This is a genomic window from Paenibacillus sp. B01, assembly GCF_009649995.1.
Lineage (GTDB): Bacteria > Bacillota > Bacilli > Paenibacillales > Paenibacillaceae > Paenibacillus_O > Paenibacillus_O pasadenensis.
The window spans coordinates 4,827,501-4,885,171 of sequence record NZ_CP045802.1 but is presented as its reverse complement, the minus strand read 5'-3'; the positions used below and the strand labels follow the sequence as shown (position 1 = coordinate 4,885,171).

At 66.0% G+C, this 57,671-nt stretch carries 47 protein-coding genes (2 of these 47 cut by a window edge); 38 read left to right on the top strand and 9 right to left on the bottom strand.

The genetic code is table 11. From position 1 onward, the window contains the following. From GE073_RS20985 to GE073_RS20960, 6 genes are all read left to right on the top strand, one after another. Nucleotides 1–341: the 3' end of an ion channel gene (locus tag GE073_RS20985; RefSeq protein ID WP_101808165.1), read on the top strand. It extends 727 nt beyond the left edge of the window; only the last 341 of its 1,068 coding nucleotides appear in the window; its start codon lies off the left edge, out of view; it ends in the stop codon at nt 339–341. 123 nt (nt 342–464) lie between these two features. Further along, the gene (locus GE073_RS20980) at nt 465–1,145 is read left to right on the top strand and encodes a bactofilin family protein (RefSeq protein WP_153784243.1); all 681 of its coding nucleotides are present in this window, start codon (nt 465–467) and stop codon (nt 1,143–1,145) included. A gap of 19 nt (nt 1,146–1,164) precedes the next feature. After that, nucleotides 1,165–1,896 (top strand): hypothetical protein, encoded by a 732-nt coding sequence (locus tag GE073_RS20975; protein ID WP_101808163.1) that lies wholly within the window; start codon nt 1,165–1,167, stop codon nt 1,894–1,896. Between the two features lie 311 nt (nt 1,897–2,207). Further along, a complete protein-coding gene (locus GE073_RS20970; RefSeq protein ID WP_194843432.1) occupies nt 2,208–3,293 on the top strand; it encodes a glycosyltransferase family 4 protein in 1,086 nt (361 codons plus the stop codon). A 173-nt stretch (nt 3,294–3,466) separates the two neighbouring features. Then, nucleotides 3,467–4,855, top strand: coding sequence for an RsmF rRNA methyltransferase first C-terminal domain-containing protein (locus GE073_RS20965; RefSeq protein ID WP_153784241.1), 1,389 nt, complete (start codon nt 3,467–3,469; stop codon nt 4,853–4,855). A gap of 107 nt (nt 4,856–4,962) precedes the next feature. Beyond that, nucleotides 4,963–5,499 (top strand): hypothetical protein, encoded by a 537-nt coding sequence (locus GE073_RS20960; protein ID WP_153784240.1) that lies wholly within the window; start codon nt 4,963–4,965, stop codon nt 5,497–5,499. Here GE073_RS20960 and GE073_RS25610 read toward each other — a convergent pair. Beyond that, complete coding sequence (locus tag GE073_RS25610; RefSeq protein WP_153784239.1) at nt 5,480–5,767, bottom strand: hypothetical protein; 288 nt, start codon at nt 5,765–5,767, stop codon at nt 5,480–5,482. The two genes, GE073_RS20960 and GE073_RS25610, sit on opposite strands and share 20 nt — an antisense overlap. A gap of 132 nt (nt 5,768–5,899) precedes the next feature. Between GE073_RS25610 and GE073_RS20950 the strand changes: the two genes are divergently transcribed. Beyond that, a complete protein-coding gene (locus GE073_RS20950) occupies nt 5,900–8,473 on the top strand; it encodes a winged helix-turn-helix domain-containing protein (RefSeq protein ID WP_153784238.1) in 2,574 nt (857 codons plus the stop codon). Nucleotides 8,474–8,664: 191 nt separating this feature from the next. On the opposite strand, the gene GE073_RS20945 is transcribed toward GE073_RS20950, so the two are convergent. The 3 genes from GE073_RS20945 to GE073_RS20935 all read right to left on the bottom strand — a co-directional run bounded on the left by GE073_RS20945 (nt 8,665) and on the right by GE073_RS20935 (nt 10,644). Continuing rightward, nucleotides 8,665–9,330, bottom strand: coding sequence for an HAD family hydrolase (locus GE073_RS20945; protein WP_101808158.1), 666 nt, complete (start codon nt 9,328–9,330; stop codon nt 8,665–8,667). Between the two features lie 18 nt (nt 9,331–9,348). Further along, the gene (locus GE073_RS20940) at nt 9,349–9,498 is read right to left on the bottom strand and encodes a hypothetical protein (RefSeq protein ID WP_153784237.1); all 150 of its coding nucleotides are present in this window, start codon (nt 9,496–9,498) and stop codon (nt 9,349–9,351) included. A gap of 267 nt (nt 9,499–9,765) precedes the next feature. Then, nucleotides 9,766–10,644 (bottom strand): AraC family transcriptional regulator, encoded by an 879-nt coding sequence (locus GE073_RS20935; RefSeq protein WP_228551690.1) that lies wholly within the window; start codon nt 10,642–10,644, stop codon nt 9,766–9,768. Between the two features lie 194 nt (nt 10,645–10,838). Between GE073_RS20935 and GE073_RS20930 the strand changes: the two genes are divergently transcribed. The 25 genes from GE073_RS20930 (at nt 10,839) to GE073_RS20810 (ending at nt 39,760) form a co-directional block, all read left to right on the top strand. Continuing rightward, a complete protein-coding gene (locus tag GE073_RS20930) occupies nt 10,839–11,480 on the top strand; it encodes a DUF2087 domain-containing protein (protein ID WP_153784236.1) in 642 nt (213 codons plus the stop codon). Between the two features lie 205 nt (nt 11,481–11,685). Further along, nucleotides 11,686–12,525, top strand: a complete 840-nt coding sequence (locus tag GE073_RS20925) for an AAC(3) family N-acetyltransferase (RefSeq protein WP_101808155.1) — start codon at nt 11,686–11,688, stop codon at nt 12,523–12,525. Nucleotides 12,526–12,779: 254 nt separating this feature from the next. Beyond that, on the top strand, nt 12,780–13,244 hold the full coding sequence (locus tag GE073_RS20920; protein WP_101808154.1) for an acyl-CoA thioesterase: 465 nt from the start codon (nt 12,780–12,782) through the stop codon (nt 13,242–13,244). Nucleotides 13,245–13,486: 242 nt separating this feature from the next. After that, the gene (locus GE073_RS20915; protein ID WP_180968403.1) at nt 13,487–14,737 is read left to right on the top strand and encodes an MGDG synthase family glycosyltransferase; all 1,251 of its coding nucleotides are present in this window, start codon (nt 13,487–13,489) and stop codon (nt 14,735–14,737) included. 826 nt (nt 14,738–15,563) lie between these two features. After that, complete coding sequence (locus GE073_RS20910; protein ID WP_101808151.1) at nt 15,564–17,354, top strand: cache domain-containing sensor histidine kinase; 1,791 nt, start codon at nt 15,564–15,566, stop codon at nt 17,352–17,354. Next, nucleotides 17,351–19,012: a helix-turn-helix domain-containing protein gene (locus GE073_RS20905; protein WP_153784235.1), complete on the top strand. Its 1,662-nt coding sequence runs from the start codon at nt 17,351–17,353 to the stop codon at nt 19,010–19,012. The genes GE073_RS20910 and GE073_RS20905 overlap by 4 nt, the downstream gene beginning before the upstream one ends. 85 nt (nt 19,013–19,097) lie before the next feature. Continuing rightward, nucleotides 19,098–20,432, top strand: coding sequence for an extracellular solute-binding protein (locus GE073_RS20900; RefSeq protein ID WP_052333188.1), 1,335 nt, complete (start codon nt 19,098–19,100; stop codon nt 20,430–20,432). A gap of 96 nt (nt 20,433–20,528) precedes the next feature. Beyond that, nucleotides 20,529–21,404 carry a carbohydrate ABC transporter permease gene (locus GE073_RS20895; RefSeq protein WP_028598803.1) on the top strand — a complete coding sequence of 292 codons (876 nt, stop codon included), beginning with the start codon at nt 20,529–20,531 and terminating at the stop codon, nt 21,402–21,404. Nucleotides 21,405–21,423: 19 nt separating this feature from the next. Next, nucleotides 21,424–22,305, top strand: coding sequence for a carbohydrate ABC transporter permease (locus GE073_RS20890; protein ID WP_416362098.1), 882 nt, complete (start codon nt 21,424–21,426; stop codon nt 22,303–22,305). Between the two features lie 296 nt (nt 22,306–22,601). Further along, a complete protein-coding gene (locus GE073_RS20885; protein WP_028598805.1) occupies nt 22,602–23,189 on the top strand; it encodes a DUF5317 domain-containing protein in 588 nt (195 codons plus the stop codon). 904 nt (nt 23,190–24,093) lie between these two features. After that, on the top strand, nt 24,094–25,296 hold the full coding sequence (locus tag GE073_RS20880) for a bifunctional diguanylate cyclase/phosphohydrolase (RefSeq protein WP_228551688.1): 1,203 nt from the start codon (nt 24,094–24,096) through the stop codon (nt 25,294–25,296). Between the two features lie 209 nt (nt 25,297–25,505). Then, entirely contained in the window at nt 25,506–26,651 is a 1,146-nt protein-coding gene (locus GE073_RS20875) for a serine hydrolase domain-containing protein (protein WP_194843430.1), read from the top strand. A 125-nt stretch (nt 26,652–26,776) separates the two neighbouring features. Then, on the top strand, nt 26,777–27,133 hold the full coding sequence (locus GE073_RS20870; protein WP_043111230.1) for a DUF3870 domain-containing protein: 357 nt from the start codon (nt 26,777–26,779) through the stop codon (nt 27,131–27,133). A 138-nt stretch (nt 27,134–27,271) separates the two neighbouring features. Continuing rightward, nucleotides 27,272–28,096 (top strand): M55 family metallopeptidase, encoded by an 825-nt coding sequence (locus tag GE073_RS20865; protein ID WP_153784233.1) that lies wholly within the window; start codon nt 27,272–27,274, stop codon nt 28,094–28,096. Nucleotides 28,097–28,133: 37 nt separating this feature from the next. Beyond that, on the top strand, nt 28,134–29,072 hold the full coding sequence (locus GE073_RS20860) for an ABC transporter permease (RefSeq protein WP_028598808.1): 939 nt from the start codon (nt 28,134–28,136) through the stop codon (nt 29,070–29,072). Further along, entirely contained in the window at nt 29,069–29,989 is a 921-nt protein-coding gene (locus GE073_RS20855) for an ABC transporter permease (RefSeq protein WP_153784232.1), read from the top strand. Before GE073_RS20860 ends, GE073_RS20855 begins: the two co-directional genes overlap by 4 nt. A gap of 2 nt (nt 29,990–29,991) precedes the next feature. After that, nucleotides 29,992–31,206, top strand: a complete 1,215-nt coding sequence (locus GE073_RS20850; protein ID WP_153784231.1) for an ABC transporter ATP-binding protein — start codon at nt 29,992–29,994, stop codon at nt 31,204–31,206. Between the two features lie 39 nt (nt 31,207–31,245). Further along, nucleotides 31,246–32,862, top strand: coding sequence for a peptide ABC transporter substrate-binding protein (locus GE073_RS20845; RefSeq protein ID WP_028598810.1), 1,617 nt, complete (start codon nt 31,246–31,248; stop codon nt 32,860–32,862). Then, entirely contained in the window at nt 32,859–33,857 is a 999-nt protein-coding gene (locus GE073_RS20840; protein WP_153784230.1) for a S66 peptidase family protein, read from the top strand. The genes GE073_RS20845 and GE073_RS20840 overlap by 4 nt, the downstream gene beginning before the upstream one ends. A gap of 50 nt (nt 33,858–33,907) precedes the next feature. Continuing rightward, nucleotides 33,908–35,014 (top strand): dipeptide epimerase, encoded by a 1,107-nt coding sequence (locus GE073_RS20835; RefSeq protein ID WP_028598811.1) that lies wholly within the window; start codon nt 33,908–33,910, stop codon nt 35,012–35,014. A 250-nt stretch (nt 35,015–35,264) separates the two neighbouring features. Next, a complete protein-coding gene (locus GE073_RS20830) occupies nt 35,265–36,326 on the top strand; it encodes a C40 family peptidase (RefSeq protein ID WP_194843429.1) in 1,062 nt (353 codons plus the stop codon). A gap of 143 nt (nt 36,327–36,469) precedes the next feature. Then, nucleotides 36,470–37,510 carry a phosphotransferase family protein gene (locus GE073_RS20825; protein WP_194843428.1) on the top strand — a complete coding sequence of 347 codons (1,041 nt, stop codon included), beginning with the start codon at nt 36,470–36,472 and terminating at the stop codon, nt 37,508–37,510. Further along, on the top strand, nt 37,507–38,316 hold the full coding sequence (locus GE073_RS20820) for an inositol monophosphatase family protein (RefSeq protein WP_153784228.1): 810 nt from the start codon (nt 37,507–37,509) through the stop codon (nt 38,314–38,316). The genes GE073_RS20825 and GE073_RS20820 overlap by 4 nt, the downstream gene beginning before the upstream one ends. 141 nt (nt 38,317–38,457) lie before the next feature. Then, nucleotides 38,458–38,877, top strand: coding sequence for a hypothetical protein (locus GE073_RS20815; RefSeq protein WP_153784227.1), 420 nt, complete (start codon nt 38,458–38,460; stop codon nt 38,875–38,877). A gap of 13 nt (nt 38,878–38,890) precedes the next feature. After that, nucleotides 38,891–39,760, top strand: coding sequence for an aminoglycoside 6-adenylyltransferase (locus GE073_RS20810; protein WP_028598816.1), 870 nt, complete (start codon nt 38,891–38,893; stop codon nt 39,758–39,760). A 166-nt stretch (nt 39,761–39,926) separates the two neighbouring features. Here the strand turns inward: GE073_RS20810 and GE073_RS20805 are convergent, their stop codons facing one another. Together GE073_RS20805 and GE073_RS20800 are read right to left on the bottom strand one after the other, a co-directional pair. Next, entirely contained in the window at nt 39,927–41,480 is a 1,554-nt protein-coding gene (locus GE073_RS20805; protein WP_153784226.1) for a DUF4179 domain-containing protein, read from the bottom strand. Then, complete coding sequence (locus GE073_RS20800) at nt 41,470–42,048, bottom strand: sigma-70 family RNA polymerase sigma factor (RefSeq protein ID WP_228551686.1); 579 nt, start codon at nt 42,046–42,048, stop codon at nt 41,470–41,472. The genes GE073_RS20805 and GE073_RS20800 overlap by 11 nt, the downstream gene beginning before the upstream one ends. A 260-nt stretch (nt 42,049–42,308) precedes the next feature. On the opposite strand from GE073_RS20800, the gene GE073_RS20795 reads away from it, so the two are divergent. From GE073_RS20795 to GE073_RS20770, 6 genes are all read left to right on the top strand, one after another. After that, entirely contained in the window at nt 42,309–42,623 is a 315-nt protein-coding gene (locus tag GE073_RS20795) for a HesB/YadR/YfhF family protein (protein WP_153784224.1), read from the top strand. After that, nucleotides 42,620–43,744 carry an N-acetylmuramoyl-L-alanine amidase family protein gene (locus GE073_RS20790; RefSeq protein ID WP_153784223.1) on the top strand — a complete coding sequence of 375 codons (1,125 nt, stop codon included), beginning with the start codon at nt 42,620–42,622 and terminating at the stop codon, nt 43,742–43,744. The genes GE073_RS20795 and GE073_RS20790 overlap by 4 nt, the downstream gene beginning before the upstream one ends. Nucleotides 43,745–43,786: 42 nt before the next feature. Further along, on the top strand, nt 43,787–45,115 hold the full coding sequence (gene rmuC, locus GE073_RS20785) for a DNA recombination protein RmuC (protein ID WP_228551683.1): 1,329 nt from the start codon (nt 43,787–43,789) through the stop codon (nt 45,113–45,115). A gap of 147 nt (nt 45,116–45,262) precedes the next feature. Further along, complete coding sequence (locus GE073_RS20780) at nt 45,263–45,832, top strand: SLOG family protein (protein WP_416362097.1); 570 nt, start codon at nt 45,263–45,265, stop codon at nt 45,830–45,832. A 506-nt stretch (nt 45,833–46,338) separates the two neighbouring features. After that, complete coding sequence (locus GE073_RS20775) at nt 46,339–47,463, top strand: hypothetical protein (RefSeq protein WP_028598823.1); 1,125 nt, start codon at nt 46,339–46,341, stop codon at nt 47,461–47,463. Nucleotides 47,464–47,713: 250 nt separating this feature from the next. Then, entirely contained in the window at nt 47,714–54,751 is a 7,038-nt protein-coding gene (locus tag GE073_RS20770) for a glycoside hydrolase family 3 N-terminal domain-containing protein (RefSeq protein ID WP_153784222.1), read from the top strand. 158 nt (nt 54,752–54,909) lie between these two features. Here the strand turns inward: GE073_RS20770 and GE073_RS20765 are convergent, their stop codons facing one another. The 3 genes from GE073_RS20765 to GE073_RS20755 form a co-directional block, all read right to left on the bottom strand. Then, the gene (locus GE073_RS20765) at nt 54,910–56,046 is read right to left on the bottom strand and encodes a methyltransferase domain-containing protein (protein ID WP_153784221.1); all 1,137 of its coding nucleotides are present in this window, start codon (nt 56,044–56,046) and stop codon (nt 54,910–54,912) included. An 86-nt stretch (nt 56,047–56,132) separates the two neighbouring features. Beyond that, nucleotides 56,133–56,690, bottom strand: a complete 558-nt coding sequence (locus GE073_RS20760; RefSeq protein WP_228551682.1) for an ArsR/SmtB family transcription factor — start codon at nt 56,688–56,690, stop codon at nt 56,133–56,135. 37 nt (nt 56,691–56,727) lie between these two features. Continuing rightward, nucleotides 56,728–57,671: the 3' portion of an MFS transporter gene (locus tag GE073_RS20755; protein WP_153784220.1), read on the bottom strand. The gene runs 343 nt beyond the window's last position; only the last 944 of its 1,287 coding nucleotides appear in the window; its start codon lies beyond the right edge, outside the window; the stop codon is at nt 56,728–56,730.

Here is a 57,671-nt window from a genome sequence, read left to right as displayed (position 1 = left end):
TCCTGTCGCAGCAGTCGATCTCCCATCTGATCGCCAGCTCCACGGTGAACCAGGGCTCGTCGCGCCTGTTCATGAACCTGATGAGCAAGGACAGCGGGGACGAGCTGTACGCGATCGCCAAGCGGCCGGAATGGCGCGTCTACAACGATGCTTACGAATGGCTGAAGGCGCGCGGCGCGCTGCTCGTCGCCGACGGCGACGACACGGGCATCATCCGCCGGCTCGGCGACACGATTCCGGAGCAGGCGCGGCTGTTCATCATCGCCGATACGGCGACGTACGAGGCGCTGGCTCTAACGGGGGCGAGCGAGAAGGCGTCCGTAACGAGAGAGCGGAATTGACCGCAGCGCCCCCGCCACCCCGCCTTCTGCCCGACTTCCGGCTCCGCCTGCGGGCCGATGCCCGGCTGCGGACAGCGTGATAAGCTGAGTCCATATCAGTCTATTTGAAGGGAGAATGGTCTTATGAACAGCGATACGGGCAGGGAGATTCGGCTGGCGGGCATCGGCACGGTGGAGGGCGGCAGGGCGGAGCGCACGATCATCGACGGCATGGGCAAGGTGACGGGCGACCTCGACAGCGGAGCGGTCATCGTGAACGGTCAGGCGACGTTCAAGGGCTCGGTGCAGGCGGAGCACGCGGAGATCAACGGTCTGGCGGGCATTCACGGCGGATTGAGGACGAAGAAATGCCGCGTGGAGGGCAAGCTGACGGTAGAGGAATCGCTGGAAGCGGACGAGGCGGCGGTCAACGGCAGCCTCACGGTGCACGGACCGTGCCGAATCGGCCGCCTGCTGTCGCACGGCAAGCTTCAGCTTGACGCGCTGAACGGCGACGAGATCCGGCTGGAGCTTCAGGGCGGCAGCAGCATCCGCGAGCTGTCGGCCCGCTTCATCCAGACCAAGGCCTCGAGCAGCGACCTGCACGGCTGGCAGAAGCTGCTGCCGCTGCCCGCCATCCAGAACCGGCTGCTGGCGCAGACGATCGAGGGCGAGGAGATCGTCTTGGAGCATGTGACGGCGAGCCTCGTGCGCGGGGTCAGGGTGCGGATCGGTCCGGGCTGCGAGATCGGCCGGGTCGAGTACACGGAGCAATTCGAGCGGCATGCGGATGCGCGCGTCGACAGCGAAGCCCGACTGACCTGATCGAGAGGGGGAGTGCCGCATGGCGGCGAAAACTCATGACGAGCCGCGCCGCCTGTCTCTGACAGGGACAGGCGCGACTGGCGGCGGCAGCTATGAGAAGGCGCGCGTGCTCGGCGACGCCGTCGTGCACGGGAGCCTCGACTGCGTGCAGCTGGCCGTGACCGGCACGATGCGCGTGCACGGCGAGCTGAACGCGCTCAAGGCCAGCATCACCGGCACGATCTCCGCAGAGGGACTGTCGATCGGCCGCCTGCGGCTGACCGGCGAGCTGGCTTCCCGCGACGCCGCTTCGGTCCGCGAGCTGATCGGCACGGGCTCGATTACGGTGCAGGAGCGGCTGCATGTCGACCGCCTGCGCCTCAGCGGAGAGCTGCAGGCGATGAGCTGCGACGCTTCGGACATTCATTTGCGCGGCAAGGCCGCCGTGCCGGGCCGGCTGGACGCCGGCAGCATCGAGCTGCAGCTGTACGGCGACTCGTCCGTCGGCGAGCTGGTCGGAGACCGGATTGAGGTCAGCCGCCCGGCCTGGTGGACGCGGCTGTTCGGGATCTTTTTCCGGCCTTCGCGGCAGGCCCGCCTATCCGCCCATCACATCGAGGGGGCTGTCGTCCGGCTGGAGCATACCCGCGCGCACACCGTGCGCGGAGGCAGCGTGACGGTGGGCGACGGCTGCGAGATCGGAGCGGTCGAATATACGGAGGAGCTGATCGTGCATCCCGGCGCGGTCGTGAAGGAGCGGCGGCGGATCTAGCATCCGGCCGCCTTTTTTAGTTTCCGTACGGTCGCAGCCCCCGCCGGCCGACGGAGCCTTGTAGTAGAATCGCCGCAGCCGGGAGAATGAGCTCCTCAGGGGTGAAAATACACTGGGAATCGCCGCAGCTCGGAAAACGAGCTCCTCAAGCCGTTTCCGTCACGCCCTCCCTCCCTCTCGCCTCGCCTATCCCGCACGGGCGGCGCGGAGCCGAGCATATACTGGCAGCAACCTGTTTTTACGACTGGAGGTGCGGGCCTGATGGTCCACCAGCTCGCGAATACGCTCCGCCCCTGCGGAGACGAAGGGCGATGAAGCTGCTGCTCGTCTTCTCGACGCCGAGCGGGGGCATGGAGACGCTCAACCGCATCCGCTCCCGGGCGCTCGCCGCAAGCGGCGTCGACTGCCACGTCCTGTACACGAACGAAGGGAGCGGCCTGCAGAACGCCCCCGGCGCGACCGTGCTCGTCTACCGCGAAACGGCAGACATCCTGGAGCTGATCCGCCGGGAGGGCTACGACATGATCGTCGTCTGCTCGCATGTCGTCCTGCTGGAGCAGATCCGGCTCAGCGGCTACGCCGGACGCCTCGTGTTCGAGGTCCAAGGGCTCGGCACGCCGCAGCAGGCCGAGGAATTCCTGCGCGACTACGGCAGCGTGCTGCGCTTTTGCGCGGACGGCCTTTTGTACCCCGTGACGGGCCATCTGCAGGCGATGTTCGGCGGCGCTTATCCGGAGCTGCCGCAGTTCTGCTTCGACGATCCGCTCGACACGGACAGCTTCGGCTACTCGCGCTTCCCGGTCGTGCCGTACCCGATCCTCGGCTGGATCGGACGGATCGAGCCCAACAAAAACTGGCGCGAGCTCGCGTCGATCGCGGAAGCGCTCGTGCCCGCTTTCCCGCAGCTGGCGCTGTGGATGTTCGAGGATGCGAGCCTGTACGATCCAGCCGAGCGCCAGTCGTTCGAGCAGTGGCGCCGCATCTCCCCCGTCGCGGGGCGTCTGACGCTGCGCTCCAACGTGCCGCATTCGCAGATGGCTGATTATCTTAGCCTGATCGGCGATTCGGGCGGGCTGCTCGTCTCCTGCTCGATCCGCGAAGGCTTCGGCTACGCGGTCGCGGAGGCGCTGCTCTGCCGCTGCCCGGTGCTGGCGACCGACTCCGGCGGGGTGACGCGCTTCATCTCGCCGGGCCAGACGGGGGAGCTGTACCCGCTCGGCGACATCGGCGCGGCTGCGGCCGGCGCTTATCGCCTCATGCAGGACGTCGCCTATCGGGAGAGCATCCGCGTCCAAGGCGAGCGCCATATCCGCGAGCGCTTCTCGGCTGCGGCCTACGTCGCTCATTTCCACGCGATGCTCCAGGCGATGCAGGCGGTCCAGCCCAAGCGGCCTTGAGGCGCGGGACGGCGGCGCTCGCCCCGCTTCCCGCCTTCGGACCGCTCCGGCCTCGCGCGGCTGCGGCGGCCTCGCGGCGCTCCGGCCTTGCGCCGAAGGGGCTCGCCCGGTAGAATGGGTCGTAGTTTTTTCCGGCGGCTCGCCGCCAGGCATCGACCCCGAGGTGAACGAAGATGAAACTTCCGGCTTCCTTCGAATCGCGCATGAAGGACCTGCTGCAAGACGAATACGAGGCGTTCCGCCGCAGCTACGAGCAGCCGCGGGCGCAGGCGCTGCGCGTCAATACGCTCAAGCTTTCGGCCGAGGACTTCCTCGCCGTCCAGCCGTTCCGGCTGGAGCCGGTGCCGTGGGCTCCGGCAGGCTTCTATTATGATGGCGAAGAGGACCGTCCCGGCCGGCATCCGTGGCATGAGGCGGGCCTCTATTACATTCAGGAGCCGAGCGCGATGGCCGTCGCCGAGCTGGCCGCTCCGCAGCCGGGCGAGCGCGTGCTCGATCTATGCGCCGCGCCCGGCGGCAAGACGACGCATCTGGCCCAGCTGATGCGGGGCGAGGGGCTGCTCGTCGCCAACGAGCCGCATCCGGCGCGGGCGAAGATCCTGTCGCAGAACGTGGAGCGCATGGGCGTCCCGCATGCGGTCGTGACGAGCGAGCTGCCGGATCGGCTGTCGCCTCGTTTCCCGGCCTTTTTCGACCGGATCGTGGTGGACGCTCCGTGCTCCGGCGAGGGCATGTTCCGCAAGGACCCGGACGCCTGCGCGCAGTGGAGCCCGGACCATGTGCGGCTATGCGCGGCGCGGCAGGAAGACATCCTGCGCCATGCGGCGCTCATGCTGCGTCCCGGCGGCACGCTCGTCTACTCCACCTGCACGTTCGCTCCGGAGGAAAATGAAGGCGCCATAAGCCGCTTCCTGCGGGAGCATCCGGAGTTCTCCGTCGCGGCCGCGCAGCGGCAGGACGGCTTCGGGAGCGGCCGGCCCGACTGGACCGCCGACCCCGCGCCGGGACTGGAGCATACGGTGCGCATCTGGCCGCATCGGACGCGCGGCGAGGGCCACTACGCCGCGGTGCTGCGCAAGGCGGAGGAGGCGCCTGCGGGCGGCGCCAAGCTGAAGCTGGAGACGGGCCTGCGGCGGGACAAGCTGCCGGAGCCTTTTCTGCGCTTCGCCGAAGAGTCGCTCGCGGAGCAGCCGCAAGGGAGGATGCTCCTGTTCGGCGACCAGCTGTACGCGCTGCCGGAGGGCATGCCGGAGCTTGCGGGGCTGAAGGTGCTGCGGCCGGGCTTGCATCTCGGCACGCTCAAGAAGAACCGCTTCGAGCCGTCCCACGCGCTGGCGCTGGCGCTCCGGCCGAGCCAGGCGCGGCATGCCGCCGACCTGCCGCTCGGCTCGGCGGAGCTGGCGGCCTACCTGCGAGGCGAAGCGATCGCGGGCGGCGGAGCGAAGGGCTGGCAGCTCGTGCTCGCTTCCGGCTATCCGATCGGCTGGGGCAAGCTGGCGGACGGGCAGCTCAAGAATCATTTCCCGAAAGGGCTGCGCTGGACGGGAGCCCCGGCGAAATAGCTCGAATTGCCTCATTCAAAAAGGGAACAAATGTTCGAAATGCGACTAGGCATTTTCCCGTTCGCAGGGTATACTGGACTAAGTCAAGCATTCGGGAGGGCAGAGCGATGGAGCAGATGCTGGAGCGGATCATGTCGACGCTGGAGGGAATGAACGGCCGCTTCGATCGAATCGACGAACGGTTGGACAAGATGGATCAGCGCTTGGATAAGATGGACGAGCGTTTGGAGGCGGTCGAGCAGCGGCTTGGAGCGGTCGAGCAGCGTCTGGACGACGTGGACCAGCGGCTTGGAGCGGTCGAGCAGCGTCTGGACGATGTGGATCAGCGTCTGGGGGCGGTCGAGCAGCGTCTGGACGGCGTGGACCAGCGTCTGGGAGCGGTCGAGCAGCGTCTGGACGACGTGGACCAGCGGCTGGGTCGACTTGAAGAAGACGTCGATTCGCTTCAGACCCAGGTGGCGACGCTGAACGGACAGGTCTTTTCGCTCCACGAAAAGGTGGATGCCTACCATCTGGAGAATATTGCCGCAGACGAGAAGCTACTGAGCGAGATCATTCCCCTCCGTGGAAATGTGGAATTCCAGGATCATAAGATCATGCAGGTGGAGAAGGAGATGTTCTTCCTCAAGAAACAGCATGCTTGAGCCGGGTTCGTGACGAGACAGCTCGGCACTGCGCATTATCATCGCTCCAAGATGTGCCCCGATAGCGGGACGAAGCAGAGGCCGCCTCCGCTTCGTCCCGTTTCGCTTTCCGGCTCAATGAAGCTGAAGCCCCGCCGCCACGTTGATCGTGAACGAGCCGCTGGCCGCCGGCCGCCGGCCGCCAGCCGTCAGCTCCGGCCGCGACCATCAGGATGAGGCCGCCCAGCAGCGCCGCCGCGGCGAATCCCGTCCATGATTTCATCGTCATAGGTGCAGCTCCCTCCTCGATCTGACGCTCCATTCGAGCCGGCCGCCGGCAGGACGGCGATTGACGGGGGTTAACAGGAGCGGCGCGGAATGGCGATGTAAGAAGGAAAAGAAATCCGTTCAGGAGGTTCTCATGGATGTTCAAACAGGCTGGCGGCCTCCGCTCGCCAAAATAACGAAGCCGCAAGGCGGACTCGCCGGACTGACGGCCCGCCCCCGGCTGATCCGGATGCTGGAGCAAGGCGCCTCCTGCCGGCTCGTGACCGTCTGCGCCCCCGCCGGCTACGGCAAGACGACGCTGCTCCGCCAGTGGGCGGAGCAGGCCGGCCGCCCTGTCGCCTGGCTGTCGCTCGACGAGGCGGATGACGACGCTCCGCGCTTCTGGCGTCTGGTCGCGTTCGCTCTTTCGCAGGCGCTGCCGCCGAATTCGCTGCGACGCAGCCTTCCGCTCAGCTCGGCGTTGCCATCCTTGTCCGTTTCGGCTTTTCTGGACGCCCTCATCGGCGAGCTGGCGGAGGCCGGGGGCCGGATCGTCCTGGTGCTGGACGACATCCATCTCATCCGGGATGCGGGCATCCTGGAGCCGCTCGGCTACTGGCTCCGCTACTTGCCGCCAGGCGTCGCCGTCGTAGCGGCAGGGCGCTCGGCTCCGCGCGTCGGCGGCTCCAGATGGGCGGCCGAAGGCAAGCGGCTCGACCTGTCGGCGGCGGAAATCGCTTTCACCGAGGACGAGGCGGGCGCGTACCTGGACGCGGCGTTTCCCGGCACGTTCACTCCGGCCCAGCAGCTCCGCCTGCATCAGGCGACGGAAGGATGGGCGGCCGGCCTCCAGCTGTCGGGACTGTCCGGCGCGGCATCGCTCGGCCTCGAAGCGGGCGGGGAGGAGCTGGCGGCGTTCCTTATGGAGGAAGCCTACGGCCGCTTGCCGGATGAGCTGAAGCAGTTCCTGCTCCGTTCGGCGCTGCCGGAGCGGATCGACTCGGAGCTGGCTGCGGCCGCGGCAGGATGCGGCCGGGAGGAGGCGGAGGCGCTGCTCGGCCGCGTGCGGCGCGACAGCCTGTTCCTGCTGCCGTCCGGAGCGGATGGATGGCATCGCTACCATGCGCTGTTCCGCGGCTTCCTGCTGAGGCGGCCGGAGCTGTCCGACTTCAGCCGCCGGGACGCGCTGCAGCGCTGCGCCCTGGAGCTCGATCGGCGGGGGCTGGCTGCGGAGGCGATCGGCTGCGCGCTGAGCGCCGGCGACGGCAAGTGGAGCTCGGACAAGCTCGATGCCTTTGCCGCGCAGGCGCTGCGGCAGGGGGAGGGGCGCAGCCTGCTCGGCCTGCTGGAGCGGCTGGCGGAGCTGCGCGAGCTGACCGCCGAGCAGCAGCTGCTGCAGGCCTATCTGCTGGCTGTCGGCGGGAGCTTCGAGGCTGCCGGGGCGGCGATGGCGGGAGCGCGGCGCATCGCCGAGCGCCTTGAGCCGGGCCAAGAGCGGAGCCGGCTGAGCAGCGGGCTGCTGTTCGTCGAGTCCAACCGCATCTTCTTCGGCGGACGCTTCGAGCTGTGGCAGCAGCTGGCGGACCGCGCGGGCAGGGAGCTGCTGCCGGCGGAGGGGATGTATTTCAACGTCGACTTCAACCGCTCGGAGCCTCAGGTAAGGCGCGCGGACATCGGAATGAAGGGCGTGCTGAGTCCCGATACGGAGGCGATCGGCCGCCAGTTCGCCGGGATGCTGGATGAAGGCGGTTGGGGCGGCAGCCTGGTGAGCCTGTACGTGAGGCTTGCGCTGGCTGAAGGCTACTTCGAGTGGAATCGGCTGGAGGAGTGCCGGACGCTGCTCGCAGGCGTGCAGCAGGACCGGTCCGCGCGCCTGACAGCCGGCCTGGCGGTGCCCGCGGCCATCCTGCAGGCCCAGCTCGATGCCGCCGACGGCAAGCTCGACGCCGCCTTGAATGAGCTGCTTGCCGCCGAGCGGCTGGAGGCGGCGCTGGAGCCCCAGTGGCAGGCGGGCCTCATCGCGGCGAGAGCCCGGCTGCTGCTGCAGGCCGGGCAGCCTGCGGCGGCCGGGAAGGCGCTCGCCTCGCTCGGCCTTCCCGGCAAGGAGCCGCCGGCTTACCATCGCGAGTTCGAGCTTATGACGCTGGTCCGCCTGCTGCTGAGCCAGCGCAGGCTGGAGCGGGCGCTGCGCCTGCTGGACGCCTTGGAGCGGCTGCAGCGGCGCGAGGGGCTTGTATCGGGACTGGCGGAGACCGCTGCGCTGCGGGCGCTCGCGGAGCAGGGCAGAGGCCGCCAGACGGAGGCGCTGCGGGCAATCGGACAGGCGCTGGCCATCGGGGAGGCGAACGGCTACGTCAGGCTGTTCGTCGCCGAAGGCGCGCCGATGCGCAAGCTGCTTGCCGCGTTCCGGGCCCGCGCTGACGGGCCGCCCAGCGGCAGCGAGCCGCGGAGCGCTTATGTCGAGCGGCTGCTGGGCGCGTTCGATTACGCCCCGCCGCGCGTGCTGGAGGCTGCTGCGCCGCTGGCGGAGCCGCTGACGGAGCAGGAGCTGATCCTGCTCCGCCATCTGGCGGACGGCGCCGCCAACCGCGAGATCGCGGACAGCCTCGGCTTGACGCCCGGCACCGTCCGCGTCTACCTGTCGCGGCTGTACGCCAAGCTCGGCGTCGCCTCGCGGCTGCAGGCCGTGCACGCGGCGCAGGAGCTGCGGCTGCTGCGCGGAAGCTAGAGGATCGTCCGCGCGCCGGGGCATTTCGGCGGCCGTCCATCCGGAAATTGCACTCTAGCGGCAAGACAGCGCCAGGAAGCGCCGCTGGCGCAGACGCCTCTCGGGCGGCTCGATTGCAGCCGCCCTGATTGGAAAAGGCTGTTCCCCGTCCGTCGGACGGAAGGAACAGCCTTTTTCAATTCACAGATCGTCTAAGGCTGCGCCAGCCCTAGCCCCAGCTCCGCGAGCGGGATGTCGGCGATCGAGCCGACGATCCAGTCGGCCTCGGACAGATCCTGCTGGCCGGAGTTCGGGTTGCGCAGTCCGATCGCGCGCATGCCCGCCGCCTTGGCGGCGCGGACTCCGTTGCGCGAATCCTCCAGCACGACGCAGGCGTCCGGCGACACGCCCAGCTGACGAGCCGCTTCCCGGTACACATCCGGCGCGGGCTTGCCCATCGGCACTTCCTCGCCGCTGACGATGCAGCCGAATTTGTCCAGCAGGCCGAACTGGCCGAGCACCGCCTCGATGAAGACGCGCGGCGAGGACGAGGCGACGCCGATCCGCACGCCAGCGGCGAGCAAGGCGTCGATCAGCTCCGCGATGCCGTCCATCGCGGTCAGGCCGCTGGCGGCCAGCGCCTCCAGCTTGCGGTTCATCTGGAGCTCGATGATTTCGGCGATGGAAGGCTCGAAGCCGAACTGAGCCCGCAGCCGCTTCCACATTTCCGGATTGGTCATGCCGACGTAAGGCTCCAGCCCGTGCTGGTCGATTTCCGCGCCGAGCGCGCGGACCGTTTCGATGTCGACGGCGAAGTGCAGCGGCTCACTGTCGATGATGACGCCGTCCATGTCGAACAAAAAGGCTTGCTGAGTCATATCTACATTCCCCCCGAGTTAGTCGCGATGCTTGAATGGATGGTGTCGTTCGCTCTCCGAAGCGTCCGGCGCAGCGAATGCGCGCCAGTCGATGCCGGCGGCCAGGCTGAGCAGCAGCGTCCAGAGCAGATAAGCGGCGGCCGCCAGCAGCAGCAACATGCCGAACACCGGGCCGGGCATTTCCCCCCGGTCGGCGAACGGCACGGAGAGCAGCAGGCTCGCCGCGGCGAGATGGAGCAGCAGGCGCAGCGCGGCCCTGCTCGCGCCGGCTATGCGGACGCGCCGGCTTTTCGAATCGAATCGGTGCTTGCCGCTAATGCGGATCCCTCCTTTGTCGGGGGAGAAGAGGCGCCGGCCGCTGTGAACGGCGTCCTCTTCTTTCCTCGTACACTGCGCCTGCGGAAGCGAGCCTCCTCCAGCCGGGCCGCCGCTAGCTCAAGTCCGGCTCACGACCGGGATCCACAGCTCGTTGCGGTTCTCCTCCGGCGGGAGATACGCCTCCACCGCAGGCAGACCCGCCAGCTCGTAGCCGGCGGAGGGCACCCATTCGCGGTAAAAGCGGCTCCAGACTTCCTGCAGCGCCTCCGGCGGTCCGGCCGCCTCGAACACCGCCCACAGCGAGGCGGGAAACTCCAGCTCGCGCCAGCCCTCCGGCAAGGCCTCGCGAGAGACGCAGCCGAGGATGTAGTCGAAGCGCTCCCCCTCGCCCCAGCTGCCGCCGGCGCAGATGCCGAGGATGCCCGGCGGCCGCCCGCCCGGCTCTCCCAGCTCGAGGAAGCGCGCGAACGCTCCTTCCGCGGCGGCTTTCTGCCACAGCTGCGGCACCTCCGAAAAGGCCTCGCTCATCTGCACGCTCGTGCCCATCCCGATCGCGCGGAACGCGGGCAGCTTCTCCATCCGATAATTCATGTCAGATCCTCCCTGAGCTTCGAATCGAAAGGCGAGGCGAGGGAAGGCCAGCAGACGCGCTCCGGGCCGCCGCGCCTCGGAAGGCGAGAGGCCGTGCTGCTGGCGGAACGCTCGGGCGAATGCTTCCGGCGACTCGTAGCCGTAGCGCAGCGCGATGTCGATCACCTTGCCTCCTTCCGCCTGAAGGTCGGCCGCCGCGAGCGTCAGCCTGCGCCTGCGCACGTAATCCGCGAGCGTCATGCCCGCGAGATAGGAGAACATCCGCTGAAAATGATAGGCCGGGCAGCCCGCCCGGCGCGCCGCCTCGGCATAGGAAACCTCTCCGCGGAGGCCGCTCTCGAGGCACTCGACCGCTTCGTTCATCTTGCTGGACCAATCCATGCTCCACGACCTTTCGTTCTTCAAGCCTACCAGGCTTCTACGCCGCTGTGCCTAGCATCAGACGCGCGTCCGCGGCTAGCCCGCATCGCGAGCCAACGCAGCCGTTCCTTCTATTCTGCTCTCCCCCCGGGCCTGTCCGCAACTGTTCCGCTTGACGCGGAGTATACATTCGATTAATATCTAATTAGATTAATATCTAATCGAAATGAGGAATCGTCATGCAGCTGGAAAAAGTCGTCGCCTATCATAAGGCGCTTGCCGATCCGACCCGCATCCGCATGCTGATCCTGCTGGCGGACGGAGAGCGCAACGGCCTGGAACTGGCCGAGCGGCTGTCGCTCGCGCCGGCGACGATCACCCATCATGCCGCCAAGCTCCGGGAAGCCGGGCTCGTCGGGGAGCGGCGGGAGAAGAATGCGATTTACTTTTCGCTGAACGAATACTTCCTGCGCGATGGAGCGGACGCGGCGATGGAGCTGATCCTCCGGTCGCGCGCAGGCGCGAGGAGAGAGGAGACGGACATGGACGAACAAAGAGAATTCGAAGAGCAGGCGCGCCGCGAAGAGCTGGAGAAGTACCGAAGCGGCGTGCTGCGCAGCTTTTTCGATCGGGAAGGCAGTCTGAAGAACATCCCGGCCCAGCTGAAGAAAAAGCTCGTCGTCCTGGAGCATCTGGCGCAGAAGCTGGAGCCGGGACGCAAGTATCCGGAGAAGGACATCAACGCGTTCATCCGCGAGTTCCATCCGGACTTCGCCACGCTGAGGCGCGAGTTCATCATGCAGCAGTACCTGTTCCGCGAGAAGGAGATCTACGAGCTCAACCCGGCCGAGATGTGGCCGCGCTGGGCGGAGCTCTCCTAGCCTGCTCGGCAGGCAGCTTGCAGCCGCAGCCCTTCCGCTTTTGCAGCCCGCCGCGCGCGGGCTGTTTCCCGTTTGCCGCGCCTCACGCACCGCCCGGCAGCGTCATTTTCTGAAAGCCGGCCGGGAACGGCTTCAGCCGTTTTCGCCCCTAGCCGCGCAGGCGCCGATCGGATATGCTGTCGGTATCGGAAAGGGGAAGAAAGAAATGGACATCTACGCGCATCCGCCGCTGACGAAGCAGGCGATCGCGCTCGGCCTGAAGGAGCTGGGCGTCAAGGAGGGCATGACGCTGCTCGTGCACTCGTCGATGAAGTCGTTCGGACGGTGGATTCCCGGCGGCAGCCAGGCTGTCGTCGAGGCGCTGGAGGAGGCGGCCGGGGCGTCCGGCACGATCGTCATGCCGACCCAGACGGCGGATCTGTCCGAGCCGTCGGCCTGGAGCCGGCCGCCGGTGCCGGAATCGTGGTGGCCGGTCATCCGCGCGGAGATGCCGCCGTTCCGCCCGGATCTGACGCCGACGCGGGCGATGGGAGCGGTCGTCGAGGCGTTCCGGCGCCGCGATGGCGCGCGGCGCAGCGCGCATCCGCAGGTGAGCTTTGCCGCCCGCGGACCGCTCGCCGAGGCGATCGCCTTGGAGCATCCGCTCGTTCCTCCGCTTGGCGAGCCTTCGCCGCTTGGCCGCCTTTATGAGCATGGAGCTCATGTGCTGCTGCTCGGCGTCGGCCATGTCAACAGCACGTCGCTTCATCTGGCGGAGCATCGGGCCGATTGGCCGGGCAAAAGGATGAATCGCCAAGGCGCGCCGATGCTCGTCCAGGGCGAGCGCCGCTGGGTCGAGTACGAGGAGCTCGCCTATGACGACAGCGACTTCGAGGCGATCGGCGAGGCGTTCGAGGCGTCGCATCCGCAGGCGCGCCGCCTGACGATCGGAGACTGCCTCGCCCGGCTCATGCCGATGCGGGAGCTCGTCGACTTCGCGGCGGAGCGGATGGCGCTTCGCGGCGCCGGCAGCTCCGGGCCTGAGCCAAGCTCGACGTCGGAGTGAAGGCCTTCCTTGGCGGAGCCTGACCGGGGATCTCTAGCTTGGAACGGATCGGGCGGAGCCTTCCTTCGATAGGACCTCCGCCAGAGTCGGGAAGCGTCCGACGACCGCCTTCATCTGGCGGCCGCGGCGCTTTTTCGTTGCCTGCGGAGGAGCCGGACCGGCGGCGCGGTTGTGCCCGGCGCAGGCGGCATGCTATCCTGCTTGATGACAAGCCCGATCGGCAGCCGCCGACGGGAGCAAAGGAGACCTGCATCATGAGCAAGGGCGCATTCATGGGAGAGGACCGGCAGGCTTGGCTGGACTCGTTTTCCTTCTCGATTCCGCTGAAGATCCGCTATTGCGAGACGGACATGCTGGGGCATGTCAATAATGTGAGCTATTTCATGTACTTCGAGCAGGGAAGGATCGAGTACTTCGAGAATTTGGAACTGACGGAAGATTTATTCAGTCAAAAGGCCGTATCCGTCGTCGCCGATCTGGAGTGCCAGTACCTGGATCAGATCTACCTCAAGGACGCGCTGCGCCTGCATGTCAAGACGGCGCGGCTTGGCCGCTCGTCGATCGACATCCAGTATGCGCTGACGGTGGACGGCAAGCTCAAGGCCGGCGGCCGGGGCGCGATCGTCCTGATCGACACGGCCGGCGGACGGCCGACGCCGATTCCCGACCATGCGCGCGAGGCGATCCGCCGATTCGAAGGCCCGCGGCTGGAGGAGTAGCCCGCCGTAGAGCGTGTCTGCAACCCCGCCCTAGGTCCAGGTGCAAAAACCGGCTGCGGCCCGAAGGCGGCGGAAGCCGGCCGAGGTAAGCTTTTCTTCAGGGAGATTCGTACATCATGTGGCGGCGGAAAAGCTTCGCAGACTATTTTTCGCCCTTGTCCCGTATGTATATCGTAGCGAGCCGCTCTTGGTCCCGAGAGACGCCCCGGGCAGGGCGGCCGCAGCCAGAGGAGGAAGCGTACGTGCACGCGAGCAGCCAGCAACGAATTCTTGTCCTGACCGGGACGCTGGGCGAGGGCCACAACCAGGCCGCGCGGGCGATCGCGGAGGCGGCCGCGGGAGCCGCGCCGAACGCCGAGACGACGATCGTGGACTATATGAAATGGACCCATCCGAAGCTTCATTCGGTCGGACGCTTCTGCTACATGCAGGGCATCAAGGGACTGCCGTCAGTGTACGGCGTCCTGTACCGGGCGACGCGCGAGGAGAACCGGCTGTCGACGCTGTTCAAGCAGCTGCGCACCTTCCGCACGGAGCGCATGCTGCAGCTGCTCGAGGAGCTCCGGCCGACGGTCGTCGTCTGCACGTTTCCGGCCGCTGCCGCAGCGATGTCCCATCTGCGGCTCCAGCGGCTGACGCGCGTGCCGACCGTCACCGTGCTCACCGACTACGCTCGGCACAGCTACTGGATCCATCCCGGCACCGACCGCTACATCGTCGGCGCCGAGCCGATCCGCCAGGCGCTCATCGCGAGCGGCGTGTCGCCGTCGCGCGTCGTCGCGACCGGCATCCCGGTGCGCCGCCAGTTCGGCCAGCGCCATGACCGCGCGGAGCTGCGGCGCAAGCACGGCCTCGATCCGCAGCTGCCGACGATCCTCGTCATGGGCGGCGGCGACGGCCTCATCGGCCGCAGCGTCATGCGCCTCGTCGAGGAGCAGGACGGCCTGCCGCGCGCGCAGTTCGTCATCGTCTGCGGCCGCAACGAGCGGCTGCGCCGCCAGCTGCAGGAGCGGCTGCGCAGCGTCGGGGACGCCCACCGAATCGTCGTGACCGGGTACGTGCCGCATGTGCACGAGCTGATGGCGGCGGCCGACGTCATGGTGACCAAGCCGGGCGGGCTGACCGTCTCCGAGGCGCTCGCGCAGGAGCTGCCGATGATCCTGTTCAAGCCGATTCCGGGACAGGAGCAGGAAAATTCCGCATACCTGGCCGGCCTTGGCGCCGCTCTGGAGGCGAGCAGCCGCGGCGAGCTGATGGACCAGCTGCGCGCGGTGCTCGAGCATGCGGCGCTGCGCGACCGGCTTCGCCGCAACGCGTCGCGCCACAAGCCGGTCGCGGGCGCGAGCCGCGCGCTCCAGGCGATCCTGGAGCTGCAGGATCCCCGCCGCGCGCCGGCGGATGTCGCGGCATCCGCGCTGGACGCGGCGGTCGTCGCGGCCGTCGCCGGCGGCGCCGCGCTGCAAGCCTCCGCCTCGGCTGTAGCGCAGGCTTGAGAGCGGGCGGGCCATCGTTTCAGAGAAGGAGCCGAATGACGACGACGTCATTCGGCTTTTTTAGCGTGGAAAAAATGTCTATCTTCGCGTGTGGATGAGATTGAGGGAGGGAAACGAACAGGGGAGGCTGCAATGATTTCGGGTTGCGGCCTTGGCATCGCGTGCCGGGGAGGCTGCAGCCCGGTTTTTTCGCGTTGATCGCGCAACGCGTATAAAGCGAATAAAGCGCCTTCTTGCAGCGGGCTTGGAATCCGCCTCGCCGTCCATTCGGTTAGGCGAGGCGATGTCGCTGCGGAGGAAATGGCGCGCTAGAGCGGTAAATCTGCCACTGAAGGAGGCGCAGCGGCGGAGAAGGAGCCCGTAAGTGGTAAATGTACCACTGATGGAGGCGCAGGCGCGGAGAAAGAGCCCATATGTGGTAAATGTACCACTGATGGAGAGGAGCGGGTGAATGGGCGTGGACGCGATCCGAAGCCCGATGCAGCCCGCGGCTCCCTGAACGCCTCCTGGCCGCTTCCCCTTCCAACTTGAATGCGCTATCATAGGGAAAAAGAATGCGCGGCATCTTCATTTCTTCAACCTGGAATTCGATGAAAATGAAGGAAATACGCATTCGCAGCTTCGGATCCCGCTCAAAAAAAGACTGGATTCCACCCGCAACCTTCACTATCATGATAGGAAACATGCCATGAGGCGCATCGGCATCTAGAGCTTCCGCTCATCCCGATCTGCATCGGTCCCGATCCGCATCCGCATCGGCATCCGTCCTCACCCGCACGACGGCACCTGCACCCGCATCTACGGTTTTCGGCCAGGAGGCATCCCGATGGAAAATTGGCTCGGTCGCTCGCTCAAGCATAAGCTGTCGCTGCTCACGATTCTGGCGGTGCTCGTTCCCCTCTTTTCGCTCGGGCTTCTTTCCTATTCGATCGCCGAAGGGCTGTCGGAGGAGAAGGCCAAGACCGAGGGCATGAAGACGCTGGACCTGCTCCAGGCCTACCTCGACAACATGGTCCGAGACGTGGAGAACATGTCTCTGTTCCTGATCGGCAACGAGAACGTGCAGCAGGATCTGCAAGCCCGGCAGTCCGATCTCCGCAAGCAGACCTCGATCATCAGCTTCCTGACCGATCTGGCTTTTTCCAAGGCGTACATCAGCAATATCGTCATCGAAAGCAACGACGGCCGCGCCGCCTACAGCATCCGCTCCGTCGTCAGCTCGGGGCTGGACGTGCTGCGGGCCGAGGACCCGGAGCACTACGATCCCGCCCGCAAGTTCTGGTCGACCGTCTATCGCCAGGACAGCTCCCTCGAGAGCCATCAGGTGCTGACGCTGTCGCGTCCGATCCGCAGCACGAAAAAATACGACAAGCCGATCGGCATCCTCCGCATCAGCCTCGACCAATCCGTCATCGCCCGCCAGCTGCGGCAGTCGGAGCTGCAGGGCTCCGGCTCGGTCGTGCTGCTGGACGCCGACAACCGGATCATGGCCGGTCCGCCGCAATGGGAGCTCAACCGCCCGATCAGCGACTACCTGCCCGGCTTGCCGGCGCTCTCCGGCGAAGGAGGCTCGCTGACCTACGGCGAAGGGGACGGCCGCTCGACGATCCTCTACCGCTCCCTGAACAGCGCGGACTGGAAGCTGGCCGGCATCATTCCGTTCGAGGAGTACCGCTCGCAAAACCGCTACTTCCTGACGCTGGCGGCGATCGCCGTCTGCATCGCGCTGCTGTTCGTCATCGTCGTCGTCGGCTTCATCGTGCGCAAGGTGACGGGTCCGCTCAGCTCGCTCACGCGCCAGCTCCGGCATGCCCATCCCGACGAGCCGCTGCCGGTGCTGCCGGTGACGACGATCGACGAGGTCGGGCAGCTCGTCATCAGCTACAACCGGCTCAGCGCCAAGATCGCCAACCTGACCGAGGAGGTCAAGCGCAGCGAGTCGCTCAAAAAAGAGGCGGACCTGCTCGCGCTGCAGGCGCAGATCAATCCGCATTTCCTGTACAATACGCTCTCGTCCGTGCAGTGGATGGCGCTCATGAACCAGGACGGGCGCACGGCCGAGATGGTCGGCGCGCTCAGCGACTTCCTGCGGTTCAGCCTCAACAAAGGGCGCGAGTACTGCACGGTGGCGCAGGAGTTCAGCCATGTGGACAGCTATGTGAAAGTGCAGTCGATCCGTTATCCGGACCGCTTCGAGCTCGTCTCGTCCGTACGGGAGGAGCTGCTGGAGCGGCCGATGCTCAAGCTGCTGCTGCAGCCGCTCATCGAGAACGCGCTGCTGCACGGCATCCTGAAGCGCCCGGAACCGGGCCGCATCGAGGTCGAGGCCGAGGCGGCCGAAGACGGGGCGATCCGCTTCATCGTGCGGGACAACGGCGTCGGCATCCCGGAGGAAAAGCTGGACGCGCTCCGCACGCTGCTCGGCAGGCGCATGCTGCCGGGGCTGGACGCCGACACCGGAGGCGACTACGGCAGCTACGGGCTGCGCAACGTGCATAATCGGCTGCTGCTGCATTACGGGCCGGAGGCGGGACTGCATCTGGACAGCTCGCCGGGCGTCGGGACGACCGTCAGCTTCCGGCTGCCGAAGCCAGGCATCGAGGAGGGAGAAGCATGAAGGTATTGATCGTCGACGACGAGGTCATCATCCGCACGGGACTCAGCACCGTGCTGCCGTGGAAGGAGCGCGGCTTCGAGCTGCTGGAGCCGGCGGCGTCCGCGGAGGAGGCGCTGCTGCGGCTGCCGCTGGAGCGGCCGGATCTCATCCTGACGGACATCTGCATGACGGGGGCGTCGGGGCTTGAGCTCGCCGCCCAGGCGCTGCGGGAGTACCCGGAGCTCGATATCATCGTGCTGTCCGGGTACGACGAGTTCGCCTACGCGCAGCAGGCGGTGAGGGAGGGCGTCAGCGAGTATCTGCTCAAGACGAGCCGCCCCGGCGAAATTCTCGATGCCGCCGATCGCGCCAGGCAGCGCTGGCTGGCGCGCAAGCAGCGCGCGCAGACGAGCGCGCGGGAGTCGGCGGCCTACCGCGAGCAGCTGCTGGCGAGGCTGCTGCTTGGCGGCGGCGAGCCGGACGAGGAGCTGCTGCGCCGAGCGGTCGCGGCGCATCCGCAGCTCGCCGGCGTCGGACGCGGCCGGCTGCTGCAGCTGTGGCGGCTGGCCGCGGTCGAGCTGCCGAGCGGAGCGGCGGCTCCGGGCGCCTGCGCGGCAGCGGAAGGCGTGCAGGCGGCCGGCCGCATCGAGGCCTCGGTCGCCCGCGCCGTAGCCGCCGCTCGGGCCGCCGCGGCCGGCGAGCCGGCATCCGCGCCTGCGGAGGAGCCGGCCGACGCCGGCGAGCTCGCGGCCGCGCTCGGCTGCGCCGTCGTGCCGCATGAGCGCGGCGGCTGGCTGGCCGCGGCCGCCGTCGAGACGGAGCAGCAGCTGCAGCCGCTGCTGCGGGCGGGACTGCGCCGCCTCGCCGAGCGCGGCCGGCCGGCGCTCGCCGCCTGCGGCGAGGCGGCCGCAGATTGGAGCGGCTTCGCCCGTGCGCGCCAGACCGCGCTGCAGGCGTTCGCCTTCCGCCATCTGGCCGCCCGCTCCGGCATCGTCCGCTACGACGACGTCGCCGGGCGCGAAGGCATGCGCGCCGTCTGCTCGCCGGAGGAGGAGCGCAGCCTGATCCGGCTGCTGCAGGCCGGCGGCGAAAGCGAGCTGGAGCGCGGCGTGGACGCGCTCCTGGAGCAGGCGCGCGCCGACGCGCAGGCGACGCCGGCCACGATGACCGCGTGGCTGTATTCGCTGCTCGCGGCCGCCCGCCGCTCGCTCGAGCGCTCGGCCGCCTCCATCGGCCGCGAGCTGCCGCCGATGCCGGAGGGCGCATCGCCGGCGGAGCTCGAGGAGCGGCCGCGCGAGGCGCTGCTCGCCGAGCTGCGCCTGCTCTCGCTTCGCTGGGCCGAGCTGGAGCGCGGCGGCCACTCCGCCGTCCGCCAGGCGGCGGAGTACATCCGCGCCCGCCTCGGCGAGAGCCTGACCTTGCAGCAGGTCGCCCGCAGCCTGCCGATGAACCCGACGTACCTGAGCGAGCTGTTCAAGCGCGAGACCGGGCAGACCTACCTCGAGTACGTCACGCGCCAGCGGCTCGAGCGGGCCAAGGAGCTGCTCCTGCAGACGCCGGCCAAGGTCGCGAGCATCGCTTCCGAGGTCGGCTACGAGGACGCGAAGTATTTCAACAAGCTGTTCAAGGCGGACACGGGGCTGACGCCGACCGAATACCGCCAGCTTCACGAACGATGACCCCCCTCCTCCCGAAGGATCTCCCCTGCGGCGGGAGCGGGGTCTTTTATATACTGAGGGCATAACAGGACAGGGGGATGCGAGCATGAACAAGAACAGATTCGGCAAGACGGCGCTGGCTTCGCTGGCGGCGATGGCGCTGCTGAGCGCATGCGGCAACGGAGCGGAAGAAAATGGCGGCGCTTCCACGAACGATTCCGGAGCCGGCGGCGGCAAGGTCAAGCTGACGCTCTGGCACAACTTCGCAGGCGACGACGCCCGTGCCAAGACGGTCCGCGCCAAGATCGACGAATTCGCCGCGGCTCATCCGGAGATCGAGCTGGACGCCCAGGCGATTCCGGTCGACGGCTACCGCCAGCGGCTGAGCACCGTCGCCGCGGCCGACGAGATGCCGGACGTATTCCTTTCCTACGCGGGCAGCCATATCAAGGGCTTCCAGGAATCGGGCCTCGTGCAGCCGATCCAGGAGCTGCTCGACGCCAAGCCGGAGTGGAAGGACAGCTTCCTGCCGGGCGCGTTCGACGGCTCCACGTTCGACGGCGCGACCTACACGGCGCCGCTGGCGATGTCGGCCACATCCTTCCTGTATTACAACGCGGAGCTGTTCCAGCAGCATAACGTCGCCGTTCCGAAAACCTGGGACGAGCTGATGGCGGCGGTCGACACGTTCAACAAAGCCGGCATCACGCCGATCGCGCTCGGCAACAAGGCGCCATGGGTCGCGCAGTCGACGATCCTCGGCTCGCTCGCGGACCGCGTCACCGGCACCGACTGGTTCAAGAAAGCCGTCGCCCAGGACGGAGCCGCGTTCACCGACGCGCCGTTCGTCGAAGCGCTCGGCTACTTCAAGCAGCTTGTCGACGCCGACGCGTTCGACAAGGGCGCCAACACGATCGACAACACGCAAGCCGAGCAGGTGTTCATCCAGGGCAAGGCCGCGATGATGGTGAGCGGCGCCTGGACGCTGACGAACCTCGCGACGACCCCGGAGGACACGCTCAAAAAGATCGAAGTGACCGTGCTGCCGGCCATCGCAGGCGGCAAAGGCGACGCGAACACGATCTCCGGCGGCCCCGGCGCGGGCTTCGCGCTCAGCAAGAAGGTCGAGGGCGACCGCAAGCAGGCGGCGTTCGACCTGATCTACGCGATCAGCGGTCCGGACGCGCAGAAGGCGATCGCCGAGAGCAACTCGATGGTCATGTACAAGACCGACGTCGATTCGTCGAAGGTCACCTCCCTTTACTACAAGGCGTTCGAGCTCGTCAAGACGGTCGGCATCACGCCGGTCTACGACGCGTACCTGTCCGCCGAAGCCGGCGAGGCGATCAACAACGGCTTGCAGGAAATCATGATGGGCGCGGCTCCGGACGCGGTCGCCAAAAACCTGCAGGACGCCCAGGCCCGCTCGCTCAACCCGTAAGCGCAGTTCCCAACGTCCGTCCCTATGCCACATCCGGGAGATCCGCTCCGCGCTTCGCGGGGAGGGTCTCCTTCTCCTAAGGAGGCGAATCCCCCTATGCCCGCATCTCTGCGCAGCAACCGCTTCATCCTGATTGCCCTGCTGCCCGCCTTGATCGTCTTCGTCCTGTTCGCCGTGCTGCCGATCCTCTGGTCGATCTACTACGGCTTTTTCCAGTGGAAAGGCATGGGCGACGCCAAGTTCATCGGCCTCGGCAACTATCGGGACATGCTGCAGGACCCCGTCTTCTGGCGGGCTCTGCGCAACAACCTGATTCTCGTCGTCTCGGCCATCGTCGGCCAGATTCCGATCGCGCTGGCCGGCGCCCTGCTCCTGACCGCGAACACCTGGTTCAACCGGCTGATCCGCTCCGCGCTGTTCATGCCGATGGTGCTGTCGACCGTCGTCATCGGCATGATCTGGGGCTACATCTACAACTACCAGTTCGGCCTGCTCAACCAGGCGCTCACGCTGATCGGCCTCGAGAGCTGGACCCAGGCATGGCTGTCCAATCCGAAGCTCAACATGTACGCCGTGTCGATTCCGATCAACTGGAGCAACATCGGCCCGTATCTCATCATCTTCATCGCCGCGCTGCAGAACATCTCCTCGGAGATCCACGACGCCGCCGCCATCGACGGAGCGACCGGCTGGCGCAAGCTCGTCAGCGTGACGCTGCCGATGATCTGGGGCACCGTCGTCGTCACGATCGTGCTGTGCATCGCCGGCAGCCTCAAGGCGTTCGACCATGTCATCGTCATGACCGGCGGCGGACCGGCCAAGTCGACCGAGCTGCTCGCCACCTATATGTACAACAGCACGTTCGCCGTCTACCGATACGGCTACGGATCGGCCGTCTCCACGATGATCCTGCTGATCAGCCTGCTGCTGATCGGCATCAACATGGCGGTCACCCGCCGCAAATCGAGCTGACGAGAGGGGAGTGCCGACTGTGAAAACGACCATCGCGCCGCCTGCCGCCGGCTCGGCCGGCGGCGAGAGAAGCCGCCTGCGCCGCCTGATCGGCGGCGGAGCGCTCAAGCTGGTCCTGCTGCTGTACGCCGCAGGCACGCTGTATCCGCTGTACTGGCTGTTCATCAGCGCCATGAAGACGAACGAGGACTTTTTCGCCCATCCGTACTCGCTGCCGAGCGAATGGGTGTTCACGAACATCAGCCGGGCGTGGGATCTCGGCAACATGGGACGCGCCATGCTCAACTCCGCCATCGTCACCTCCGTCTCGGTGGCGCTAACGCTGCTGCTCGGCACGCTGGCCGCCTACGTGCTCTCGCGCTTCCAGTTCCGCCTGCACAAGCTGGCGCTGGGCATCTTCGTCATCGGCATGCTCGTGCCGATCCACAGCACGCTCGTGCCGCTGTTCATCTTCATGAACAAGATCGGGATGCTCGACACCTATGGCGCGCTGATCCTGCCGTACACCGCCTTCGAGCTGCCGATCGCGATCTTCATCGTCATCGCCTACCTGTCCTCCATCCCGCGCGAGATCGAGGAGGCGGCGCTGATTGACGGTAACGGCTGGTGGGGCGTCTTTTTCCGCATGATCCTGCCGCTGTGCAAGCCCGCCCTGGCGACCGTCGCGATCCTGGCGTTCCTGCGCTTCTGGAACGACTTCGCGTTCGCGCTCGTCTTCATCAACTCGCAGGCGCTCAAGACGCTGCCGCTCAGCCTGTCCTTGTTCTCCGACGGCTTCGGCACCGACTACAGCCTGACGATGGGCGCGATGGCGATCGCCGTGCTGCCGACGATCATCGCCTACCTTATTTTCCAGGAGCAGATCATGAAAGGCATGACCGCCGGCGCCGTAAAGGGATGATTCGACGAATTTCTTCTTCAATTATATGGTTAATTAGATGAAGGAATTTTAATCCATACTCTCTTTCTAACCAAATCATTGGGTCTTTTTGATCATAAAAAAGCCGCTTTTTTCGACAAAAAGCAGGCTTTTTACTATGAAGTCAATAGGACCTTTGTGCAACAATGAGTAGGATATGCTACTTAGATCATATTGACTAGGTTCATGAGCCCGTCTTATAATGACCCTGTGCAAATGTTGGTAATTGTAGATTTTTACTGGAATAATGATAATGCCGTCGAGAAGGAGCAAGGCGAATGGTATATGATGGGATCCTTCTAGGACTGATCGTCGGGTTCATCCGCGCGGGTTGGAAGAATGGGCTGATCGCGATCGGAAATCTCCGCATCAAAGGCGGATGGGCTTTCCCGATTCTGCTGCTCGTCCAATTTCTGCTCTTTTACCTGCAGGGTGACATTCCATTTTTCGCTCAGTTCAACGGATACTTTTATATGGTCATTTATGTCGTCGGACTCGCGCTCCTATGGATCAATCGTCACCAAAAAGGACTGGGCATCATCTTTGTCGGCGTGCTCCTGAACTTTCTCGTCATGATGGCGAACGGCGGACGAATGCCGGTATCTTTGGAAGCGGCGTCCGTATTGGATCCGATCTACATTGAAATGCTTCGCAGCGGAGATGCCGTAAGCAAGCATTTCCTGATGGACGAGTCTACCCGGCTTTACTTTCTGGGAGATATCATTCCGCTGTCGCCGCCCTATCCTCGAACTCAAGCCATCAGCATCGGCGATGTGGTGATCAATGTCGGGGCGTTCTTCTTCCTCTGTCAATTGATGGGAAAGAAATCAAAGGATTATGTCGCCTTGTCCCAAGAATCCTCTTAAGCTTTCTACACTCTAGGAAAGGGGGTGGGCAAACTATGAAGAAAGCCAATCTGAAAGTTATTTTCTTCAATATTTCCATTCTCGCATCCGTAGCCGTGGCTCTGACTTCGGGCTTTAGAGTAGGTTGATAGGAACCGAACAATTAGGAGTCGGAAGAACAACTCTTCTGATTCCTTTTTTTATATCTTTTTGGGGGAGCAACGACATGGGCGGTCAACAACGGTTAATTGGACTCCTAAAACCAAAAGAGTGGCTGGTAGTGGCAATTTGCCTCATGGGCACATTGCTGTTCTTGTCGTTTTTTTGGCCTGAGGGATTTTCGCTGGATCGTAAGGACTGGGTCATCTTCTATGCAATGGTAGCCGGGGCGATAGTGCTTGAGTACTTTATGTACAAGCTGCCTCCAGAAGGTAATCATCAATCCATGGATTCGACGATATTTCTTGCCTCCCTGTTCATTTATGGCGTTAAATTTTCCTTAATGGTACTGTTTGTAAGCGCGATTATTATCGTAATTAATCGTAGAACAGTGGCATGGTGGAAGCACTACTATAATTTCATTACCTACTCCGCCATGATTATAGGTGCTCATTGGGCTTTTCAGTGGATGGACGGGACGACGGGAGATTTTATCGTCGGTGAGATTTATGCTTTCGTCCTTGCTTTGATCGCATATTTCAGTGTGAATATTATTTTGGTAGCAGCTTACTTTTTCTTGCTCTATCGAAATCAGTTGATTCCAGTATTAGCTTTATTCGTTCGTGAATCGCTGTTCGCCTATATTGGAATCCTGCTTTTCTCCCTGGTGCTCGTCATTATGGTGTTGAAAACAGGTTTCTTCGGAATTCTCTTGTTCCTCATCATCGCCGTCCTGCTTTCCCATGTCTTCAAGCAGCTTTTCCTCATGTATCACGAAATCAACGACAAAGCCAATAAAGACCAGCGGACAGGGCTGTTCAACCACAGCTACCTCGAAGAAAAGCTGGATGAATATATCAAGCTCTACCGCGAGGATGGAAAGACGTTTTCCTTCGCTATGATCGACCTGGATGACTTCAAGAAGTATAACGACATGTACGGCCACCCGCAGGGGGACAAGCTGCTCGGCTTCGTCGGCTCCATCATCAAGGAGGAGTGCGAGCCTCACGGCTATCTGGCCGCCCGCTACGGCGGCGAGGAGTTCGCCATCATCATGCCGGAGCTGGACAAGAACAAGGCGAGGGCTTTCGTCAACCACGTCCGCAAGCGGGTGAACAACGCGCCGTTCGACGGCGTCGACGTGCTGCCGCACGGATGCGTCTCCTTCTCGGCCGGCATCATCGAAATGAGCGCCGACACCTACGAGAAGTCCCAGCTGGTCGGCTTGTCCGACCGGGCGATGTACATCTCGAAGTCCAAGGGCAAAAACGTCGTCACCGTCTATGGCGAGCAGACCTATCTGCCGCAGCAGTTCGAGCATGAGATCAACGAGCTCGAGCAGCAGATCCGCATCTTCCTCTCCAAGGACGTGTACACGTTCAAGCATTCCAAGCGCGTGTTCTCGTACGCGGTGGATATGGCCGGCATTCTCGAGCTCGGCGAGGAGGAGCGGCGCACGCTCATTCTCGGGGCGCTCATCCACGACATCGGCAAGCTGGAGGTACCGCGCGAGGTGCTGACCAAGCGCTCCAAGCTCGACAAGGACGAATGGGAGATCATCAAGAAGCATGTCACGTTCGGCAAGGAATTCCTGCTGGCGACCGGCAAGTACACGGACCTGGTGCCGCTCGTCGAGCTCCATCACGAACGGTATGACGGCGGCGGCTATCCGCATGGGCTGAAGGGCACCGAGATTCCGAAGCTCGCCCGCATGCTCTGCATCATCGACTCGTTCGACGCGATGACGACGGAGCGGCCTTACCAGCGGACGAAATCGTTTGCGGAAGCGCTTGACGAGATGCATCGCTGCACCGGCACGCAGTTCGATCCGGAGCTTGTCCTACCGTTCATCCGCTACATCGAGAGGCGGATCGAGCTGGGCGACATTCCGGACGAAGCGCTGGAGGCGATGGAGCAGCAGCGCAAGCAAGAGGCGAGGCATGACGACAGCCGCACATCATCGGGATAAAAAGGCGTTGCAGCAGCCGCTGCAGCGCCTTTCTCACTAGACGAGATCGCGGGGGAGGCCGGCCGTCAACCGGAGCATGGCGCCATGCGCTTCAGCGATGCCGAGGGTTGACGAATCGTGCCTCGGAGGGCGATAATCATAACACTTGTAAACGCTATCTCAGAAATGGGACACGAGAGGAGGGGGAAACGATCGCCAAGCCGGACAAAGTGCTGTCGAAGCTGCAGGAAGTGGCGGACCGCCGAAGCATTCTGGGCCTCTCCTGCGCCTATCTGATCCGCGGCCGCGTCGTCTGGAAGGGCAGCCTCGGACTGGCGGACCTCGAGCGCCGGATTCCGGTGACGGAGCGAACCGTATTCCGCATCGCCTCGATATCCAAGACGATCGGAGCGGCCGCGATCCTGCAGCTGGCGGAACGGGGCCAGTGCAGTCTCGACGACGACGCGGGCCGGCTGCTCGGCCTGCCGCTCCGCCACCCGCAGCATCCCGAGCAGCCGATCAGGCTCCGTCATCTGCTGACGCATACGAGCGGCCTCCAGGATGAATATGCCGCATTTGCCGCGGCATCGCGGCAAGAGCCGTTGCTGCCGCTGTCGGAGCTGCTGCTGCCGGGAGGCGCCTATCACCCCCCGCGCCTATGGGGCGAGCATCCCCCGGGCGATCCGGCGGGCTACGCCTATTCCAATCTGGGGGCGATCGTGCTCGCCACGATCGTGGAGCGGCTGAGCGGGGAGCGGTTCGACCGCTATTGCCGCAAGCAGCTGCTCCTGCCGCTCGGCATGAGCGATTCCAGCTTTCTGCTCCAAGACATCGAGGATCCGGACCGGATCGCCGTGCTGTACGAGCGGGAGCGCGGCAGCGGCTCGTGGACGCCGGCGCTCGATGACCGCGGCAGCCGCCACGAGCCGCCGAGCGCCGCCTTGCGCGACTACGTGCCGGGCGTCAACGGCTCGCTGTTCGCGCCGCAGGGCGGACTGCGCACGACGGTCGCCGATCTGTCCCGCTGGCTGGAGATGCTGGCCGCAGGCGGCGAGCGTGGCGGCGTCCGGCTGCTGCGGGAGCGGACCGTGCGGGACATGATGGACAAGCACTGGTTCCGCGATCCGCAGGAGGGCTTTTACCGCGAGGGGGGACTGCAGCTGCAGCGGACGCGCGATCTGTTCCCCGGCCGCCTGATGGTCGGTCATGCGGGCGACGCGTACGGCCTCAAGAGCGGCATGTTCGTCGAGCCTGAGACCGGCACGGGCTTCGTCTATGCGATGAACGGCCTCGACGACGCCAAGGACGGCTATGTATTCACGGCGGCGGAGACGGAGCTGGCGCAGGCGATGACGGATATTTTCCGCAAGCGGTAGCTCGCCTGCCGCGCCGGAAGCCGTCGGATTTCCACGGTTTTTCCCGTTTACAGACCCGTCCGTCGATGTTAGAATGGTTTACATCAGATCGGCTTGCAGAGAAAAGCTTACAAGGGGTTATCATGATGCCGTATGATCGCAGCACGCTTTATGTGATCGGCGACGCCCAGTCCTCGGTCAACAACCCGATCACCCAGCAGTACAGCGCTTTTTTCATCGGGCTGGTCGTCGAGCAGGATACGGGCCTCATCGTCGATGCCGGCTGCTCGTCCACGATTCCGCTCACCTCGGAGTTCGTCAAATCGATCTTCATCGGCTGCAGCGTGCTCGACGTCGATGCGGTGAGCGAGGAGATCCGCAGACGCTATCACGGCTCCTCGCAGAAGGCTCTCATCGTCGCGTTCAAGGACGCCTCCAAAAAATTCAAATCCACACGCAGCGGCCGCGAAGAGCGGGAACAGCCCACTTCCGGCAGCGTGTAAGCTGCTTTATTTATCCGCAGGGCGCTTCGCCGCCACGCTCGTAAATAAAACCCAGCCCTTGCCGCCACCTCGATGGCGAGCTTCGGCTGGGTTTTTTCCATCCTATGAATGTAAAATTCCGACTCGGGAGGAAGAAAGATGAAGCTGTACGTATCGGTGGACATGGAAGGAATCACAGGCATGGTGGACAGCACGTTCGTCTTCCCGGGCAGGCACAATTACGCCCGCGGCCAGCAGATCATGACCGACGAGGCGAACCATGTGATCGCGTCGGCGTTCGACGAGGGCTGCGCCGAGGTGATCGTCAATGACAGCCACTCCAAGATGAACAATCTGCTGATCGAGCGGCTCCATCCCGAGGCGCAGCTCCTGTCCGGAGACGTGAAGCCGTATTCGATGGTGCAGGGGCTCGACGCCTCGTTCGCTGGCGCGGCGTTCATCGGCTACCACACGATGGCGCCGACCGCGGGCGTGCTCAGCCATTCGATGATTTTCGGCGCGCATCGCATGTGGCTGGGCGGCAAGGCGGTCGGCGAGCTCGGCCTCAACGCCTACGTCGCGGGCCACTACGGCGTGCCCGTGCTGCTCGTCGCCGGCGACGACCGGACGGCGGTCGAGGCGGAGGAGCTGATCCCCGGCGTGACGACCGCCGTCGTCAAAACCTACGTCTCCCGCACGTCCGCGCTCTGCCTGACGCCGGACAAGAGCGGACAGCTGCTGCGGGACAAGACGAAGGAGGCGCTCGCCGCGCGCGGCCGCGTCCAGCCGCTCGTCCCGCCGGACAAGCCGGTGCTGGCGATCGAGTTCGCCAACTACGGGCAGGCCGAGTGGGCGCATCTGATGCCGGGCACGGAGCTCGACAGCGGCAGTCCGGTCGTCACCTTCGCCGCCGCCGACATGCTCGAGGCGTACCGCGCCATGCTCGTCATGGTCGAGCTGGCCTCGCGCGCCGAATTCTGCTGAGCAGTCCCCCAGCCCCCGAAAGGAGCGTCGTACGGCTATGGCTTCCTACATCCTGAAACGGTTCATCTCCATGGCGGTCACGCTGTGGCTCATCGTCACGGTCACGTTTTTCCTCATGCATTCCGTTCCGGGCAGCCCGTTCGACAAGGAGGGCCGGAATACGAGCCAGACGGCGGTTGACAACATGATGGCGTACTACCATCTGGACGAGCCGCTCGGCGTGCAGTACGTGCTCTATCTCAAGTCGCTGCTCATGCTTGATCTAGGCCCCTCGATCGGCCACTTCCCGACGACGGTGAACGACATGATCGGCCGCGGCTTCCCGGTGTCGTTCCAGCTCGGCATGCTGGCGCTGTCGATCTCGATCGTGTGCGGCATCGCGCTCGGCACGGTCGCGGCGCTGCGCAAAAACCGGCTCATCGACCAGCTCGCGATGGTGCTCGCGGTCATCGGCATCGCGGTGCCGAACTTCGTCGTCGCGACGCTGCTCATCAAGTACGTCGCCGTCGAGTGGCGGCTGCTGCCGGTCGCGACCTGGGGCACCTGGCGGCATGCGGTGCTTCCGGCGCTGGCTCTGTCGACCGGTCCGCTCGCCATCATCGCCCGCATGACGCGGGCGAACATGGTCGAGGTGCTGACCGCCGACTATATCGAGACCGCCCGCGCCAAGGGGCTGCATCCGGCGGTCATCGTCTTCAAGCACGCGCTGCGCAACGCGGTGCTGCCGGTCGTCACGCTGCTCGGCGCGCTCGTGGCGAACGTGCTGACGGGCAGCTTCGTCATCGAGAAGATCTTCGCCATTCCCGGCATGGGCAAATACTTCGTCGACGGCATCAACAACCGCGATTACTCGGTCATCATGGGCACGACGGTGTTCTACAGCGCGCTGCTGCTGGTCATGATGCTGATCGTCGACATCGTGTACGGCCTCATCGATCCCCGCATCAAGCTCCACCGGAAGGAGGGACGGCCATGAGCGTGCCGGATTCCCTGTTCGTCCCGATGAACCGCGATGCCGTCGACGCGGAGGCGATCGTGCGGCCGCGGCTGAGCTTCGCCCAGGAGGCGTGGCGGAGGCTCAAGCAGAACCGGCTCGCCTTTGCCGGCGCGCTGCTCATCGTGCTGCTGGCGCTGCTCGCGACCGTAGGTCCGTACCTGCCGGTGCAGAGCTACGACAAGCAGGTGCTGACGGACATCAACCTCGCGCCGTCGGCGCAGCATTGGTTCGGCACGGACGAGCTCGGCCGCGACGTGTTCGCCCGCATCGTCTACGGCGCGCGCATCTCGCTGTTCATCGGCCTGGCGGCGACGCTCATCGACGTCGTCATCGGCATCGTCTACGGCGGCATCGCCGGCTATGTAGGCGGCCGCGCGGACAACGTCATGATGCGCTTCGTCGACATGCTGTACGGCGTGCCGTACCTGCTCATCGTCATCCTGCTCATGGTCGTCATGAGTCCCGGACTCGCCACGATCATCGTCGCGCTGAGCGCGACCGGCTGGATCGGCATGGCGCGGGTCGTGCGCGGGCAGGTGCTCTCGCTCAAGTCGTCGGAGTACGTGCTGGCGGCGCGCTCGATGGGATCGAGCGGCTGGCGCATCATCCGCAAGCATCTCGTGCCCAACGCGATGGGCGTCATCCTCGTGCAGATCTCGTTCTCCGTGCCGTCGGCGATTTTCGCCGAGGCGTTCCTCAGCTTCCTCGGGCTCGGCATCCAGCCGCCGCTCGCGAGCTGGGGCGTCATGGCGAGCGACGGCCTGTCGGTCATCCTGTCGGGCCAGTGGTGGCGGCTGTTCTTCCCGGCGCTGTTCATCTCCGTCACGATGCTGGCGTTCAACCTGCTCGGCGACGGGCTGCAGGACATCTTCAATCCGAGACAGAGGAGGTCGTGACGATGTGGAGACGGAGCGATCGGGATCATCGGAAAAAGGCGGCGCTCTCGGCCGTAGCCGCGCCTCCAGCGCCGGAAGCGGCGCAAGCGCGTCCGGAGCGCGCCGACAGCGGCGGCGCTCCGGAGCCGGACCTCGGTCGGGCCGCGCAGGCGGCTCGTCCGCTGGGGGAGGTCATCCTGGAGGTCGACGACCTCCGGGTGAGCTTCCGCACGCATGGCGGTCAGGTGCAGGCGGTGCGCGGCGTGAGCCTCTCGCTGCGGCAGGGCGAGACGCTCGCCATCGTCGGCGAGTCCGGGTGCGGCAAGAGCGTCACCGCCCGCAGCCTGATGCGGCTGCTGCCGGAGCATGCGGCCGTGCTGGGTGCCGGCTCCAGCATCCGCTGGAAGGGCCGGGAGCTGACGAAGCTCAAGGAAAAGGAGCTGCGCAAGCTGCGCGGCGCGGAGATCGCGATGATTTTCCAGGATGCGATGACCGCGCTCAACCCGACGCTGACGATCGGCGAGCAGCTGATCGAGGGCATCGCGCTCCATCGCAAGGTGCCGCGCTCCGAGGCGAGGCGGCTCGCGGTCGACATGCTGGAGCTGGTCGGCATCCCGAGCCCGGAGGCGCGGCTGAAGCAGTACCTCGGCGAGTTCAGCGGCGGCATGCGCCAGCGCATCATGATCGCGATCGCCGCCTCGTGCAGCCCGTCGCTGCTTATCGCCGACGAGCCGACGACGGCGCTCGACGTGACGATCCAGGCGCAGATCCTCGACCTGTTCCGGATGCTGCAGGAGCGGACCGGAGCGGCGATCGTGCTCATCACGCATGATCTCGGCGTCGTCGCCGAGACGGCCGACCGCGTGTGCGTCATGTACGCCGGCGAGATCGTGGAGTCGGGCACGGTCCGCGAGCTGTTCCGCCGCCCGCAGCATCCGTACACGCAAGGCCTGCTCGCAGCGCTGCCCCGGCTCGACCGGGAGCGCGGGCGTTCGCTCGTGCCGATTCCCGGCACGCCGCCGGATCTGTTCGCGCCGCCGCCCGGCTGCGCGTTCGCGGCACGCTGCCCGCACGCGATGGAGGTGTGCCGGCTGCACCGGCCGCAGATGGCGGAGCTTGACGGCACGCATGCGGTCGCGTGCTGGCTGCAGGATCCGCGCGCGGCGCGGCCGCCGGCCGCCGGCGCCGGAGCGGGGAGCGGCATGGCGGGCGAGCCGGCGCGCACGGCCCTCGGCTAGACCAATTCATTTTTCAAAGGGGAGAGCGATCAAATGAAGATGAAGAAGCTTTCGATGCTGCTGATGAGCGTCATGCTGGCGGGAGGCGTGCTGGCGGCATGCGGCAATGACTCGTCGAACGGAGAGGCCGGAGAAGGAGAGGCGGCAGGCAAGATCCTGCGCTACAACAACGGCAAGGAGCCGACGTCGCTCGATCCGCCGATCGGCTTCGACCAGATCTCCTACGACATCGTCAACAACGCGTTCGAGGGGCTGGCGCGTCTCGGCAAGGACGACAAGCCGGAGCCGGCGATGGCCGCGGAGTGGAAGGTGTCGGACGACGGCCTCGTCTATACGTTCACGCTGCGCGACGGGGTGAAATGGTCGAACGGCGATCCCGTCAAGGCGTCGGACTTCGAGTTCGCCTGGAAGCGGCTTTTGAATCCCGAGACGGCATCCGACGCGGCGTTCCTCGCCTACCCGATCGTCGGCGCGGAGGACTACAACTCCGGCAAAGGCTCCGCCGACGCCGTCGGCATCAAGGCGAAGGACGACAAGACGCTCGAGGTCACGCTGCGCCATCCGGCGGCCTGGCTCGTGCAGATGACGGCCAGCCCGGCGTTTTTCCCCGTGCATCAGGCGACGGTGGAAGGCAACGCCCAGTGGGCGGGCGAAGCGTCGACGATCGTCAGCAACGGTCCGTTCACGATTACGGAGTGGAAGCATGAGGAAGAGCTCAAGATGGTCAAGAACAAGGACTACTGGGATGCCGGCACGGTGAAGCTCGGCGGCGTCACGTACAAGATGGTCAACGATACGAATACGGCCTATCAGCTGTTCACGACCGGCGAGCTCGACACGACCGGCAGCATCCCGGCCGACATGGCCGACCAGCTGTTCGCGGACGGCAAGGTCAAGGTCGAGGAATCCGCCGGCACCGCGTTCTACCGCTTCAACACGACGATGGAGCCGTTCACCAACAAGAGCATCCGCCAGGCGTTCGTCGCCGCGGTCGACCGCCAGCAGCTCGTCGATCTCGTCCTGCGCCAGAAGCATAAGCCGGCTGTCGGCTTCGTCTCGCCGGGTCTCGAGGATGCGGCCGGCGGCGACTTCCGCGACGTCGGCGGCGACCTGATCGGCTTCGACGCGGCCAAGGCCAAGGAGCTGCTCGCGGCGGGCATGAAGGAAGCCGGCTACTCGGCGCTGCCGCCGATCACGCTGACGTACAGCACCAACGACGTGAACCAGAAGGTCGCGCAGGCGCTGCAGGCGATGTTCAAGGACAATCTCGGCGTCGAAGTCAAGCTCGAGAGCAAGGAGAGCAAGGTGATGACGGCCGAGCAGAAGGCGCTGCAGCTGCAGCTGTCCCGCTCCTCGTTCCTGCCGGACTTCGCCGACCCGATCAACTTCCTCGACGGCTTCCAGTCCGACAATCCGTTCAGCCGCACCGGCTGGAAAAACGACAAGTTCGACGAGCTGATCCAGGGCGCGTACGAGCAGGCCGACGAGAAGCAGCGCTACGAGATGATGCACGAGGCGGAGAAGATCCTGATGGACGACGCGCCGATCCTGCCGCTCTACTACTATAACAGCGTCAATCTGGAGAGCGACAAGCTGTCCGGCGTCGTGCGCCATGCGTTCGGCTTCATCGACTTCAAGTGGGCGGAGCTGAAATGATGCTGCGGCCTCCCGCGCTGAAGCCGGGCGACACCGTCGGCATCCCCGCGCTCGCCAGCCCCGGCGATCCGGCGCAGATCGAGGCCGCCTCGCGGCAGCTCGAGCGGCTCGGCCTGCGAGTGCGGCTCGGCCGCACCGTGTCGCTGCGCCGAGGCTATCTCGCCGGCAGCGACGAGGAGCGCGCGGACGAGCTGATGGAGATGTTCGCCGATCCGTCGATCTCCGGCATCGTCTGCGCCCGCGGCGGCTACGGCACGGCGCGCATCGCCGACCGGCTCGACTACGGCGTCATCCGCGCTCATCCCAAGGCGTTCTGGGGCTACAGCGACATCACCTTCCTGCATGCGGCGATTGGACGGCTCGCCGGACTGGTCACGTTCCACGGGCCGATGATGATCGACCTGCAGGAGCAGCCGGCCGGCAGCGGCGGCTTCGACCATGCGCGGCCGCATCCGGTCACGCTGGAGGCGTACCGGCAGCTGCTCGCTCCGCGGCGGCCGCAGCTCGGCGAGGAGCACGGGCCGCTGCGGCCGATCGTGCCGGGCGAGGCGAGCGGCCCGGTCGTCGGCGGCAACCTGACGCTGATCGTGAGCACGCTCGGCACGCGCTATGAGCTCGACACGCGCGGCCGGCTGCTGCTGCTTGAGGATATCGACGAGGAGCCGTACCGGGTCGACCGCATGCTCATGCAGCTGCGGCAGGCGGGCAAGCTGGACGATGCCGCAGGCATCGTCGTCGGCGACTTCCACAACTGCGGCCCGGCCAAGCGCAAGGCGTCGCTCTCGCTGGACGAGGTGCTGCAGGAGCATCTCGGCGCGGCGGGCAAGCCGGCGCTCGCGGGATTCCGCATCGGCCACGGCTCGCCTCAGCTGGCCGTGCCGCTCGGCGTGGAGGCGCGGCTGAGCACGGCGGAGCGCCGGCTGGACTTTGCGGAGTCGGGCTGGGCAGAGGACGAGGCGGCCAGCGGATCGGCGGCAGACAGCGAGAGAGGCTAGGGCGTGATTGCGTGCAGACACGCCCCCCTAGGCAGAGGAGGACATCCGGCATGAACATAGAGAGCATCAAGGCGATGCGCCAGTCGACCCCGATGGCGAGGCCGTTTCGCACAGCGCTGCGCACCGTGCGCGAGGCGGAGTCGATCATCGTGCGCGTCCGCGACCAGGACGGGCGGATCGGCTGGGGCGAGGCTCCGTCCACCGTCGTCATCACCGGCGACAGCCTGGAGAGCATCCAGGCGGCGATCGAGCATACGCTCGCCCCGCCGCTGATCGGGCAGAGCCTGCTCGGCTACGAGCGGCTGCTGCAGACGGTGCACGGCGCGATGGTCGGCAGTCCGAGCGCCAAGGCCGCGCTCGACATGGCGATCTACGATCTCGTCGCCCAGCACTGCGGCTTGCCGCTGTATCAGTTCCTCGGCGGTTACAAGGACCGGCTGGAGACCGACTTCACGGTCAGCGTCGGCGAGCCGGAGGAGATGGCGCGCGATGCGGAGGCGAGCGTGCGCGGCGGGTTCGACGTGCTCAAGATCAAGGTCGGCAAGGACGCGGCGGAGCTCGACGTGCGGCGGATCGAGGAGATCCGGGCGCGCGTCGGCCCGGACGTGCGCATCCGGCTCGACGCCAACCAGGGCTGGAGCGTCAAGGAGGCGGTGCGCGCCATCCGGCGCATGGAGGATCTCGGGCTGAATCTCGAGCTTGTCGAGCAGCCGGTGCGGGCGCATGACGTCGAAGGGCTGAAGGCCGTCACCGACGCCGTGCAGACGCCGATCATGGCGGACGAGAGCGTCTTTTCGCCGGCGGAGGCGCTGCGCGTGCTGCAGCTGCGGGCGGCCGACCTCATCAACATCAAGCTGATGAAGGCGGGCGGCATCTACAAGGCGCAGCAGATCAACGCGCTCGCCGAGCAGTACGGCGTCGAGTGCATGGTCGGCAGCATGATCGAGTCGCGCGTCGCCGTCACGGCGGCGGCGCATCTGGCGGCGAGCAAGAAGAACATCACGCGCTTCGACTTCGACGCGCCGCTGCTCATCGGCAGCGACATCGTCGACGGCGGCGTGCGCTACGACGGCCGCGTGATGACGTTCCCCGACGCGCCCGGCCTCGGCATCCGCGGCGTGCGCATCCGTCCGGGAGCGGGCGCGGCGGTTTCGTAGGGCGAGGTTTTCAAAAAAGCCAGAGCCAGATTCCAAGGTGAATCTGGCTCTGGTTTTTTACAAGATCCGCGCCGCCTGCATTCTCATGCCGGGAGGTGCATCCTTAAAGGACGACCGGCGAGAGCGGCTTGCTGCTGAAGGTTTTTGCTTTGGCGCAAAGGATCGTAGACCGCCGGCGAAGAAAGTAGAACGAAGCTTATCGGCAAGGCATAGGCATGGCGAATTCAATCCTTGAAGGAGGCATGGCGGCATGGAGCAGGCGAGCGGAAAGGAAGCGCGCGTGGCGGTCAGCGTGGCCGGCGTATGGACGAGCCCGGCGCATGCGCGGGAGCAGGACGCGCCGGCACTGGCGTCCCCGGCGGATGTGAGGGGCTGGATCGGCAGCATGGACTTCGAGCAGCGGCTTGACCTGTGCGAGGGCAATCGGCTGCAGACGCAGCTGCTGCTCGGCGAGCGGGTGCTCGTCGCGGAGGAAAAGGACGGCTGGGCGCGCATCCACGCGCCCAGCCAGGCGACAGCCAAGGAGCCGGATGGCTATCCGGGATGGATGCCGCTCGCGCAGCTCGTTTTCGACGGCGCCGCAGGCGAGCCGGAGCGGGGCGGGCCGGCGCCGATCGCGGTCGTGACGGCCGAGAGCGCCTGGCTGCATCTCGGCAGCGCGCCGCTCGGGGCGGCGGCCGACATCGCTCCGTCCGCTCCTGCCGCAAGCGGCGGAGCCGGCGCGGCAGCGTCAGAAGCCGCGGAGCCTGAGGCCGCCTGCGAGCCGCAGCCGTGGATCGAGCTGAGCTTCCTCACGGAGCTGCCGGTCCTCTCGGAGCGGGGAGATTGGGCCGAGGTCGCTTTGCCTCAAGGAGGCGGAGGATGGCTGCGCCGCAGCGACATCCGCCTGCGCGAGCCGCGGGAGACGTCGGCGCTCGTCGGAGAAGGCCGCCATGCCGGACGCGTCATCGTGGAGCAGGCCAAGCGCTACCTGGGCCTCCCCTATCTGTGGGGCGGCATCTCCTCCTTCGGCTACGACTGCTCCGGGCTCGCTTATGCGATGCACCGCGCCGCCGGCTTCGTCATTCCCCGCGATGCGTCGGACCAGGCGCTCGGCGGGCTGCCTGTGGAGCGGGAGGAGCTGACGCCGGGCGACCTGCTGTTTTTCGCCTACGAGGAGGGCAAGGGCCGCATCCATCACGTCGGCATCTACGCAGGCGGCGGGCGGATGATCCACTCGCCCCGGACGGGCCGCTGCGTCGAGCTCGTCAAGCTCGACGAGAGCTACGAGCTGTACCGCGAGCATTGCGCCAGCCGCCGGTATTGGAAGTAAGCATTCGAGCCCGTTCTCCCGCCTCGTTGCGGGAGAGCGGGCTTTTCCGCTTGTTCAGGCGCTTCTTCATCTTGCCGAATTCCTAGCCGTCCCTCATCATGGAAGGATACGCCAGCACCGACGGGTGCAGGGAAGGAGCCGCCATGACGACCAAGATCATTTTTTCCTCGCCTCGCGTAGGCGAGACGAGCGACGAGCAGCTGCAGCGCATGCTGGACCGCCACGGGCTCGGCCGCCTGCTCGCCTGGAGCCGGACCGGCCAGGGCGCGATGAGCCAGACGCTGCGCATCGAGACGAGTACGGGAGCGTTCATCCTCAAAGGAAACCCGCTCTATCCCGGACATCTGGAGGAGGAGCGCTGGTTCACCGAGCAGCTGGCCTCGCGGACGAGGCTGCCGCTCCCGATTCCTTATATCGTGGACGAACGGACGGATCTGTTCGGCTGGAGCTACGCGATCATGCCGTGCCTGCCCGGCCGGCATCTTGGCGATCTGGCGGACGAGGGAGGCTTCGCCGGAGCGGAAGCGGCCGCCGAGGCGCTGCACGAGATCCATCGCTGGAAGGAGCCGGTGTACGGCGAGTACGATCCGATTTCACGCAGGATCGTCCCGTTCGAGGGCGGCTACTACGGCTGGCTCTTCGAGCGCATCCTCTACTGGCTGCATGATGCGGCGCGGTTTTCCGCCATCGGCGCCGAGGACACGGCATGGACCGAGGAGAGGCTGCGGCAAGCGCAGCCCGATTTCGCCGAGCTCGGCCAAGCGGCCTTGTGCATGGGCGACTTCAAGCCGGGCAACTTCCTGCTGTCGAGCCGTCCGGCCGACGCCAGCCGCCTCGCAGTCAGCGGCCTGTTCGACCTGACGAACGCCTACTTCGGCGATCCGCTGGCCGATCTGGCCAAGCTGCTCGTCTATTACCGCGGGCGCGGCCGGCAGGACCTGGCGGCGTGCTTCCTGCGGGCCTATGCGGAGGGAATGGAGGACGAGCGAGGGCTGGGCAGCCGCCTCGGCGTGCATCTGCTGCATCAGAACGTGCTCGATTGGGGCTGCCTCAAGGCGATGGGAGCCGCCGACTGGCCTGCGGAGCTGACGTTCCGGGCATGGGCGGCCGCGCAGCAGGCGGATCTCGCCGACTGGCTGGCCGCCATCGAGCCGCGATCCGCGGGCAGGAGGGAGACGCCATGACGGAGCATCAGGCGGTGCTGGCCCGGGCCAGGGAGGTGGCCGAGCTCGCCGCGCGCGAGGCGGCGGCGCTGGCGCGGGATTATTTCACGCGGGACAAGCAGGTGCAGGACAAGGGCGACAGCGGCGATCTCGTCACCGTCGCCGATACGCTGGCCGAGGAGATCATCCTGGCGCATATCCGCGCGGCATTCCCGGACCATGAGATCCGCAGCGAGGAGACAGGCTGGCACGGAGCGCCGGGCGACTGGCTGTGGCTCGTCGATCCGCTCGACGGGACGAACAACTATGCGATCGGCTTGCCGGTATACGGCGTCTCGATCACGCTGCTTTACCGGCGCGAGCCGCTGCTCGGCGTCATTTGCGACTCCCATCTGGATCGGCTGTATGTGGCGGAGCAGGGAAAGGGAGCCTTCGTCGACGGAGCTCCGCTCTCGATCCGCCGCTGTCCTTCCGTGCCGCGCATGACCGTCGGCTGGATCCAGGGACATGCCGTCGGCAAGGACGAGCGGGTGCTCGCGCTCAAAGCCCGGCTCGAGGGCAGCTTCAAGCGCGTCCTGCGCCTATGGGCGCCGGCGCTGCAGTGGTGCATGCTCGCGCGCGGCGATCTGGACGCGATGGTGCTGTACAATTCGGAGGGCGACGATCTGTACGCCGGACTGCTGCTCGCCCGCGAGGCGGGAGCGGCGGTCGTCGATTTCGACGGCGAGCCTTTCGAGGGGATGAACGCGGAGCCGTATCTGATCGCCGCCCATCCCGATCATCTGCCGGAGCTGATCGCGCTCGTGCGGGACGGCTTGAAGGTGTGAGCCATGGCAGGCGAGCGGACGTGCGCGCCGGACCCTGTTTAGACCTTTTTAACGGGGGTCGGCGATTCTTCTACCCTCTTTTTACCTCTCTATGGATTACGCTAAGGACATCGAAGAGTCGAGCAGAGAGGATCGGGAACGATGGGAGAAGAAGCGCTGAACGGGATGAGGCTGTACGTCGTCGATCGGGTGGAAAAAGGCTCATCATGCCGATGCGCCGTGCTGCAGCTCAGCTGCGGCGCCTGCAGCGGCTGGAGCGAGGCGGAGGTAGCCCGGTGCGGGCAGCCATTCGATCTCGTGCGCTGGGCGTGCTGCCTGCAGCCGCTGCGGCGGATGACGCCGGAGCAGGCTATGCGCGCGGTGCAGGAGCGCGGGAGCGGCTGGGGAGAGCCGCGCCGCAGGCTCGTGCTGGGCGCGCTGCTCGAGCTGCGGGAGCGGTTGACGCGGCCGGAGCGGCCGAAGGAGCGGCCGGTCTGGACCGGCGAAGGCCGCCTCGGGGCCGCTGAAAGAGACGAGCGGGCGATGCTCGAGCGGGCCGCTTCCTATTACGAGATTTTGTGAAGGAGGAGCTGGAATGCGGAGCGAGACGGACATGATGGAGCTTTTTCTGGCGACGGCTCGGGAGGACGAGCGGATTCGAGCTGTCACGCTGGAAGGCTCGCGCACCGATCCGAACGCCGCGCCGGATCTGTTTCAAGACTATGATATTTCCTATCTCGTCTCGGATATGGATTCGTTCCAAGCCGATCCGGACTGGATCGACCGCTTCGGCTCGCGGCTCTGGCTTCAGACGCCGGAGGCGATGGAACTGTTCCCGGCCGAGCTGGGGCGCCGCTTCTCGTACCTGATCCTGTTCGAGGACGGCAACAAGCTCGACCTGACGCTCATTCCGATGGAAGAGGCGTCAGCCTACGCGGCGGAGGACAAGCTGCTGAAGGTGCTGCTGGACAAGGACGGCCTGCTGCCGGAGGTGCCGCCTTCGACGGATGAGGACTACCGGGTCAGCGCTCCGAGCGAGGCTTATTTCCATGATTGCCGCAATGAGTTCTGGATGGTCTCGACCTACGTCGCCAAAGGACTGTGGAGGCGGGAGATCCTGTATGCGATGGATCATCTGAACGGCATCCTGCGGCCGATGCTGCTGCAGATGCTGGAGTGGCAGGCCGGCTATCGGACGGGGTTCTCCGTCAGCGTCGGCAAGAACCGCAAGCGGATCCGGCGGTGGCTGGAGGAGGACGAGTGGGAAGGGCTGATGCAGACATTTCCTGGGGGCAGCGAAGAGGAAGTCTGGGAAGCGCTGTTCGCGGCCGTCCGCCTGTTCCGGCGCTCGGGAGAACAAGTGGCCGCCCGTCTCGGCTGCCGCTATCCGGCAGAGGAGGACGAGCGCATGGCCGCTTATTTGCGGCGGGTGCAGTCTCTTCCCGCGGATGCAGGGCGGTTTTGACGCAATGGGTCGACGGCTTCAATAGCCGGGGCGAATCGAGGGGCGAAAAAGGGCTTGGATGCGCTCGGCAATTTCCCCCGCCAAGAGCAGCGCAAAAGACCCGCCGGACATCGATCCGGCGGGTTTCTCGCTTCCAGCATGCTTGCTTTTTTCGGCTGTCGACCGATCAGTCCGGCAGCATCTCGACCTCGATCGGGCGCAGCGCGTAGCCCGGATAGCTGGTCACGTCGAAGGTGAGCGGCTGCGGAAGCTTCTCCTCGGGAAGCTCCACGAAGATCGTCTGTCCTTCGGTCGGATTGGTGTGGAGGATCATCCGTCCCGTCCCAGCCTCCCGCTTCGTTCCGGATCCATCCGTAAATGTGCTGGAGACGAGGAGGCTGTAGGCGTACAGGCTGTCCCGCTCGTCGAGGCCGGTCAGGCGGAAGGCGAGCACGTTGGACACGTCGAGCTGTCCCTGAAGGAGGGACGTATCCGGCGCTGTCATCGAGAGCCGATCATCCGGCGCTTCCAGCATGATGCGCTTTTCCGTGTCGACGACGATCTGCTGCCCCTTGGCGAACAGGTAGAAGCCGTCGGCCTGCAGCGTCAGCCGCTTCGGCTTCTGAAAGTAGCCGTTCTTAAAGAACAAGACCGGCTCGTCGCCTAAAAAGCCGCCGGTGCTGCGCCACTCGCGCCCGGATTCATCCGTCAAGCGAAGATTCAGCAAGCCTTGGATCTCCATCGTATTGGCGGGATCCTTGCGCAGCTTCAGTTCGAGCTGCAGCGGCGTCTGGCGGGCCGAGACGACGATCAGCTTCTGGCCTTCGATCTCGAGCGTCCGGTTCAGAGGAAACTCGCGAACGAGCCCGGCTGACTTGTTAAGATCGATGTCGAGCGGCACCTCCAGCATGACTCCGGCTTGATTGACACGCAGCAAGACCTGCTCCGGGAGGCGCTCGCCCGGACTCATCTGCACGTCGATCATGTCCGGCTTGCTGTCTTCCGAGCCTTCCGATTCGGAAGATGGCGGCGTATAGCCCGATGAATACCCGGCAGACAGAACCTGGCCTTGCCCGTCCAGCATGCTCAGACGAAGAGGGACGGATTCGAACTCTTGCAAGTTCGTCCGGTAAAAAACGACCAGCCGCCGCTCGTCGGCGACGAGCGCCTCGACGGTCAGCCATTTGCCGTCCTTTTCCGCGGTGCGGCCGACAATCTGCAGCAGATCGCGATCGATCGAGCTGAGCAGGGCGGGATTCTCCCCGATCAGCCGCAGGAAGCCGGAAAGGCTAGGCACGCTGCGCAGCGCATCGGCAAACGCCGGACTGACCTTAGCCGCGCCGGCCGTCAGCGCCAGCAGCGAAATGAGCGCGGCAGCCAAGCCTAGGCCGAGCCTGCGTCTCCGCCTCGGCCGCGAGCGGCGCTTGCCGCGCTCCAGCCCAGCCCGGATCGCCGCTCGCAGCCGCTCGTCCGCCGCGAGCTCCGCATGCTCGGCATCGCTCAACCGCCCGTCTGCCACGAGCTCCGACGGCTCGGCTTCGCTCAACCGCGCATCCGCCGCTCGTTCCGCATGCTCGGCTTCGCTCAACCGCGCGTCGGTCGCGAGCTCCGACGGCTCCGCTCCAGTCGTCCGCCCGCTCTCCCGCCCGCCGGCGGACGAGGCTCCCGCCTCCGCAGGCTCATGCCCGTCCGCCGGGCCTTCTTCCCCTTTGCGTCCAGGAACCTTACGTTCATCCTCCATGCTTGCCCTCCTCTCCCTTCCGCAGCTGTCCGCGCATCTGGCCGAGCGCCTTGTGCAGCCACGTCTTCACCGTGCCCGGCGGCTTCTCCAGCGCGCGGGCGATCTCGGTCAGCGTCATGTCCCGGTGGTACTTCATGCGTACGACATCCCGATACGGCGGCTCCAGCGCATCGACCACCGCCGCCAGATCGAGCCGCAGGTCGGCTTCCCCTGCTTCATCGGCGAGGGGGGCGGCCTCCCGGCCTCGCCGTTCCAGCAGCTCCGCCGCCTCCGCGCTGGGCGGCTGCCTGCGGCTGCGCTTCAGCTCGTCGGCGCAGACGCGCAGCAGGATGCGCACGAGCCAGGTGCCCATATAGTCCGGCTGGCGCAGCTCGCGGCGCTTGAGCCAGGCCCGGCATGCCGTTTCCTGCACGGCCTCGAGCACGTCGTGCTCGCCGGACAGGCAGGCCGAGGCGATGCGCCGCAGCCGATGCCGCTCGGCATCCATCAGCTCGAGGAACGCTTCCTCGTCGCCGGCGGCCGCCCGTCTCGCCAGCATCCTCTTCGATTCAGGCTCTAATGGAATCATAAGCGCTCCTTATCCGGGATTCCCCGTTCGGCGGCCCCTTGGCCGTCTGGCCGGGGCTCCTCATCATTAGACCTGCGAGAGGGGCGAACGGTTTTCCTCCCCGCGCATTTCGATGAGAGTTTATTCATGGAACGCCCTTTCGGCTGGCTCTAGCAAGTCCGCCTTTGTTATACTATCATCGAATCTAGCAAATACTAGTAGAGTGAAAGCCGGGCAAACGGGAAGCAAGTCCCCGCGCGGTAAGGAAGGAGCACGGGAGCATGAAGCTGGTCGTAGAGCCGGAAGCGGCTCGCTGGTATAAGCGGGAGCTGGGCCTGGAGGATGGAGAGCAGCTGCGCGTCTTCGTGCGGCTCGGAGGCTGCGGCAGCGTGCAGCCGGGACTGTCGCTCGGCATCATGAAGGACGAGTCGCGATCCCCGGGCTTGCGGAAGGAGCAGGAAGGACTGGTCTTTTTCATGGAGGAGGACCAGCTGTGGTATCTCGACGCCAAGGAGCTTCATCTCGTCTACGACGAGGCGGAGCGGGAAGCGGTCATCGAGGTGCGGGACGGTCCGTTGAAAGGGGGAGCCGAATGATTTGCAGGCTGACGATGCTGCTGATCGCGCTTCTGCTGGCGCTTCCGGCCTGGACGGCCGGCGAGGCGACGGCGGCGGGCGCGAGCTACAAGGTCGGCACCAAGTCGCTCGCCGTGCGCGAGGACGCCGACAGCGGCTCCGCCGTGAAGGGATACTTGAAGCAGGGCACGGTCGTACAAGTGACCGAGGAGAAATACGGCTGGGCGAAGCTGAGCGGCGGCGGGCTGAAGGGCTGGGCGGCCGCGCACTTCCTGGTGGCGTCGTCCGGCTCCGCCAGCGCTTCCGGCTCCGGCTCGTCTGTGACGACGGCTTCCGCCGCCAAGGACAGCGGCTGGAAGTCCGTCGCCGGCAGCGGCGTGCGGCTGCGCAGCGGACCGGGAACCGGCTACGATGTAGTCGGCAGCGTGACGACCGGCGACCGCGTCAAGATCCTCAAGCAAGAAGGCAGCTGGACTCGCGTCACGACCGAGAGCGGCCAGACGGCGTGGATGAGCAGCCAGTACATCGGGGGGAGCGTGGCCGTCAGCTCCGGCGGCGGGCTCGGTCCGGCGACGGGCTCTTCCCGCGGCAGCCTGCAGGGCAAGCTGATCGCCGTCGATCCGGGCCACGGAGGCAACGACCCCGGCATGATCGGCACGACCCATGGCACCGAGGAGAAGGATCTGACGCTGAGCACGTCCAAGCTGCTGGCGGAGGAGCTGCGCTCGCTCGGCGCGCGCGTCGTCATGACGCGCACCAAGGACGGCGAGAAGCCGGCGCTGCCGGAACGGGTGAAGACCGCCGCCGACGCGGAGGCGGACGCATTCGTGAGCGTGCACTACAATTCCGCCAAAAACCAGGCGTCGGGAACGCTGGTCTTCTATTATTCCAAAAGCAAGGACGCCCCGCTCGCGCATGCGGTGGAGGGGCGGCTGCAAGGACTGAGCCTGCGCAGCAACGGCATCGCCTTCGGCGACTACCATGTGCTGCGGGAGAACCGGCTGCCGTCCGTCCTCGTCGAGCTCGGCTTCCTCAGCAACGCCAAGGATGAGAAGGAAGCCCGCACGGCGTCTTATCAAAAAGCCGCGGCCAAGGCGATCGCCGAGGGGCTTCAGGATTATTTCGCCCGCAAGTCCAGCTGAGCGCCTTCCGGCGCGGCTGACAAAAGAAGGTAGGTCGGACCGATGGATACGAATACGTTCCTCATCATGGGGCTGCAGCTGCTCGTGCTGGCCGGCGTCGGCTTGCTGCTGCTCCGGCGTCCCGGCAGCGGCCGGGGCGGACAGGATGCCCTGATCCGCGAGCTGCGCGCGGAGCTGGAGCGGCTGCGGGCGGAGCTGCGCCGGGAGAGCTCGGAGCAGGCCGCGCAGGCGCGCCAGGAGGCGTCCGCCTCGGCGCGGCAGAGCCGCGAGGAGCTGGCGGCGGCTCTGAACGCGACGAACCGCATGCTCATGGCCAACATGAACGACATGGCCCAGCAGCAGAAGCATTTGCTGGATCATTTTTCCGAGCGGCTCTCGGAGCTGACCCGGGTGAGCGAGACCAAGCTGGAGCTCGTGCGCGGCACGGTGGAGGAGAAGCTGCGCCTGCTGCAGGAGGACAACGGACGCAGGCTCGAGCAGATGCGCGCGACCGTGGACGAGAAGCTGCATGCGACGCTGGAGCAGCGGCTCGGCGAGTCGTTCAAGCTCGTCAGCGACCGGCTGGAGCTCGTGCATCAGGGGCTCGGCGAGATGAAGAATCTGGCGAGCGGCGTCGGCGACCTGCGCAAGGTGCTGACGAACGTCAAGACGCGCGGCACGCTCGGCGAGATCCAGCTCGGCAACCTGCTGGAGCAGACGCTGACCGTCGAGCAGTACGAGCGCAACGCCGCCACGCGGCGCGGCAGCAGCGAGCGCGTCGAATTCGCGGTGCGCATCCCGGACAAGCACAACCCCAAGCAGTGGCTGTACTTGCCGATCGACTCCAAGTTCCCGATCGAGGACTATCAGCGGCTGCTCGACGCGCTTGACGCCGACGACCATGCGGCCGCGGCCGAGTGCTCGAGGCTGCTGGACGCCCGCATCAAGGCCGAAGCCAAGAGCATCCAGGCCAAGTACCTCGATCCGCCGAACACGACCGACTTCGGCATCATGTTCCTGCCGGTGGAGGGCCTGTTTGCGGAGGTGCTGCGGAGGCCGGGCTTGTGGGAATACGTGCAGCGGGAGCACCGGGTCGTCATCGCCGGTCCGACGACGCTCACGGCGCTGCTCAACAGCCTGCAGATGGGCTTCCAGACGCTGGCGATCCAGCAGCGCTCGAGCGAGGTATGGCAGGTGCTCGGCGCGGTGAAGACGGAGTTCGGCAAGTTCGGCGACCTGCTCGACAAGACGCAGAAGAAGCTGCAGGAGGCGAGCAACTCGATCGACGCCGCCTCGGTGCGCTCGCGCGCGATCGAGCGCAAGCTGCGCAAGGTGCAGGAGCTGCCGGCCGGCGAGACGCCGGATCTGCTGCTCGAGGCCGCCGGCGATTAGCCGCTGCAGGGCTTGGATGCGGACTTCGGTCCGCCGAGGATCAGCAGGCGGCAAGGAATCAATTGAAGGCCCGGGCAGGCGGGCGATCAGCAGGCGGCAGGCAATCCATGAAGGCCCGGGCAGGCCGGGATGAAGGAGGCGCTGCGCATGGGCGGCATCGTGAATCTGCTCGCGACCGGGTACCGGGCGCATGAGCTGAATATTTTCAACCAGAAGCATGAGGCGATTCCGTACATCAAGGCGGCGGCGACGAGCCGGCTCGTGCCGCTGCTGGAGGACGGCCTGGAGTGGCTGCTGTCCCCGGGCGGCTACGGCTTCGACCTGTGGGCGGTGGAGGCGGCGCTGGAGCTGAAGCGGGACTATCCGCAGCTCAAGGTGTCGATCCTGACCGCGTACGCGAACGTCGACGAGAAGTGGAAGGACGACCGCAAGCTGTACTACGAGGAGCTGCTGCGCCAGGTGGACCATCATGCCAGCGTCAGCAAGCAGTCGTACGAAGGCGTCTGGCAGCTGACCGCCCGTGACAGCTTGCTCGTGCGCAAGAGCGACGCCATGCTGCTCTTTTACGACGAGGAGATGGGCGAGGGCAGCCCGCGCTACTTCAAGGAGCGCGCGCTGAAGCGTCAGGAGACGGGCGACGATTACCCGCTGCTCACGATTTCGGCGGAGACGGTGCAAAGCATCGCCGACGACGCTCGGAGCGCGGCGTTCGAGTAGAGGTCGCGCTATGAATCCAAGGCAGAATTGTGCCTTGGATGTTTGATTTCGGGCCGAATCTGGTGGATCCAAGGCAGAATTGTGCCTTGGATGTTTGATTTCGGGCCGAATCTGGTGGATCCAAGGCAGAATTGTGCCTTGGATGTTTGGTTTCGGGCCGAATCTGGTGGATCCAAGGCAGAATTGTGCCTTGGATGTTTGATTTCGGGCCGAATCTGGTGGATCCAAGGCAGAATTGTGCCTTGGATGTTTGGTTTCGGGCCGAATCTGGTGGATCCAAGGCAGAATTGTGCCTTGGATGTTTGATTTCGGGCCGAATCTACGAATCCAAGGCAGTTTTGTGCCTTGGATTTTTGATTTTCAGCCCGAGCTTCCACCAGGCCGACGGCATGCGTGCGTCCCCAAAACGTCTCGCGAGGCGCAGCGCTCGTCGTCCTTCACCTTGCCCAAGCCGATCGGCATAAAGTAGGGCAGAATCCACTTCAACCGGGGCAGGTGGGAGAGGCGTGCAGAGCGACATCGAAACGGACGGACAGCCGGCGGACGGCTGGCATCATTCCACGAGCATGGAGCGTTCGCTATTAGGCCGTCTCGTGAACCGCAGGAACAAGGTCAAGGCCGAAAAGCCGCCCAAATACATTCCCAAGCAGCTGGTCGGCGCCGAGGCGCTCAGCCCGGTGTCGCTGCAGCTCAGCTTCAGCAAGCCGCTCGCGCCGGAGGAGCTGGAGGCAGCTCCGGCTTACCTCAAGCTCAGCGGCGGCTTGCAGGTGACGGGATGCCCGCGCCTGAAAAACGGCTCCCGCGCTTCCTACATCGTGCCGACGAGCCTTCAGCAGCCGGGCAAGCGCTACGCCTGCGCGTTCCGGGGCGGCGACAAGCTCGGCTTCCGCGCCGGCGTCGACCGGATCTTTTTCCGCCGCGCCGTGGCCTGCGCCTACGATACGGTCGAGCTCGCGGCATCGCTCGGCGATGCGGTGGTAGACGTGGGCAGGGTGACGGAGGCGGTACGGCCGGAGTTTGCCGGGAGCGGCTTCGAGCTCAGCGCCGACAATGTGTTCGAAGGCCGATACTATCAAATCGTGCCGCCGCTCGACGGGCTGACCGTGCAGATCTCGCCCGAGCGCGGCCAGACGCTCGAAGCGACGTATATCCCGGGCACGCAGCTCGCGTCCGCCCGCCAAGCGCCGCGCTTCCGGCTGCCTGCCGGCTTCGCGTTCACCTCTGGCCAGCGGTATGCAGTCAGCGCGGAGTGGGCGCGGATCGGCCAGGACGAATTTACCGCCCCGGCCTATCGGCTGCCCGCGCCGCCGCACTCCGCGTCGCCGCACTCCGCGCCGCCGCACTCCGCGTCGCCGCACTCCGCGTCGCCGCACTCCGCGTCGCCGCACTCCGCGTCGCCGCACTCCGCGCCACCGCACTCCGCGCCGCCGCACTCCGCGTCGCCGCACTCCGCGTCGCCGCACTCCGCGTCGCCGCACTCCGCGTCGCCGCACTCCGCGTCGCCGCACTCCGCGCCGCCACATTCCGCGCCCATGCTGCCATCGCCAAAACTTCCTGCGCCTGCGCCGGAGCGGCTGCGGCCGCTGGCCGCGCTGCCGGCTCCCTCGCCAGCCAGGCGGAGCTCGAATTAGTCCGCTTCGACGGCAGCGACCGGGTATTACTTCAGGTTTGACGTTTGTTTTTTCAAGGATGTGCCGGAGGGGCATTCCCCTTCGGCTGTTCCTTGTCCTATACTGGGCTTGCGATCGCTGGCATGGGAGCGGCATCACGGCGCAGGCAGCACGACTCTCGACCTGCGTTTCTGTAAACGATTACAGGAACGCGCCTCCGCATGCTCGGTCTTGGTATCGATTACATTTACAGAGGAGGCTTCATGCAGTGATGAAACCGAGTATCCCTTCTGCGCAGCAGCGCGGATCCGGAGGCGGCCGCGCCAGACCGCCGGAAGCGAGAAAAGGCAAGGCGAAGCGCTGGCTGTCCGCGCTGACGGCCGCGGCGCTGGCCGCAGGCATGCTGCCGGCAGCGACGTCGGCGGCGCCCGAAGCCGGAACGCTGCCCGCTTATTACAACCCGGCGCTGACGCCGGAGAAACGGACCGAGGATCTGCTCGCCCGCATGACGGTCGAGGAAAAGGTCGGCCAGATGGTGCAAGCGGAGCGCGCCTCGGTGACGCCGGAGGACGTGCGGACCTATCATCTCGGCTCCGTGCTGAGCGGCGGCGGCTCGTTCCCGAACGGCAAGCAGGCCGACAGCACGCTGGAGAACTGGACGGAGCTGTACGAGAGCTACCAGAACGGCGCTCTGTCGACGCGTCTGGGCATCCCGCTGCTCTATGGCGTCGATGCGGTGCACGGCCACAACAACGTGAAGGGAGCGACGCTGTTCCCGCATAACATCGGGCTGGCGGCAGCGGGCAGCGAGGAGCTGGCCGAGCGGGTCGGCGAAGCGGCCGCGGCCGAGATCCGCGCCACGGGCATCAACTGGACGTTCGCGCCGGCGCTCGCCGTCGTGCAGGATATCCGCTGGGGCCGCACCTACGAAGGCTTCGGGGACAGTCCGGAGCTGGCGGCCAAGCTCGGCGCGGCGTACATCAGGGGGCTGCAGGGCGAGAAGCCGGAGCAGCTCGCCGACCGCGAGCATGTCGTCGCTACGGCCAAGCATTTCGTGGGAGAGGGCTATACGGCAGGCGGCGTCAACCAGGGCAACGTCACTGCTTACAGCGAGGAAGACATCTGGAAGCTGGAAAAGCCGGTCTACGAAGCGGCCGTCAAGGCCGGCGTCGGCACGGTCATGGCTTCCTACCACAGCATCCAGGGGCTCAAGATGCACGCCAACGAGCGGCTGCTGCAGGACAAGCTCAAGGGCGAGCTCGGCTTCAAGGGCTTCGTCATCTCCGACTACAACGCCATCGATCAGATCACGCGGGACTCGGCCGGCAACGCGGTCAGCGGGCTGAAGGCCCAGGTGCGCACGGCGGTCAACGCCGGCGTCGACATGATCATGGAGCCGGATAAATGGAAGCAGGTCTACGCCGATCTGAAAGCGCTTGCCGAAGAAGGCGCCGTGCCGATGTCCCGCATCGACGACGCCGTCACGCGCATCCTGACGGTGAAATTCCGCTCCGGCGTGTTCGAGCAGCCTTACGGCGACCGCGACATGCAGCAGGCGTTCGGCTCGCAGGCGAGCCGCGCCGTGGCGCGCGAGGCCGTATCCCGCTCGCTCGTGCTGCTCAAGAACGATCCCGTGCGCGGGGCGGACGGCGTCGAGGCGCCGATCCTGTCGCTGCTGCCGACGATGAAAAATCTGCTCGTCGCCGGCAAGAACGCCAACGACATCGGCCGCCAGTCGGGCGGCTGGTCGATCACCTGGCAGGGCTCGGCCGGCGCGATCACGCCCGGCACGACGATCCTCGAGGGGCTGCAGGCGGCCGCCAAGGCAGCCGGCGCGACGGTGACGTTCAACGAGCACGGCCGCGGCGCGGCCGGCAAGGACGCCGCGATCGTCGTGCTCGGCGAGAAGCCGTACGCGGAAGGCAGCGGCGACGCCTCGAGCCTCGATCTGGACACGGAAGACCAGGCGACGCTGGACAACATCCGCGCGGCGAATCCGGATCTTCCGGTCGTGCTCGTGCTCGTCAGCGGGCGTCCGATGACGGTCGCGAAGCAGCTGGACCAGGTGCAGGGCCTCGTCGCGGCCTGGCTGCCCGGCACGGAAGGCGCGGGCGTAGCCGACGTGCTGCTCGGAGAGCGCGAGTTCGAGGGCAAGCTGCCGATCCGCTGGCCGTTCGAGCTGAGCGCTTACGCCAAGCCGGATCCGGGAGCGGAGGAATTCCTTTTCCAGACCGGCTATGGTCTTCAAAAGAACCAGGCGACTCCGCCGCTGCCGGAAGCTCCGCAGCCGGAGACGCCGGAAAATCCGGGCTATGTGCAGATCGAGGCGGAATCGTTCGTCGCCCAGTCCGGCATCCAGACGGAAAAGACGCAGGATGCGGGCGGCGGCGACAACATCGGCTACATCGACGATGGCGACTGGACCGAGCACGAGGTCGAGCTCGAAGGCGGCCTGTATGACGTCGAGGTCCGCTACGCCAGCTGGGGAGACAGCTCCGGCCTCCGGATCGTCGACGGCAACAAGCAGGCGAGCGCGACGATTCCGCTGCCGCGCATCGCCAGCTACCAGGACTGGGGCTCGGCCAAGGCCAAGGATATCGAGCTTCCGGGCGGACCTTGCAAGCAGAAGCTGCGCCTCTCGTTCCTCGGCGGCAGCTTCAACCTCAACTGGGTGAAGCTGACCCGCACGGGCGACGCGCCGTCGCCGACGACGGTGGTTTGCACGGAGGAGCCGGGCGGCCCGGGCACGCCGATCGAGCCGGAGATCGTGCAGGAGGACGCGGTGCAGAGCTGGATCAGCCGCGAGCGCGATCCGGGCGACATCCGCTGGTACTACGCCCCGCGCTGGCAGGAAGGCGACAGCAAGCTGGCCCCGCAAGCCCCGCTTGACGTCGTGAAGCCGAACGAGGCGGCAGGCGAGGTCATCGAGCTCGATGCGGACACCGCCTATCAGTCCATTTTCGGCATCGGCTCCTCCATGGAGGAATCGACCGTCGGCAATCTGATGAAGATGTCCCCGGAAAAGCGGCATGAGCTGCTCGTCCAGCTGTTCGACAAGGAGAAGGGAGCCGGCATGAGCCTCGTGCGCGTCACGATCGGCACGGCGGACTTCACGGGACAGCCGTTCTATTCCTACAACGACCTGCCGCCGGGCGAGACCGACCCCGAGCTCAAGAAGTTCTCGATCCAGAAGGACCGCGACCTCGGCATCATCTCCACGCTCCAGGAGATCCAGGCGATCAACCCCGACGTCAAGTTTTTCGGCTCGCCGTGGAGCGCGCCGGGCTGGATGAAGACGACGGGCAGCATGATCAAGGGCGAGGTGCTGGAGCCGTACCTGCCGGTTTACGCCGATTATCTGGTGAAATTCGTGCAGGCGTACGGCGACGAAGGCATCCCGATCGAGATGCTGACGATGCAGAACGAGCCGCTGCTCGAGATCGAGTATCCGAGCACGAAGATGAGCTGGCAGCAGCAAGGCCGCCTGGCCGCGCTGCTGCGGGCGAAGCTCGACGCCGCCGGCCTCGGCGAAGTGAAGATCCTCACCTTCGACCACAACCCGGGCGACACGATGGCGTATCCGGCGCAGCTGCTGCGCGATCCGGCCGCCTACGCGGCTGTCGACGGCACGGCTTTCCATGACTATGGCGGAGAGCTGAGCGAGATGACTAGGCTCAAGGAGCTGTTCCCGGAAAAGAACGTCTACCTGACGGAGCGCGCCGTCTGGGGCACGCAGGGAGCGGACCGCATCGCGCAGTACTTCCGCAACTGGGCGCGCAGCTACAACTCGTGGGTCGTCATGCTCGACAGCGACATCCGCGCCCACCAGTGGACAGGCGTGCCGGATCCGACGCCGGTCATCCAGGACTCCGCAGACCGCGACCACTACTGGCTCGCGCCGGAGACGTACTTGATGGCGCAGTTCTCCAAGTTCGTCCTGCCGGGCTATGAGCGGATCGACAGCAATTACGGCAGCAAGGACACCGTCACCAACGTCGCCTTCCGCAGTCCGGACGGCAAAAAGATCGTCGCGGTGCTCATCAACCAGACGGCGTCCGACCAGCCGGTCAAGCTGCTCAGCGACGGCACGCAGATCAGCGCGGTCGTGCCGGCCAAGTCCGTCGCCACCTACAGCTGGACCCGTCCGGAGCTCGGACGGACCGCCCCGGGCCGCTTCGCGGCGTCAAGCTTCGACCGGGCCGAGGGCTCGTATTCGGCCGACGCGGCGACAGGCGTCGTCGACGGCCTGAACGCCGACCCGGCGCAAGGCCAGGCGGCCTTCGACTACGGCGTGAACGTGCGCAAGGCCGGCCGCTACACGCTCGACCTGAGCTATGCGGGACAGCCTGCGGACGCCTCGGTCACGGTAAAAGCCGGCGGCGCGACGGCCGCCTATGTGCCGGTTACGCGCGATACGTACGGCGAGTTCGCCGCTGTCCGCGTCCAGCTCGACCTGCCGGCCGGGGAGCAGCAGCTGCGCCTTGAGGCCGCGGGCACCGGCTACCGGCTGCGCGAGCTGCGCCTGCAGCCTGCAGCCGGCGAAGCGGCGCTGCCGCAGCGCGTCGAGGCCGAAGCGGCCTCCAGCACGGCGCATGCGCTGCTGCTCGAGGCTCCGGCAGGCGCATCCAAGGATGCGGTCAGCCTGCACGGCGGCAGCGAGCTGAACGTCCGCGTTTCCGCCCCGGAATCGGGCCTGTACCAGCTGCAGTACCGCTACCGCACGGAGTCCGAGGCCGATGCCACGGTGAGCTGGTCCGTCTACGGGGGCAGCCCGATCCACAGCGACGCGCTGCCGGCATCGTCCGCGTGGACGACCGCATCGGGCACGATCCGCCTCAGCCAGGGAGCCCAGCAGCTGCGGCTGACGGCGGCGGATGGACCGCTCGCGCTCGACTGGGTGCAGCTCGGGCCGGTACTTCAGGTGAAAGACAACCCGCGCCTCATCGCCGTGCCGGGAACGGCTTCGGCGGATGATTACGCCGCGATGTCCGGCTTCAAGCCGGGAGCCGGCGGTTCAGCCGACGGCCGCCAGCTCGGCGAGTCGGACGCGGGCGACTGGGCCGACTATCGCTTGGCCGTGCCGGAGGCCGGACGGTACACGGTGACGCTGGAGCTGCAGTCGCAAAACGGCGGCATTGGCGCGTTCAGCCTGAAGCTCGGCGAGTCCGTGCTGGCGACGTACGGCGTGCCGCAGATTTACAACAACTGGATCACGGTGCGCAAGACGATCGACCTGCCTGGCGGAGAGCAGACGCTGCGGCTCGCTGCGAACGTCGGCGGCTTCAACGTCGGCTCGCTGGCGGTCGAGCCGCTGCGCCCGCAGATGGCGGGAGCGGACGGAGCGCTGCAGCTCGAGGCGGAGAGCTATTTCGACGCCGACCGCAACGCGATCGAGACGAACCGCAGCTCCGGCACGGCCAACGTCGGCTATACCAATGCCGGCAACAAGCTCCATTATGGAGTGGACGTGCCGCAGGCCGGACGTTATAAAGTCACTTACCGCTATGCGACGCAGCAGTCCGGCGTGTCCGCGGCTCTGCTCGCGGACGGCCAGTCCGTCGGCGCGGTTTCGCTGCCGTCCACCGGAGGCTGGGGCACGTACCGGGAGGTCTCGGGCATCGTCGCCCTTCCGGCCGGACCGCAGCAGCTGTCCGTGCTCATCCAAGGCGACGGCTTCAACCTCGACTGGCTGCGCCTCGCCCCGACGGACGAGGAGCCGGCCGTCCAGCCGGAGCGGGCGGCCATCGCCAAAGCTTCGCTCAAGGCCGGCAAGCACGCCAAGCCGCAAGCGGTGACGCTGGCCAGCGGAACGGCGGATGCCGCCGTCTACTACACGCTGGACGGCAGCCTGCCGAGCGCGGAGAGCGGCAGGCGCGCCGACGGTCCGATCCAGGTGGAAGGCACGGTCGTCATCCGCGCCGTCGCCGTCAAGGCCGGCATGGACGCCAGCTTCGTGTCCGCGTTCACTTATGTGACCGGTCCGGCTGATCCGCAGCCGAGCACGGATCCGGGCACGTCGCCGCAGCCGAGCGAGTCGCCGGGCTCATCGCCGACGCCGAGCGCGGGACCTACGGCCACGCCGGAACCGACCGGCGGTCCGATCGCGACGCCGGCGCCAAGCGCGTCTCCAAGCGCTTCGCCGACCGCCTCTCCCGGCGGCAGCCTGACCTCCGGCCAGCCGAAGCTCGACGCGGCTTCCGGCATCGCCTCCGTCGCGGTCAGCCAGGCCGAGCTCGACCAGGCCGGCTCGGCGGGCGGCAAGATCACGATCAACGTTCCATTCGTGGCAGGGGCGACAGGGTACACGGTCATCCTGCCGGCCGAAGCGCTGCGCAGCGGCGCCTCCAGCATGGAGCTGCGCCTGCCGAACGGCACGCTGCTGCTGCCGGCCGGCTGGCTCCAGGGAGCGGCGCTGGCCGGAGCCGACGTCCGCTTGACTCTCGCGGATGCGGCGGACCGCAGCGCCCTCACGGCGGGGCAGCAAGCCGCTTCCGCAGGCCTCCCAGTCTACCGCATCAGCCTGGACAGCGGCGGCAAGCCGGTCGTGCCGGCCGCATCACATCCTGCGGCAAGCGTCTCCGTGCCGGCCAAGCTGGCCGGCCAGGCGCTGGCCGACTCCCACCGCATCGCGGTGCGGCTGCTGGACGGCAGCCGGTCGCTCCCGGTTCCGAGCGGCCGCTACGTCGCCGGCGCCGGCGCTGGCAGCGGCAGCGTGAAGTTCGATGTCCGGGCATCCGGAACCTATGCAGCCGTTCTTTCCGGCGCCGAGTTCCGCGACCTGACCCGGCATGCTTGGGCGCAGCAAGCGATCGAGGCGCTGGCAGCCCGCGGCATCGTCCAAGGCGTGGACGAGCAGCGCTTCCAGCCCGGAGCTGAGGTCCGCCGCGCCGACCTGCTGCTGCTGCTCGTACGCGCGTTCGAATTCTCCGCCGATGGCGAGGCATCGTTCCGCGATATTCCGGCAGGAGCCTATTATGAGGAGGCGGCACGCATCGCCAAGCTGCTGGGCCTGGCCCAAGGCCGCGAGGACGGACGCTTCGATCCGCTCGCGCCGGTCAGCCGCCAGGAGCTGATGACGCTCCTTGCCCGCGCGGCCGAGCTGGCCGGAGAGCCGCTTGAGCCTGCTGCGCTCTCCAGCCTGGCGGCCTTCCGCGACAGCGGCTCCGTCGCGCCGTATGCAGCCGCGAGCGCGGCGGCGCTCGTCCAGGCCGGCATCGTCGGCGGCGACAACGGCGCGCTCAAGCCGCAAGGCACGGCCAGCCGCGCGGAAACGGCAGCGATGCTCTATCGCCTGCTGGAGCGCAGCTGATCTATTTGAGCCGGGCGGACGGGCTGAACGCCAAGTCAATCCGCCGCCCCGACACCGACTCCATCGCAACGCCAAAAGCCCTTTCCCGCTTGAGCGGGAGAGGGTTTTTGCGTTGCTCGGCTCCGTGCCTGCATGAGGTCAAGTCCGCCTGCATGAGGTCAGGTCCGTTTGGACGAGGCGCGGTTGCGAGTGCGGGTGCGCTTTTTCGGAGCCGGCTTGGCGGCAGCGGAGCGGCGGGTGCGCTTGCCGCCGCCAGGCTTGACTCTCGGACGGCTCGCCCGAGCGGGAGGAGCGCCACGGCGGGCAGGCTCAACCACCCGATCAGGCAGATTTCCCGCCCGATCCGCGGCCTCTCCCGAGCCGAGCCCTGCCCCGGCGCTGTCTGTCTCTCCCGAGCCGAGCTCCGCCTCCGCGTCGTCTGTCCCGCCCGAGCCGAGCTCAGCCCCAGCGCCCGGCGCCTCGTCCGGGCCGTCCGCGGCCGCATCGGATCGTTGCGGATGCGCTCCTGCAGCCTCTTCGCCGGAGCTCTCCGCCGATCCGTCCGCTTCGCTGCTCTTCTCCGCCGCCGGGACATCCGCCTGACCGCTTTCCTTGGCGGATGGCGCGGCAGCCGACATCATCAGCTCCATCGGTCCGGGATACAGGAACGGCTCCTCGCTGCCGCTGCGGACCGGAAAGCGGAGCTCCTGCACATAAGACGGCTCCTCCATCGGCTGGACGGAGAGCCACTGCATCTCATCTTCCGATACGCTTTGCTTCACTACGATCAGATGCATCATGAAGTGATGGGCGACGTTCATCTGGCTCTGCCGCAGCAAGGACAGCTCATGCGGCTCGTACATGCCTTCGTATTGCGGATAATAAAAGAACTCGAGCCGCACGAGCCGCAGGTCGGGCGCTTCCTCGCCCTGCAGCGACCAGCTTCTCTCGGCGCAGAAGCGGTATTCGTCCGGATCGACGTAACAGACCGGGTGGGACGTCCAGTATCGGGGAGACTGCTCGCTCAGAAGCGAGCGGTAAGCCGGGTTCGCCAGATGCGACGAGGCATGCGCGTAGGGAGCGGCGATGCATACGACAGCTCCATGGCGGCAGACGCGATAAAGCTCCTTCATCAGTCGGAGCGGGTCCGCCGAAAATTGCGCGCTGTCCGCCAGCATCGCGAAGTCGACCGAATCGTCGCTCAGCGGCAGCGGCGTGTCGAAGTCATGCACCAAGTCGACATCCGGCAGCCCGCGCGTATCGATGCCTATGCAGCCTGGATGCTTGGCCGCGCCGCAGCCCAGATCGATCCTCACATCATCTCATCCTTTGCAAGAAACGGGTTCGTACAGTCTATTCCGCCTGCGCGCCATCCGTTTATGCGAACGCCTTTCCGGGCCGTCTATTCCTCGATGTGTGAAAAAGAAAAGAAAAAATGATGGGCTTCCTGGCCGGGAGAGGCCGGCTTGCTATGCTCGCGGATGAAGTCCTGGATCATTTCGACGAAGGCCTCGGACTCTTCTTTGTTCAGATAGAGGTCGCTGTTCAACACCGTGCCGATCCGCTTCTTGCCGGAGCTTTGATTGTCCAGATATTTCTGCTTGCTGGCGTCGAACATGCGGGCGACGAGCTTCTGCGCTTCCGATGCGAAGACGGTGCGGATCGATTCGTCGACATCGTCTCGCCTCACCTGGACGCTCCCCTCGAACGCCTTGTAATATTTCGCGGTAATGCCGTTGATCAGGCGCGTCTCCTTCAGCTCGAGGAGGCCGATGCTCTCCAGCTTGCGGGCATGATAGTACACCTTGGCCGGCACCTCGCCGAGCTGGTCGGCGATTTCCTTGATCGTAGACGGCTCCGTGGCCTTGTAGAACTGGTCCAGGATCTTCATGCGGTATGGATCGGAGAAGATGCGGATTTCCTCGATCGTCTTGAGCACTTTCGTTTCGATGGCGGCCACTCCTGACTGCCCGGAGGCGGATGTAGGTTCCAGTATACTATATTTTCATGAAGCTCTTGCGGGTGAGCAGAAAGAAAGCAGGCAGCACCATCAGCAAGCCGGCGCCGAGGTAGAGCGTCTCGACCGGAACGAGGCTTCCCACCGCGCCTACCGCGATCGCGCCGACCGGCAGCAGCGCCGAGGAGATCATCGAAGAGAGGGAGCTGACGCGTCCTAGCATCCCGGCAGGCGTCACTTCCATCATATACGTCGAGAGCGGGGTATTGATGAAAGGAATGGCGGCTCCGCTGCTGAAAGCGAGCGCCGCGACGATGACGGCGGGCTGCCACTCGATCGCGGCAGGCAGGAAGTATAGACCCTGGCTGGCTCCCAATAGGAAGCAGCCGAATACGATCAGCGAGCTTTTGCGGAAGCGGCTCCCCCAGGCGCCTATGGCCAGACCGCTGAGGATCATGCCGGTCAGCAGGCAGACGCCGAGCAGGCTAAGGACGGACGGTCCCGCGTGCAGCACGTCTTTGACATAGACCGGCCCCATGACGTTGTGCGGGATGAGGCCGACGTTGAGCAGCGCACCCGTCATCAAGGTGAGGATCAGCAGCGAGTGGGAGCGGACGAAGGAGAGGCCGAGCTTGAAGTCTTGCCAGTATGCCGTCTTTTTCGCGCCTGCATCGTCCTGGGAGGGCGATGGGCGATCCTCGTCAGGCCGAGCTGGAACGGCTAGGAAGAGCAGAAGGAGCGCGGAGAGGAGAAAGGTCGAGGCGTCGACAAGGATAGCGCCGGCGAGTCCCGTCCAGGCGATGATCGCGCCGGCGGCTGCCAGACCGGCCAGCTCCGCGCTGCGCGAGAGAGAGGCGCTGAGGGAGTTTCCGCTCAGCAGCAGCGGCTTTGGCAGCAGGCGGGGCACGAGCGAGGTCTCGGTCGGAGTGGCGAAGCATTCCAGCGTTGAGTTCAGGAAAGTAAAGACGAACAGATGCCATGGCT

What these genes read in the sequence shown, in the direction of transcription:
- GE073_RS20780 (WP_416362097.1), top strand. Translation starts at nt 45,263, where the DNA reads ATGGGCGGCATCGTGAATCTGCTCGCGACCGGGTACCGGGCGCATGAG.
- GE073_RS20795 (WP_153784224.1), top strand. Translation starts at nt 42,309, where the DNA reads ATGAAGCTGGTCGTAGAGCCGGAAGCGGCTCGCTGGTATAAGCGGGAG.
- GE073_RS20835 (WP_028598811.1), top strand. Translation starts at nt 33,908, where the DNA reads ATGAACATAGAGAGCATCAAGGCGATGCGCCAGTCGACCCCGATGGCG.
- GE073_RS20820 (WP_153784228.1), top strand. Translation starts at nt 37,507, where the DNA reads ATGACGGAGCATCAGGCGGTGCTGGCCCGGGCCAGGGAGGTGGCCGAG.
- GE073_RS25610 (WP_153784239.1), bottom strand. Translation starts at nt 5,767, where the DNA reads ATGACGATGAAATCATGGACGGGATTCGCCGCGGCGGCGCTGCTGGGC.
- GE073_RS20895 (WP_028598803.1), top strand. Translation starts at nt 20,529, where the DNA reads ATGCCCGCATCTCTGCGCAGCAACCGCTTCATCCTGATTGCCCTGCTG.
- GE073_RS20790 (WP_153784223.1), top strand. Translation starts at nt 42,620, where the DNA reads ATGATTTGCAGGCTGACGATGCTGCTGATCGCGCTTCTGCTGGCGCTT.
- GE073_RS20845 (WP_028598810.1), top strand. Translation starts at nt 31,246, where the DNA reads ATGAAGAAGCTTTCGATGCTGCTGATGAGCGTCATGCTGGCGGGAGGC.
- GE073_RS20840 (WP_153784230.1), top strand. Translation starts at nt 32,859, where the DNA reads ATGATGCTGCGGCCTCCCGCGCTGAAGCCGGGCGACACCGTCGGCATC.
- GE073_RS20880 (WP_228551688.1), top strand. Translation starts at nt 24,094, where the DNA reads ATGTATCACGAAATCAACGACAAAGCCAATAAAGACCAGCGGACAGGG.
- GE073_RS20825 (WP_194843428.1), top strand. Translation starts at nt 36,470, where the DNA reads ATGACGACCAAGATCATTTTTTCCTCGCCTCGCGTAGGCGAGACGAGC.
- GE073_RS20980 (WP_153784243.1), top strand. Translation starts at nt 465, where the DNA reads ATGAACAGCGATACGGGCAGGGAGATTCGGCTGGCGGGCATCGGCACG.
- GE073_RS20770 (WP_153784222.1), top strand. Translation starts at nt 47,714, where the DNA reads ATGAAACCGAGTATCCCTTCTGCGCAGCAGCGCGGATCCGGAGGCGGC.
- GE073_RS20870 (WP_043111230.1), top strand. Translation starts at nt 26,777, where the DNA reads ATGCCGTATGATCGCAGCACGCTTTATGTGATCGGCGACGCCCAGTCC.
- GE073_RS20815 (WP_153784227.1), top strand. Translation starts at nt 38,458, where the DNA reads ATGGGAGAAGAAGCGCTGAACGGGATGAGGCTGTACGTCGTCGATCGG.
- GE073_RS20930 (WP_153784236.1), top strand. Translation starts at nt 10,839, where the DNA reads ATGCAGCTGGAAAAAGTCGTCGCCTATCATAAGGCGCTTGCCGATCCG.
- GE073_RS20855 (WP_153784232.1), top strand. Translation starts at nt 29,069, where the DNA reads ATGAGCGTGCCGGATTCCCTGTTCGTCCCGATGAACCGCGATGCCGTC.
- GE073_RS20910 (WP_101808151.1), top strand. Translation starts at nt 15,564, where the DNA reads ATGGAAAATTGGCTCGGTCGCTCGCTCAAGCATAAGCTGTCGCTGCTC.
- GE073_RS20945 (WP_101808158.1), bottom strand. Translation starts at nt 9,330, where the DNA reads ATGACTCAGCAAGCCTTTTTGTTCGACATGGACGGCGTCATCATCGAC.
- GE073_RS20905 (WP_153784235.1), top strand. Translation starts at nt 17,351, where the DNA reads ATGAAGGTATTGATCGTCGACGACGAGGTCATCATCCGCACGGGACTC.
- GE073_RS20800 (WP_228551686.1), bottom strand. Translation starts at nt 42,048, where the DNA reads ATGATTCCATTAGAGCCTGAATCGAAGAGGATGCTGGCGAGACGGGCG.
- GE073_RS20970 (WP_194843432.1), top strand. Translation starts at nt 2,208, where the DNA reads ATGAAGCTGCTGCTCGTCTTCTCGACGCCGAGCGGGGGCATGGAGACG.
- GE073_RS20850 (WP_153784231.1), top strand. Translation starts at nt 29,992, where the DNA reads ATGTGGAGACGGAGCGATCGGGATCATCGGAAAAAGGCGGCGCTCTCG.
- GE073_RS20960 (WP_153784240.1), top strand. Translation starts at nt 4,963, where the DNA reads ATGGAGCAGATGCTGGAGCGGATCATGTCGACGCTGGAGGGAATGAAC.
- rmuC (WP_228551683.1), top strand. Translation starts at nt 43,787, where the DNA reads ATGGATACGAATACGTTCCTCATCATGGGGCTGCAGCTGCTCGTGCTG.
- GE073_RS20805 (WP_153784226.1), bottom strand. Translation starts at nt 41,480, where the DNA reads ATGGAGGATGAACGTAAGGTTCCTGGACGCAAAGGGGAAGAAGGCCCG.
- GE073_RS20950 (WP_153784238.1), top strand. Translation starts at nt 5,900, where the DNA reads ATGGATGTTCAAACAGGCTGGCGGCCTCCGCTCGCCAAAATAACGAAG.
- GE073_RS20900 (WP_052333188.1), top strand. Translation starts at nt 19,098, where the DNA reads ATGAACAAGAACAGATTCGGCAAGACGGCGCTGGCTTCGCTGGCGGCG.
- GE073_RS20925 (WP_101808155.1), top strand. Translation starts at nt 11,686, where the DNA reads ATGGACATCTACGCGCATCCGCCGCTGACGAAGCAGGCGATCGCGCTC.
- GE073_RS20885 (WP_028598805.1), top strand. Translation starts at nt 22,602, where the DNA reads ATGGTATATGATGGGATCCTTCTAGGACTGATCGTCGGGTTCATCCGC.
- GE073_RS20860 (WP_028598808.1), top strand. Translation starts at nt 28,134, where the DNA reads ATGGCTTCCTACATCCTGAAACGGTTCATCTCCATGGCGGTCACGCTG.
- GE073_RS20965 (WP_153784241.1), top strand. Translation starts at nt 3,467, where the DNA reads ATGAAACTTCCGGCTTCCTTCGAATCGCGCATGAAGGACCTGCTGCAA.
- GE073_RS20830 (WP_194843429.1), top strand. Translation starts at nt 35,265, where the DNA reads ATGGAGCAGGCGAGCGGAAAGGAAGCGCGCGTGGCGGTCAGCGTGGCC.
- GE073_RS20975 (WP_101808163.1), top strand. Translation starts at nt 1,165, where the DNA reads ATGGCGGCGAAAACTCATGACGAGCCGCGCCGCCTGTCTCTGACAGGG.
- GE073_RS20810 (WP_028598816.1), top strand. Translation starts at nt 38,891, where the DNA reads ATGCGGAGCGAGACGGACATGATGGAGCTTTTTCTGGCGACGGCTCGG.
- GE073_RS20865 (WP_153784233.1), top strand. Translation starts at nt 27,272, where the DNA reads ATGAAGCTGTACGTATCGGTGGACATGGAAGGAATCACAGGCATGGTG.
- GE073_RS20920 (WP_101808154.1), top strand. Translation starts at nt 12,780, where the DNA reads ATGAGCAAGGGCGCATTCATGGGAGAGGACCGGCAGGCTTGGCTGGAC.